The organism is Melioribacteraceae bacterium (assembly GCA_019638015.1).
Classification (GTDB): Bacteria; Bacteroidota; Ignavibacteria; order Ignavibacteriales; family Melioribacteraceae; genus JAHBUP01.
The window spans coordinates 3,863,986-3,921,656 of record JAHBUP010000001.1 but is presented as its reverse complement, the minus strand read 5'-3'; the positions used below and the strand labels follow the sequence as shown (position 1 = coordinate 3,921,656).

At 35.5% G+C, this 57,671-nt stretch carries 47 protein-coding genes (2 of these 47 only partly in view); 30 read left to right on the top strand and 17 right to left on the bottom strand.

Features of this window, described 5'->3' with window-relative positions; translation table 11 throughout:
* On the bottom strand, window positions 1–259 hold the start of the coding sequence (locus tag KF816_16765; protein ID MBX3009678.1) for an aldo/keto reductase. The gene continues 725 nt to the left of window position 1, outside the view; the window shows 259 of its 984 coding nt (coding positions 1–259); its start codon is at window positions 257–259; the stop codon falls past the left edge of the window.
* A 391-nt stretch (window positions 260–650) separates the two neighbouring features.
* On the opposite strand from KF816_16765, the gene KF816_16760 reads away from it, so the two are divergent.
* The 6 genes from KF816_16760 to KF816_16735 all read left to right on the top strand — a co-directional run bounded on the left by KF816_16760 (window position 651) and on the right by KF816_16735 (window position 11,635).
* Window positions 651–1,496, top strand: a complete 846-nt coding sequence (locus KF816_16760; protein ID MBX3009677.1) for a T9SS type A sorting domain-containing protein — start codon at window positions 651–653, stop codon at window positions 1,494–1,496.
* Window positions 1,497–1,615: 119 nt separating this feature from the next.
* Entirely contained in the window at window positions 1,616–3,211 is a 1,596-nt protein-coding gene (locus KF816_16755; protein ID MBX3009676.1) for a right-handed parallel beta-helix repeat-containing protein, read from the top strand.
* Window positions 3,212–3,334: 123 nt separating this feature from the next.
* Window positions 3,335–4,990, top strand: a complete 1,656-nt coding sequence (locus KF816_16750; protein ID MBX3009675.1) for a T9SS type A sorting domain-containing protein — start codon at window positions 3,335–3,337, stop codon at window positions 4,988–4,990.
* Between the two features lie 31 nt (window positions 4,991–5,021).
* Window positions 5,022–8,327, top strand: coding sequence for a TonB-dependent receptor (locus KF816_16745; GenBank protein MBX3009674.1), 3,306 nt, complete (start codon window positions 5,022–5,024; stop codon window positions 8,325–8,327).
* 31 nt (window positions 8,328–8,358) lie between these two features.
* Window positions 8,359–10,605: a hypothetical protein gene (locus tag KF816_16740; GenBank protein MBX3009673.1), complete on the top strand. Its 2,247-nt coding sequence runs from the start codon at window positions 8,359–8,361 to the stop codon at window positions 10,603–10,605.
* 19 nt (window positions 10,606–10,624) lie between these two features.
* A complete protein-coding gene (locus KF816_16735) occupies window positions 10,625–11,635 on the top strand; it encodes a PorV/PorQ family protein (protein MBX3009672.1) in 1,011 nt (336 codons plus the stop codon).
* Window positions 11,636–11,847: 212 nt separating this feature from the next.
* On the opposite strand, the gene KF816_16730 is transcribed toward KF816_16735, so the two are convergent.
* The 3 genes from KF816_16730 to KF816_16720 form a co-directional block, all read right to left on the bottom strand.
* Window positions 11,848–12,261 (bottom strand): DUF1801 domain-containing protein, encoded by a 414-nt coding sequence (locus KF816_16730; GenBank protein ID MBX3009671.1) that lies wholly within the window; start codon window positions 12,259–12,261, stop codon window positions 11,848–11,850.
* A gap of 256 nt (window positions 12,262–12,517) precedes the next feature.
* Window positions 12,518–13,186 carry a phosphoribosylanthranilate isomerase gene (locus KF816_16725; protein ID MBX3009670.1) on the bottom strand — a complete coding sequence of 223 codons (669 nt, stop codon included), beginning with the start codon at window positions 13,184–13,186 and terminating at the stop codon, window positions 12,518–12,520.
* Window positions 13,187–13,204: 18 nt separating this feature from the next.
* On the bottom strand, window positions 13,205–14,398 hold the full coding sequence (locus KF816_16720; GenBank protein ID MBX3009669.1) for a M24 family metallopeptidase: 1,194 nt from the start codon (window positions 14,396–14,398) through the stop codon (window positions 13,205–13,207).
* Window positions 14,399–14,854: 456 nt separating this feature from the next.
* Between KF816_16720 and KF816_16715 the strand changes: the two genes are divergently transcribed.
* Window positions 14,855–15,700, top strand: coding sequence for a hypothetical protein (locus KF816_16715; protein MBX3009668.1), 846 nt, complete (start codon window positions 14,855–14,857; stop codon window positions 15,698–15,700).
* Here the strand turns inward: KF816_16715 and KF816_16710 are convergent.
* Together KF816_16710 and KF816_16705 are read right to left on the bottom strand one after the other, a co-directional pair.
* The gene (locus KF816_16710) at window positions 15,697–16,497 is read right to left on the bottom strand and encodes a HAMP domain-containing histidine kinase (protein ID MBX3009667.1); all 801 of its coding nucleotides are present in this window, start codon (window positions 16,495–16,497) and stop codon (window positions 15,697–15,699) included. The two genes, KF816_16715 and KF816_16710, sit on opposite strands and share 4 nt — an antisense overlap.
* 62 nt (window positions 16,498–16,559) lie before the next feature.
* A complete protein-coding gene (locus tag KF816_16705; protein ID MBX3009666.1) occupies window positions 16,560–17,522 on the bottom strand; it encodes a threonylcarbamoyl-AMP synthase in 963 nt (320 codons plus the stop codon).
* Window positions 17,523–17,640: 118 nt separating this feature from the next.
* Here KF816_16705 and hisN point away from each other — a divergent pair, with 118 nt between their 5' ends.
* From hisN to trxA, 3 genes are all read left to right on the top strand, one after another.
* The gene (gene hisN / locus KF816_16700; protein MBX3009665.1) at window positions 17,641–18,411 is read left to right on the top strand and encodes a histidinol-phosphatase; all 771 of its coding nucleotides are present in this window, start codon (window positions 17,641–17,643) and stop codon (window positions 18,409–18,411) included.
* A complete protein-coding gene (locus KF816_16695) occupies window positions 18,408–19,127 on the top strand; it encodes an HAD family hydrolase (GenBank protein MBX3009664.1) in 720 nt (239 codons plus the stop codon). The genes hisN and KF816_16695 overlap by 4 nt, the downstream gene beginning before the upstream one ends.
* Window positions 19,128–19,191: 64 nt before the next feature.
* Window positions 19,192–19,524: a thioredoxin gene (gene trxA, locus KF816_16690; GenBank protein ID MBX3009663.1), complete on the top strand. Its 333-nt coding sequence runs from the start codon at window positions 19,192–19,194 to the stop codon at window positions 19,522–19,524.
* Between the two features lie 109 nt (window positions 19,525–19,633).
* Here trxA and KF816_16685 read toward each other — a convergent pair whose 3' ends face one another.
* Complete coding sequence (locus KF816_16685; GenBank protein MBX3009662.1) at window positions 19,634–22,366, bottom strand: insulinase family protein; 2,733 nt, start codon at window positions 22,364–22,366, stop codon at window positions 19,634–19,636.
* A gap of 176 nt (window positions 22,367–22,542) precedes the next feature.
* Window positions 22,543–22,989 carry a DUF4920 domain-containing protein gene (locus tag KF816_16680; GenBank protein ID MBX3009661.1) on the bottom strand — a complete coding sequence of 149 codons (447 nt, stop codon included), beginning with the start codon at window positions 22,987–22,989 and terminating at the stop codon, window positions 22,543–22,545.
* 173 nt (window positions 22,990–23,162) lie between these two features.
* On the opposite strand from KF816_16680, the gene priA reads away from it, so the two are divergent.
* Genes priA through KF816_16660 form a run of 4 tightly spaced genes read left to right on the top strand, consistent with a single transcriptional unit; the run spans window position 23,163 to window position 28,736 of the window.
* Window positions 23,163–25,625, top strand: a complete 2,463-nt coding sequence (priA, locus tag KF816_16675; GenBank protein ID MBX3009660.1) for a primosomal protein N' — start codon at window positions 23,163–23,165, stop codon at window positions 25,623–25,625.
* A 2-nt stretch (window positions 25,626–25,627) separates the two neighbouring features.
* Window positions 25,628–27,442: a hypothetical protein gene (locus tag KF816_16670; GenBank protein MBX3009659.1), complete on the top strand. Its 1,815-nt coding sequence runs from the start codon at window positions 25,628–25,630 to the stop codon at window positions 27,440–27,442.
* 11 nt (window positions 27,443–27,453) lie between these two features.
* Window positions 27,454–28,149, top strand: a complete 696-nt coding sequence (locus tag KF816_16665; GenBank protein MBX3009658.1) for a TrkA family potassium uptake protein — start codon at window positions 27,454–27,456, stop codon at window positions 28,147–28,149.
* On the top strand, window positions 28,149–28,736 hold the full coding sequence (locus tag KF816_16660) for a pseudouridine synthase (protein MBX3009657.1): 588 nt from the start codon (window positions 28,149–28,151) through the stop codon (window positions 28,734–28,736). The genes KF816_16665 and KF816_16660 overlap by 1 nt, the downstream gene beginning before the upstream one ends.
* Before the next feature lie 41 nt (window positions 28,737–28,777).
* Here KF816_16660 and KF816_16655 read toward each other — a convergent pair whose 3' ends face one another.
* The 4 genes from KF816_16655 to KF816_16640 form a co-directional block, all read right to left on the bottom strand.
* The gene (locus tag KF816_16655; GenBank protein MBX3009656.1) at window positions 28,778–29,605 is read right to left on the bottom strand and encodes a YIP1 family protein; all 828 of its coding nucleotides are present in this window, start codon (window positions 29,603–29,605) and stop codon (window positions 28,778–28,780) included.
* A gap of 64 nt (window positions 29,606–29,669) precedes the next feature.
* Window positions 29,670–30,074, bottom strand: a complete 405-nt coding sequence (locus tag KF816_16650) for a hypothetical protein (protein MBX3009655.1) — start codon at window positions 30,072–30,074, stop codon at window positions 29,670–29,672.
* Complete coding sequence (locus KF816_16645; GenBank protein ID MBX3009654.1) at window positions 30,071–30,268, bottom strand: helix-turn-helix transcriptional regulator; 198 nt, start codon at window positions 30,266–30,268, stop codon at window positions 30,071–30,073. The genes KF816_16650 and KF816_16645 overlap by 4 nt, the downstream gene beginning before the upstream one ends.
* On the bottom strand, window positions 30,265–30,690 hold the full coding sequence (locus KF816_16640; protein ID MBX3009653.1) for a hypothetical protein: 426 nt from the start codon (window positions 30,688–30,690) through the stop codon (window positions 30,265–30,267). The genes KF816_16645 and KF816_16640 overlap by 4 nt, the downstream gene beginning before the upstream one ends.
* 163 nt (window positions 30,691–30,853) lie before the next feature.
* Here KF816_16640 and KF816_16635 point away from each other — a divergent pair, with 163 nt between their 5' ends.
* From KF816_16635 to KF816_16580, 12 genes are all read left to right on the top strand, one after another.
* The gene (locus tag KF816_16635; protein ID MBX3009652.1) at window positions 30,854–32,224 is read left to right on the top strand and encodes a tryptophanase; all 1,371 of its coding nucleotides are present in this window, start codon (window positions 30,854–30,856) and stop codon (window positions 32,222–32,224) included.
* A 73-nt stretch (window positions 32,225–32,297) separates the two neighbouring features.
* Window positions 32,298–33,107, top strand: a complete 810-nt coding sequence (locus tag KF816_16630; GenBank protein ID MBX3009651.1) for a DUF4905 domain-containing protein — start codon at window positions 32,298–32,300, stop codon at window positions 33,105–33,107.
* 1 nt (window position 33,108) lies between these two features.
* Window positions 33,109–33,672 (top strand): AmmeMemoRadiSam system protein A, encoded by a 564-nt coding sequence (gene amrA / locus KF816_16625; protein ID MBX3009650.1) that lies wholly within the window; start codon window positions 33,109–33,111, stop codon window positions 33,670–33,672.
* A gap of 4 nt (window positions 33,673–33,676) precedes the next feature.
* The gene (amrB, locus tag KF816_16620; GenBank protein ID MBX3009649.1) at window positions 33,677–34,495 is read left to right on the top strand and encodes an AmmeMemoRadiSam system protein B; all 819 of its coding nucleotides are present in this window, start codon (window positions 33,677–33,679) and stop codon (window positions 34,493–34,495) included.
* Window positions 34,496–34,632: 137 nt separating this feature from the next.
* Window positions 34,633–35,145 carry a hypothetical protein gene (locus KF816_16615; protein ID MBX3009648.1) on the top strand — a complete coding sequence of 171 codons (513 nt, stop codon included), beginning with the start codon at window positions 34,633–34,635 and terminating at the stop codon, window positions 35,143–35,145.
* Between the two features lie 119 nt (window positions 35,146–35,264).
* Window positions 35,265–37,721: a bifunctional aspartate kinase/homoserine dehydrogenase I gene (gene thrA, locus KF816_16610; GenBank protein ID MBX3009647.1), complete on the top strand. Its 2,457-nt coding sequence runs from the start codon at window positions 35,265–35,267 to the stop codon at window positions 37,719–37,721.
* 23 nt (window positions 37,722–37,744) lie between these two features.
* A complete protein-coding gene (locus KF816_16605; GenBank protein MBX3009646.1) occupies window positions 37,745–38,677 on the top strand; it encodes a homoserine kinase in 933 nt (310 codons plus the stop codon).
* The gene (thrC, locus tag KF816_16600; protein MBX3009645.1) at window positions 38,677–39,975 is read left to right on the top strand and encodes a threonine synthase; all 1,299 of its coding nucleotides are present in this window, start codon (window positions 38,677–38,679) and stop codon (window positions 39,973–39,975) included. Before KF816_16605 ends, thrC begins: the two co-directional genes overlap by 1 nt.
* A 171-nt stretch (window positions 39,976–40,146) precedes the next feature.
* Entirely contained in the window at window positions 40,147–43,245 is a 3,099-nt protein-coding gene (locus KF816_16595) for a hypothetical protein (GenBank protein ID MBX3009644.1), read from the top strand.
* 14 nt (window positions 43,246–43,259) lie between these two features.
* Window positions 43,260–44,096, top strand: coding sequence for an alpha/beta hydrolase (locus KF816_16590; protein ID MBX3009643.1), 837 nt, complete (start codon window positions 43,260–43,262; stop codon window positions 44,094–44,096).
* A gap of 12 nt (window positions 44,097–44,108) precedes the next feature.
* On the top strand, window positions 44,109–46,505 hold the full coding sequence (locus tag KF816_16585) for a glycoside hydrolase family 127 protein (protein MBX3009642.1): 2,397 nt from the start codon (window positions 44,109–44,111) through the stop codon (window positions 46,503–46,505).
* A gap of 21 nt (window positions 46,506–46,526) precedes the next feature.
* Entirely contained in the window at window positions 46,527–47,027 is a 501-nt protein-coding gene (locus KF816_16580) for a hypothetical protein (protein MBX3009641.1), read from the top strand.
* Between the two features lie 68 nt (window positions 47,028–47,095).
* On the opposite strand, the gene KF816_16575 is transcribed toward KF816_16580, so the two are convergent.
* From KF816_16575 to KF816_16560, 4 genes are read right to left on the bottom strand one after another with little or no spacing between them, the layout of a single operon-like run.
* On the bottom strand, window positions 47,096–47,839 hold the full coding sequence (locus tag KF816_16575) for an SdiA-regulated domain-containing protein (GenBank protein MBX3009640.1): 744 nt from the start codon (window positions 47,837–47,839) through the stop codon (window positions 47,096–47,098).
* Between the two features lie 2 nt (window positions 47,840–47,841).
* A complete protein-coding gene (locus tag KF816_16570) occupies window positions 47,842–48,510 on the bottom strand; it encodes a DUF4956 domain-containing protein (protein MBX3009639.1) in 669 nt (222 codons plus the stop codon).
* Window positions 48,510–49,262 carry a polyphosphate polymerase domain-containing protein gene (locus tag KF816_16565; GenBank protein ID MBX3009638.1) on the bottom strand — a complete coding sequence of 251 codons (753 nt, stop codon included), beginning with the start codon at window positions 49,260–49,262 and terminating at the stop codon, window positions 48,510–48,512. Before KF816_16565 ends, KF816_16570 begins: the two co-directional genes overlap by 1 nt.
* Window positions 49,262–50,329, bottom strand: a complete 1,068-nt coding sequence (locus KF816_16560) for a hypothetical protein (GenBank protein MBX3009637.1) — start codon at window positions 50,327–50,329, stop codon at window positions 49,262–49,264. Before KF816_16560 ends, KF816_16565 begins: the two co-directional genes overlap by 1 nt.
* Window positions 50,330–50,612: 283 nt before the next feature.
* On the opposite strand from KF816_16560, the gene KF816_16555 reads away from it, so the two are divergent.
* The 4 genes from KF816_16555 to KF816_16540 all read left to right on the top strand — a co-directional run bounded on the left by KF816_16555 (window position 50,613) and on the right by KF816_16540 (window position 55,452).
* The gene (locus tag KF816_16555) at window positions 50,613–50,933 is read left to right on the top strand and encodes a hypothetical protein (protein MBX3009636.1); all 321 of its coding nucleotides are present in this window, start codon (window positions 50,613–50,615) and stop codon (window positions 50,931–50,933) included.
* A gap of 8 nt (window positions 50,934–50,941) precedes the next feature.
* Window positions 50,942–51,790: an HDOD domain-containing protein gene (locus KF816_16550; GenBank protein MBX3009635.1), complete on the top strand. Its 849-nt coding sequence runs from the start codon at window positions 50,942–50,944 to the stop codon at window positions 51,788–51,790.
* Window positions 51,790–53,913, top strand: a complete 2,124-nt coding sequence (locus KF816_16545; protein ID MBX3009634.1) for a PAS domain S-box protein — start codon at window positions 51,790–51,792, stop codon at window positions 53,911–53,913. Before KF816_16550 ends, KF816_16545 begins: the two co-directional genes overlap by 1 nt.
* 93 nt (window positions 53,914–54,006) lie before the next feature.
* Complete coding sequence (locus KF816_16540; GenBank protein MBX3009633.1) at window positions 54,007–55,452, top strand: glycine--tRNA ligase; 1,446 nt, start codon at window positions 54,007–54,009, stop codon at window positions 55,450–55,452.
* A gap of 86 nt (window positions 55,453–55,538) precedes the next feature.
* Here the strand turns inward: KF816_16540 and KF816_16535 are convergent, their stop codons facing one another.
* Window positions 55,539–57,671: the final stretch of a T9SS type A sorting domain-containing protein gene (locus KF816_16535; GenBank protein MBX3009632.1), read on the bottom strand. It continues 2,184 nt past the right edge of the window; only the last 2,133 of its 4,317 coding nucleotides appear in the window; its start codon lies off the right edge, out of view; the stop codon is at window positions 55,539–55,541.

Here is a 57,671-nt window from a genome sequence, read left to right as displayed (position 1 = left end):
TTAATTTTCTTCCGGCTTTTGTAGCAATATAAAATTTTTCTTTTCTTTCTTTTTTTAGCTGCGCCAGTAATCGCTCACTTCTTCCATCTCCATAAACGTCAGCGGTATCAAAAAAATTTACCCCTAAATCTAAAGCCTTGTGCAAAGCGGCGATTGAATCCTTATCCTCAACAGTACCCCATGAACTACCAATAGCCCAGGCGCCAAAACTAATCTCAGATACTTTCCAGCCGGTTCGCCCCAGTTCACGGTATTTCATTTGTCCTCCATTCTATATTATTAACTCAATATTATCATTAAATAAGAAGCAAAAATATAAAATTGTATGGTTAGTAATGAATGATTTTAGGATTTGAATGAGCTCCCGATAAATAATGATTTTATCCTTGCGTTTTTTTTAGAGCATTAATGATACTGTAGCTATTTTTCAATTTGAATAGAAGTTGGCTTTTTTGTCAATAAATTGAGGGGAATCCTTTTTTTCTTGAAAATAAATCAAAATGTTAGTAGCTTAACCGTTAAAGTTAAGCAATAATTAATTAGCTTGAATTTTTCTCAAACTCAATGAAATTGTGCTCTTATAGTGGGAGAATTATCATTTGAGCGTCTGGATTAAATTAGAATTAATGTTTATTAAAATAGGAGAGACCATGAAAAGATTTTTTACAATTCTCTTTATTACAGGATTATTTATTTCGGGAAATCTGTTTGCCCAGAACGAATACTTTACTGAAAAATGGAATGATGACACGCTTGAAGGAAGATTGACCGGGACAAGTAGTGAAGCACCTCAGGAATATACCGAAGTCAATTCTTCTAGTGGTTATTGGAAAGCAAGATTGGCATATCGCGGCGGTTCAAATAGATGCGACGCTGAGGGAAGAACTCTGAGACTTTTAAAAGTAGATGTCGCGAAAGGATTTGGTGGAGGAATTATTACTCCTAGTCTATTAGATGGTGCGGGTGTTATTTCTTTTGTTGAAGGAAGAGGAGGAACTAATAGAATTATTGAGGTTGCCAAATCAGATAATGAGGGATTGACCTGGGAAATTGTAACAACAATTAATGGGACTGAGCAGTGTAAGCGTATCGAAGTTGCAATTAATGACAAGGCCACCAATAGAATAAGATTAGAAGGTAAAGGTACTGGAGATGTTGATCTTGATGATATTACAGTAACAAAATTTGTAAGTACTTCGGTTGAAGAGGAAATTATTCCAACAGAGTTTTCATTAAATCAAAATTACCCAAATCCATTTAATCCAAGCACAACAATTAATTTTTCATTACCCAAAAGTTCTTTTGTACAATTAAGAGTTTATGATCATCTCGGAAGAGAAGTATCATCATTAATAAATAATGAATTGCCGGCTGGTGTACACAACATTAGGTGGAACTCAGCAGATAATATTTCATCATTTGCTAGTGGAATTTATTTTATACAATTGCACGCAGATAATTTTGTTAAATCAATAAAAGCCGTGTTAATGAAATAAAATTTAAAGCCGGTTTTTCAGATAAGAAGAACCGGCTATTTCTGCTTGAATTCCGCATTAAAATTCTAATTACTCATCCGGCAACTCAATAAAAAATTCTTAAAGTTGAAGAGGAATTAATGAAACGATTTTCCATAAATATTTATACATCCTATTCAAGTAGAACACTAATCACCATTCTATTTGCGTTGCTGATTCTGACCAATTCCACAGTATTCTCAAAATCATATTTTATTTCATCAACGGGCTCTGACGCAAATGATGGCACCATAAATTCACCGTTTCTAACCATTTCTTTTGCAATTACAAAAGCTGTTGCGGGGGATACCTTATTTATCCGTGGCGGTACTTATAAATTAAATACAACAATAAGAATTCAAAAATCGGGAACAGCAGACGCAAGACTATATTTATTTGGTTATCAAAATGAAAGAGCGTTATTAGATTTTTCATCAATGGCGTTTAGTAGTAGTAATCGAGGGATTAATCTTTCTGCGAATTATTGGCACATTAAGGGGTTGGATATTAAAGGTGCCGGCGATAACGGAATGATTATCAGCGGCGGATCAAATAATATAATTGAATTTTGTTCCTTCTTTGAAAATAGAGATACCGGATTACAATTAGCCTCAGGCGCTTCAAATAACAATATTATCAATTGCGATTCCTATTTTAATGCCGATCCAAACCATGGTAATGCTGACGGCTTTGCCCCAAAATTGGACGTTGGTACAAATAATTATTTTTATGGGTGCCGAGCCTGGCAGAATAGTGATGATGGTTGGGATGGTTACATGAGAGGAGCTAATGATGTCTCTACAATAATTGAAAATAGCTGGTGCTTTAGTAATGGATATTTAAAAAGTGGGAGTCCAAGTAGCGGTAATGGCAATGGATTTAAAATGGGGGGCAGTGATGATAAAATGCTGATGCATAATATGACATTGAAAAACTGTCTTGCATTCGATAATCGAGTTAAGGGATACGATCAAAATAATAATCGTGGTTCAATGATTATTCATAATTCTTCTGCATATAGAAATGGAACAAACTTCTCAATTATGTTAGCTCCCAATACTGGTAAAGTAGTTTCTATTATTAATAACGCGGTTATTGGGTTTGGTGTTGCGCTAGGAACATTCGCAGAGCAAAAAACAAATTCATGGATGATGGTTCCTGCTGTAACAGAGAGTGATTTTGAGAGTATTGATACTACAGGTGTGCGCGGACCAAGAAAACCTGATGGCAGTTTACCTGATCTAAAATTTTTAAAATTATCAGCCGGTTCACGATTAATTGATGCGGGAACAGATGTCGGTTTGCCATTTACTGGTCAAGCGCCCGATCTTGGCGCTTTTGAATATCAAGCACCAACAAATATTATTGAAAAAGAAAAATTGCCTACAGGTTTTTCACTACTTCAGAATTATCCAAATCCATTTAATCCGGAAACAACAATCAGTTATGAGCTCTCATCGGTTAGCAATGTTACACTAAAAATATTTGATATTGTTGGCAATGAAATTGCAACCCTTGTAAACTCAACGCAGCAGGCAGGAATTTATTATGTCAAATTCTCAATTAATAGTTCGGGGTCACATTCCACTTTAACCCGCCAATTGCGGGCAAACTCTTCACTCTCTTCCGCCGTTTATTTTTACAAATTACAAGTCGATAACCATACGTTAGTTAAGAAAATGATTTTGATGAAATAATAGCAATATTGAATTATTTAGGCCCAAATTCATAAGACTCCGAGGTTTATACTTGACAAAAAGGTATCATATTCCATAAATTAAGTTAGCGTTTAAGTTAAGCATAATTAGTTTGGGAGATATTTGCGAAGAATAAATAAAACTATAATTCTATTATTATTAATAGTTATTAATGATTCGATCACCACTGCACAGCAATTGGCATTTCCTGGTGCCGAAGGTTTTGGAAAATTTACAACTGGTGGTAGAGGCGGTAAAGTTTATGAAGTAACAACTTTAGATGATCATAATAATCCCGGAAGTTTTAGATACGCGGTAAACCAAACTGGTGCACGGACAATTGTTTTCAAAGTTTCAGGTACGATATTTCTGAAATCCAGTTTGAATATTTCGAGAGGAGATTTAACCATTGCCGGACAAACAGCTCCAGGTGATGGTATTTGTATTGCCGGTAATACGGTGCAAGTTAGTGCCGATAATATTATTATAAGATATCTTCGATTTAGATTAGGTGATTTATACAAAGTTGAAAGTGATGCTATCTGGGGAAGAAACAGAAAAAATATTATAATTGATCATTGTTCAATGAGTTGGTCTGTTGATGAAGCCGCATCATTTTACGGCAATCAAAACTTTACAATGCAATGGTGCATTATTAGCGAAAGCTTATATAAGTCGGTTCACTCAAAAGGGAATCATGGTTATGGTGGAATTTGGGGAGGAATCAACGCAACATTTCATCACAATTTATTAGCCCATCATTCAAGCAGAAACCCACGATTTGCCGGCGGCGAAACAACAACATGCGTTAATACAGATTTTAGAAATAATGTAATTTATAATTGGGGCGATAATAGCGCATATGGCGGGGAAAAAGGTAAAATCAATATTGTGGCAAATTACTATAAGTCTGGTCCCGCAACTTCATCATCAAGTGGTAAACTTTATAGAATTGTTGAACCATACGATACAGCGGCAAGATTTTACATAGATGGTAATTTTGTTGAGGGATTTCCAAATGTAACTGCAAATAATTGGGTCGGTGGAGTTCAGGGAAGCAGAGCCGCATATATTACGGAGAAAAAAATGTCACAACCATTTCCGTATGAACCAATTGGAATTGAGACAGCGGAGGAAGCATTTCAATCAGTTTTAAATAAAGCGGGAGCCAATTTTCCTAAAAGAGATTCTATCGATGAAAGAATTTTAGAAGAAACGAGAACCGGAACAGCTCGGTATGGGGCAACATATAGAAACGGGGGCAAAGGAATTATAGATTCACAAATAGAAGTTGGAGGATGGCCTATTTTAAATTCATCCGCAGCTGCACTAGATGCTGATGTTGATGGAATGCCCGATTACTATGAAATCTCCAAAAGTCTTAATCCCAATGATCCTGAGGATGGAAAAATTGTTACTGAGAGTGGTTATACAAATCTTGAATTATATCTTAATGGATTAATTGATGGAACAGTTACCACAATCGTGGAGGAAAATCTTGTTCCTCAAAACTTTACATTGTTTCAAAATTATCCCAATCCATTTAATCCGGAAACAACAATCAGTTATCAATTATCAGTAGCAAGTCATGTCGATCTAAAAGTATTTGATATTTTAGGTAGAACAATAACAACACTTGTAAATACAATTCAGCAGTCGGGTAATTATAAGATAAAGTTTTCATTAGATCATTACGTTACAACATCCAGCGGTGTTTATTTTTACACGTTAAAAACGGGATCGTATATTCAAACAAAAAAAATGATTCTTATAAAGTAGTCTCATAAAAATAATATTAATGGGAGAAGAGATGCATCGAAATAACTTTATTATGAAAATATCAAGCATCTTGATGTTATTGCTCCTTCTATCTGCAAGTGGAATTACCAACGCGCAAGTTAGAAGCAGATTAATGGGAACAGTAAAAGATTCACAAACAGGTGAAGCATTGCTCGGGGCGAATGTTGTTCTAAGGGATACTTATCTTGGTGCCGCAACCGATTTCGATGGGAAATTTATTATTATAAATGTACCAGTAGGAACATATACTCTGCAGGTTTCAATGATTGGATACGCGACTCAGATAATTCCCGATGTGGTTGTATCTGCCGATAGAGTAACAAATTTAAAGATTGATTTGCAGTCATCAATGATTCAAGGACAGGAGATAGTTGTTACCGCGCAAAAAGATGAGTTGCATAAAGAAGTATCAAATACTCAAATGGTTGTATCATCTGAACAGCTGAAAGATGCATCGGGAGTTCGACAGATTAACGCATTCCTACAGAAAATGCCGGGTATTTCAGAGAGTAATGGATTCTTAACCATTAGAGGGGGATCCTCAGATCAAACCGGCGCAATGATAAATGGGCTTTCATATAATAATGCCGCTGTTGGAAATGCCGAAACATCAATTCCAATGAGCGCGATTGATCAAGTTTCTTTACTCTCAGGTGGATATAATGCCGAGTATGGAAACTTCAGATCCGGATTAATTAATATTACTACAAAAAGTGGTTCTAAAGAGGGATACAAAGGAACATTTAGTTTACAGAGAAACAATACACACATGAAAAGATTTGGTGATTCATTTTATGATCCCTATAATGATGCATTGAATGCCTACCTCGATCCTAATATTGCTTTTGTTGGTCCGGCTACAGTTTGGGCAAACGATCCATATATGCAGGCACAGCATCCTCAATCTGCATCTTTTCAAGGTTGGATTACGATGGCGAAAAATTATAATACTGGCAAGACTCCCGAAAATCAAGCGAGTGCAATGGATTTATTTTTACTTGCCCATTGGATGCATATGGCAATACCGGATTATGACGCTTTGGCAAGACTTCCCGCAGATTTAAAACAACAAATTGGTTATTACGATGTACCGGCAGATCAGAAAGCCGCATTTGCCGCTCATCATATGGTTGAAGAAAATTACGATTGGAATTTTGATGGCGGATTTGGCGGACCGATTCCATTTATCGGAAAAGCTCTCGGTGATGCTACTTTTTATATTTCCAATAATTCAGCCGAACAACATTATGTAATGCCCTTCGAATTGAAGAGTCAGAAAACTTACACAACTTTGGGAACTATAAAAGCAACGCCTTTTGAAGGGACTTCAGTAACATATAACACATTGTGGAAAAGACAGATTGGTCTTAGTCCTATAAGGCCTGCATTTGGAGATGCTCCAAATGCTGCAAATGCCGGGGGCTTTATGCCGATCAATAATGTTAGAAATATGTATCGTGCCTCAGAAGGTTCTTCTGGACCAGGATATTATTGGTATGATCCTCCATTCTATCCAATTCTTTCACAAACAACATTGATGAATGGTATTTCCGTAAATCAATTGTTGAGCAAGAGAACATATTTAGAATTTACTCTCAGTTATCTAAGTATTAAAAATAATTCTAATGTAGGAGATAACAGAGACAACACAGTAATTACACGGTTTGGTCCATTCCCTGTTACAGAGATGCCTTATGGAAAATTACAATTCGCATCTTCAAATACAGTTGATGGTTACAAATATCCCGGTTATGATGCACTACCCGGAGTTCCACGAAGATTTAGAAGCAAAGAAGGGGATTTATATGATAACTCTCATGTAAGTCAATTTGGTGCAAAATTAGAAATTGCCTCTCAAGTAGATGATAATAACTATGTGAAAGGTGGAATTGAATATAACTACATTGATATCAACCATAAGCTTTGGCAAAAGTGGAATCAATCGGGTCCTTATAATACTTATGAATTTAATTACCACCGCTGGCCGAGCCAAACCGGATTATATATACAAGATCAGATAAACTATAATCAGATAGTTGCGAACATTGGGTTGCGTGCAGATTATTATTATGGCGGTGGCGGAAGATGGCCATCAGATCCATACAGTAAAGCGTATCTTCCAATAGATACAATTGGTACCTGGTTGTTCGATTACTTAGCTGCGGGTAATTCGTATATATGGGATGTTTGGAATAGATATGAAGCGGCTAATCCTGGTTTTTTACAACCAGTAAAAAATTATTGGACTATTAGTCCGCGCCTCGGAATATCATTCCCGGTTACCGTTAATTCTAAATTTTATTTTAATTATGGTCACTTCAGATCCAATCCTCCCTACTACACAATGTATCAATTCAGATATCGTTACACTAAAAATGGTATTTACGACATGTCCAATCCTAATCTCGAGCCGCCAAGAACAATACAGTATGAGTTGGGAATTGCATACAACTTTATTGACAGCTATATATTATCTATATCCGGATATTCAAAGGATGTAACGGGACAGGCCGGAGATGCTGATTATGTTAGCGCATCCGGAGGAATTAGTTACAGCGGGCAATTGAATAATCAATATCAGGATATTCAAGGACTCGAAATTAATCTTGCCAAAAACGATAACAGCTGGATATCAGGTTGGTTGAATTTTGAATATATGCTCAAGAAAACCGGTTATACAGGTATTAGAACAATTAGAGAAATTGCGGTTGATGTTGAACAAGATCAGTATCAAGGACAGGAAACAAAAGCCCTCCCGATACCTTCATTTAATGCAAACATTACATTCAGACTTCCGGAAACAACCGGTCCAGAAGTTTTTGGAGAATATCCTCTCGGCGGCTGGTCAATGTCTATCTTTGCCACATGGAGAGCAGGCGATTATGTTAGTCAAAATACTTGGAATCCACTCGGGCTTCAACACGTGGGAGATTTACCACGCTGGCCTACATATTATATGATTGATCTGAAATTAACTAAAGCCGTTAAAATTGCCGGAGTTACTACTTCATTTTACCTCGATATAAATAATCTATTTAATATAAAGGTTAGTCAAATCCATACTGATTATCCTTATACCGAAGGACTTGGCGGATCCGACTTCCAAAATTATATGGCGTCATTAAAACTTCCCATTTACAATTCTTCTGCGTATGATAGATTAAGAGAGCAGAATCCAGGACAATACATTGGTGGCAACGATAAAATTGGTGATTTGAGATCGGATGATAAACCATACATCAACAATCCCAATAATTCATTCTGGCTCTTTTCACAACCGCGCGATATTTGGTTTGGTATGCGGGTAGAATTTTAATTCATATAAAAATTTAATTGCGGAGAAATAAATGTATATCATAAAAACAAGATTAATAAGCACAACAATTGAAAGATTGTTACTGCTCTTGCTTATTATATTATTCATTATTCCCACAAGTATGGTTCATTCTCAAAATATCGCAAGAATGAAAATGGGGAAAATGTGGATTGGTGTTACAGATAACGGAAGCAGTGGAAGTAATTTCGCCGCACCCAGTTTTTTCCCGAATGATTATGATTTAACTATAATGAGAGGACAATACAGACAAGCGAATGTAGGCGCGGGTTTTTCGATCGCAACAAGGTATTTTTTCAATTCATTTGAAACGGATCCGCTAAGGCAAAATGATACTATTGCTGTATTCGATTTGATTGATCAAACATATTTTCCGAATGGAAGAAAAGTTGAAGTTCCGATGACCAGCTTTGTGAGATATCCTTATACCGCACAGAATATTGTGGGGTCAAAGAATACTTATGATGTTTATGATGCGAAGACGCGGCTGGATCCTACAAAATTTTCCGGCGGAACTTATGATCATATTGTTGAGGTGACCAACAGATATATTTATGACATTACAGTTAAAAGAAAAATTATGGCGTGGGGTCAAAATTATAATGATAATTATATGATTTATGATTTTGAATTTACTAATCAGCATAAAGATTCCACCTATAAAGATGTTTATATACTAATGACCTCAAATATGATAAACACAATTTTTTCGGATGGAAGAAATCCAGCTCCCTCAAATAACGAAGCATTTAATCCCTCCCTTACCTGGCAACATTATCATGGAGGAAGACCTGCAGATACATTATTAACTTTTGCAGGAGGTAAAGTACCGGGTAAACTTAGAGTGTTTTATGAATACAGCGCGGATGACCCTAACCGTCCGGGAGATCAAATGGGAGCTCCTGCAATTAACCAGGGGGGAAGATTAACCGGCAATAAAATGCACTTCGTTTCAATTCTACATGCATCTAAGAACGCCTATGCAAACTCAGCCGAAGATGTTGATGATTTTCTTCAACCAAGAATTACATATATCGGCAACGATACAAAGATGCCCTATTCTCCATCAGAAGATGAATTTGGCGGAAATGGCGGTTCAACATTTTGGGCAATTAGAGGAGAGTTTTCAAAACTATATCCAATTAAAGGTAATGCTTTTCCAAATACACTTCATGGATTAAATAATGATGAGTTGGGGGTAGCTGATTTTTCCCAATATCCCAGCGGTATTTCACAAGGTAATCAATCATTGATGCATATCGTTTTTGGTCCCTATAAAGAATTAAAGCCGGGACAAAAAATAAGAATTGTATATGCTTCGGGATTTGCCGGTATTAGTTTGGAAAAGGCGAATGAAGTTGGGAAAAAAGCATTAAGAAAAACATTAAAGGAAGAACCGCAGAATATGCCAAATCCGGTTACGGGATGGCTTCCTACTAATTTTGTATTTCCAACCAATGATGAATATGAAATAAGAAAAAATAGATGGCTAAGTTCCGGAATAGATTCTGTAATGCTTTCTGCATACAGAGCAAAATGGAATTTTGATAACAACTACAAAATACCACAAGCTCCCCCGCCACCAATTGATTTAAAAGTTGCGGCATATCCGGATGGAACTGAATTAACATGGTCCTGCCCGGATGCCGAAAAGATGCCAAACTTTGCCGGTTATAGAATTATGCGTAAAGTATCAAATGTAGATACAGTTTATTATGAACCGGTTTATGATTCGGATGCTAACGATAAAGCCGCAGTTCATTTTTATAAAGATAAAAGTTTAGTTCCGCAGGCAAGTTATTATTATTACGTTCAATCGAAAGCTCGAATAAATCAAAATGATTTAACTGCCGATCCAACAACTCGTGGTAAAATAATTTACAGTAGTAGATTACTCGTCCCGAATATTTATTATGTAAGTCCACCATTTAAACCGCAAGATGATTTAACAAGAGTTAGAATTGTACCTAATCCATATAACATTAATGATCCGCTCGTTAATGACGCGTCGGCTTATGGCTCGAGTAACGGCAGATTATTATTTTTTGTGAATCTTCCGACTGAATGCACTATTAAAATATTTACAGAGAATGGCGATTTAATCAAAACGATTGATCATAATAAAGTTACAAATGATGGATCAGAAAAATGGGATCTGATTACCGATAGCCAGCAAGTTATAAGCAGCGGGGTTTACATTGCGGTGTTTCAAAAACCAAGCGGCGAGCACTCTTATCAGAAATTTATAATTGTTCGCTAATATTAAGGAGAACTTTGAAATGAAAACTATAAAAATATTTGTAACCGCCGCGGTTCTTCTTTTTTGTGTGAACATTATTAATGCACAGGTTGGCATTAATAAACTCGCTCAGAGTACAATGAATTTTCAACTGGTGAGTGTATCACCAAAAGCCAGCGCAATGGGGGAAGCCTATTTTGCGGTTGGGAATAATTCGGATGCAATATTTTATAATCCAGCGGGAATTGCTGGAAGCAAAACCCCGTTTGATGTTACTTTTAATTACACTCAGTGGATTGCCGATATTAAATATTTAGCAGGCGCGGTTACCTATAATCTTGAAGAATTAGGAACAGTGGGCATTAGTTTGCTGAGTGTTGATTATGGAAATATTATTGGAACACGATTGGCGCATCCATCGCAATTGTCATCCTATCCCGATGGATATATTGAAACCGGGTTGATAGATAATGTTGGCGCTTATTCGTTTGGTATTTCTTATGCGCGACAAATTAGTACACAGTTTTCGATTGGGGGAAACATTCGGTATGCAGGACAAAATTTAGGTAGCAATTCATTTTATGATGGTTCATCCAGAGAGAATAATGCCGCTAAATTTGTGTTTGATGCCGGTGTACTTTACAATACCGATTACAAAGATTTCCGCTTTGGAATGGCGATTAGAAATTTCGCTTCTAATCTTAAGAGAGAAGCTGTTGATGAACAACTTCCATTAACTTTTACACTTGGTGCCGCAATTGATCTGCTCCAATTTATTACTGATTCGAAAGAGGACGCGCTTACATTTGCGGTAGATTTTCTCCATTCAAACTCATATTCGGAAAGAATGAATATTGGCGCCGAGTACCGTTTTCTTGGTGTGGTAGCTTTGAGAGCGGGATATCAAACAAATAGGGATATCGCTTCCTGGTCAATGGGAGCGGGTGTTAATACATCGCTTTCCGGCTATAATGTTGAGGTCAATTATTCATTTTCTAAAATGGATGTTTTTGATAATGTAAACCGGTTGGCGGTTAACTTCGCGTTTTAGATGATAGCATAGTGGCTGTCGAGGAATGGTCCTCGACAGCCTTGTGAACGTCTCCGCCGTCAAGAACCACTTCTTGACGGGATATCTCTTGGTGTCGCCAAGAACCACTTCTTGACGGAAGACCTCTCGGACGCCAAGAACCACTTCTTGGCGGAAGAATGATTTGTCAAGGATTGGTCCTTAACAGCCAAGTTAGATTGGGAGAAATTAAATTAGCCTTTTGCCATCTTCGAATAGAAAGCGTTAGTAAATATTTCCTCGAGAATTTTTAAATCAACATCCTCAAGCTTATTGATATAAAGACACGATTTCCCGGTTTTATACTTTCCCAATTTTTTCATTAACCCGGCATTCTTTTCAAATCCGCACATTGTATATAGTGTAATATTATTTTTACGGGGAGAAAATCCGATTGGAAACCAGTCTAGCTCTCTGCCACTCTCATATTTGTAGCGATAGGAACCATACCCGATAATTGCGTCTCCCCACATTTTAGGTTTTGCCTTAGATATCTTTTTCAAAAGATTGTTTATAGTCAAGCACTCCTTTTGCTTTTGTTGATCTGGGATGGATTTTAAAAATTCGGTAACCGATTTATTGTTCTGTTTTGTTTTTAACTCGGCCATATCATTTTCTTTCTGGTTTATTGCTGATCGTGTTAATTAAATTATGATCATAATCATTAATCGCTGTCAAGGAGCGGTCTTCGACGGCAAGGATACGCTTCGAAGATCATAAACAGATTAAGCCGTCAAGAACCATTTCTTGACGGTACATCTCTTGGTCGCCAAGAACTTTTTCTTTGCGATAGCATACTTAACTGTCAAGGATTGGTCCTTGACAGCCGGTAGCTGATGCTAAGATCACAAACATATTCAGTCGTCAAGAACCATTTCTTGACGCCACATGAATAGCATTCATAAACTTTTCAACTTTACTTTCATCCAAAAGGCCGTTTGTTCTTAATCCCGAACAAACATCAACTCCGAAAGGATGTACTGCTTCAACTGCTTCTACAATGTTATCGGGATTTAAGCCACCGGCAAGAAAAACTGGAATTGAAACAGACTCCACAATTTTTCGGCTAAGTTTCCAATTATGAACCTTCCCTGTTCCACCAAGTTCTTTTACTTTTAGATTTGGATTGCCGCTGTCGAGTAGTATTGCATCAACAAATTGTGAAATAGAAATTGCCTGTTCAACCGAATCTTCATCAATTACATGAATAACTTGAACAATCTTCACTGCTGGCAAATTAGAACGAATCTGCGAATATGCCTCCGGCTTAACTTCATCCACAAGTTGAATTGTAGTTGTATTTACTTTTTTATGATGTGAAATAATTTTATCTGGTTCAGTTTCACAAGTCAATAAAAATGTAGCGATTGGAGGAGGAGCGAACTTTGCAATCTTTGCTATTAAATTATCATCTATTACACCGGGACCGCTCGGCATATTTCCAACCAGACCAATTGCGTCTACTCCATTTTTTATTGCAAGTTTAGCTTCTTCGATGCTGGAGATACAGCAAATTTTTACACGCGTTCTCATAATTAATCGCAATCATAATTACGGTTTTATTAAATAAATTTCCTTTTGTCTATTCGAAAGCCACTCAACACCATCTTTTGTAACTAAAACCATTTCTTCAATTGTAGCAATACCATAATCTTTAATTGTTAAACGGGGCTCGATTGTAAAAACATTATTCTCTTCTAATTCAAGATAGGGAAGATTATTATAACGCTCCCATTTAGGCGCCATCAAAGCTCCGCCGTCGTGTGTTGCTCTTCCAACCTGATGCCCGAGACCGTGGGGAAATTCATCGTACCCACAAATTTGAATATAGTTTCTCGCAACCTGATCAATTTCCCATCCTTGTTTTCCCGGTTTCATTTCATTTGCGGAACGGGTGATTGATTCAACAATAACATCAAAACCTTTTTGAACTTCTATAGGAGCTTTATCTTCGTGGGGATGCAAAACATACCAGGTCCGCTGAAGGTCGGCGCAATAACCATTATGCTTAACGCCAAAATCCATATTGATTACATGTCCGCATTCAACCTTTCTATCGGTAGGGCCCGAATGCGCTCCCGCTGTATTGGGTCCGGTAAATACTGCCGGGCAATGTTCAACCTCCCATGATGGTTCCAATCCTCTTTTCTCACAGATATCTAAAACAAAATTTGCGATATCCTTTTCGGAAAGACCCGGTTTAATAAACTTTGTAACTTCATCAAAAATTTTGAGTGTATCTTCAATTGCTTTTTTTGTATTTGATATTTCAGTATGCGATTTTCTTCCTCTCAAAGCCGCAACAATTTCTTCCGAAGAAATAAATGAGTTTGCATATTTTGTCTCTTTTAAATGATCCATTAATTCGAGGTACAAACCGTAGGTCATTCCATCGGCCAAACTCGAATTACGGGAAAAGTTGATTGCTATTTTATTTGGTTTAATAGAATCGAGGACTTTTACTAATTCATCCTTAATATTTTTTAAGTATGGATGAATATTTTTATAAGTGCCAACAGCTTTCATGTTTTCCAATTCAAGTGAACCTAATACCGCATGAGTTTCACCACTTTTTGTTATTATGAATGCGGTTTGCCAGGTGGCGTTAGTTCCAACAATCATATCAAGCATTGGATCTTTTATATTTCCCGTTTCTCTTACATAAGTCATCCACATATCAATATTTTTCTCATTTAGAATTTTTACCGCCTGTTCAATTTTCTCCAATATCATATCTTTTGACATCTGCTGCCTCCATCTAAAAAAGTTATTTGTAAAATTTTTAGAGCTGGTTAATTAATTTATTACCTGCCCACGTATTTTTTAAGTATTTCGGGATTATCCGTCGATTCAATAATTTCGCCGCAATTGGAACATTTAAAACTTACCCGCACCGGTTTGGCGCTAATACCAATCCAATATAAAATCCAGCCAAAACTGGAATACTCGGATTGATGCTGAATGTGCTTATTAGATTTGTCGAACCCGCACGAGCATTTTTCTTTAAAATAATTATCCAGCAGTACCTCGGTTTTTTCAATAAACTTGTTTGAAAAAATAGTGTTATATGTTTAAAAATGATATAGATGAATTGGTTATTAACTTCAATACTTAACTTGCCGGTATCTTAAAATTCAGTAAAAGTAAATTCAGCCGAAAGTCTTATAAGAAAGTAAGTTATATTTGCACTATTAAAAAAGGATGAAATTGAAAAGCGAAGAAATAAAAATTGCCATATTAGATCTTTATAATAATGAAGAGAACCAGGGCATAAGATGCATAAAAGACATTATTAATGAGATAGATTGCTTGTATCCTTCACTATCGGTTAACTATGAATTATTCGACACTCGTTATAAAAATGAGATACCAAATTTAGATTATAATATTTTTATCTCCTCTGGTGGACCGGGAAGTCCGTTTGAGGGGGAAAACACTCCTTGGGAAAAAAACTATTTCTCACTTCTAGATTCTATCTGGAATTTTAATGAAGGCAATGAAGAAAAGAAGCACTTATTTTTTATATGCCATTCATTTCAGTTGATGGCCCGCTTCTTTGAATTTGGGGAAGTTGTTAGGAGAAATTCTAAATCATTTGGTGTTATGCCGGTTCATAAAACAGAATTGGCAAAAGATGAAATAATATTAAAAAATTTACCCGAACCTTTTTATGCGGCCGATTTTAGAGAATGGCAGGTCGTTCAGCCTAATCAATCTAAAATTGATGAGCTTAACGCTAAAATATTGTGCATCGAAAAATTTAGACCCCATGTGGAACTTGAAAGAGCAATTATGGCAGTGCGCATTTCTGATGAGATTGTTGGCACCCAATTTCATCCCGAAGCTGATCCGGCAAGTATGTATTTTCATTTTAGAAAACCAGATAGGAAAGAACATGTGATCAGCAAATATGGTGAACAAAAGTATTATGATATGCTTGCACTACTCGAGGAGGAAAACGCGATTAAGCTAACCCGAAAAACAGTAATTCCAAATTTTATTAAAAACGCTATTATAAAACTGAGGCCGGCAGTGAAAAGTCATTAGTTCTGTTGAGCACTAAACGTGGGGAGTGTAAAAGAAAAAGTAGTTCCTTCTTCAAATTTACTTGTTACACTTATTTCTCCGTTGTTTTTTTCAACCATTTCCTTGCAGATCATTAATCCCAGTCCAGAGCCCTTCTCATCATGTGTGCCATAAGTTGAATGGCGAATATCATTCCGAAAAAGTTTTGCTAAATCATCTTCTTTAATCCCAACCCCTGTATCGTTAACGGAAATCTTAATCATGTTATTCTCAACTACTCCATCAAATATAATTTCTCCATTATCTTTTGAAAATTTAATAGCGTTGGATAAAAGATTCTGAATTACTGAGAACATCATATCTTCATCTGCAAAAGCTATACAAGTTTCGGGAACGTTGTTGATAATTTTTACTTTTTTAATCTCGGCAATATCAATGAATAACTTTATAACCTGATTAATCTTGTATCTTAAATTTAACTTGCCGGGATGAAATGGAAATTTGCCCGATTCCATGCGTGACCACTGCAAAAGATTTTCGAGCAGTGTAAATAAATTATTTGCCGCTTCATTTATCTTTTGGGCAAAAAGTTTAATCTCTTCTTTGGGGAGTTCGTCAATATCTTCAACGAGAAACTCAGAAAAATTTAATAGTGAATTGAAGGGGCTTCTTAAATCGTGGGCAATAATTGAAATTAATCGGTCTTTATTAGCATTTAATTTATGCAGTTCATCCTGCGATTCTTTCAATTGCCTGTTTAACTCTTGTTGTTCGGCGACAAGCAGCCTTAGTTTTTCCTCGGTATTGTTTTCTTTCAAAATAGAATTGTTAGACTTATTAGAATTATTTGTAAGCAAGCTATGAACTGAATTTATGAAAATCAATAATGTTTATTAACTGCTTTTGTTAATCTATCCATAATGGCGGATCCCAACCCTGATTGCTCTATTTTTTCCACTAATATTAGATCCAGGTCTAATGTTTCAAACTCATGCAGAATCAAAAATAAATTAGCAGCGGCTTCTCTAAGATTACCGGTGGGGGAGAGCACCCGTTCAATTTTGTAATTAAAATTATCAGTTTTTTCTCTGAAGAATAATGCCCCTATATTTTTAGATTCATCAAGTAAAGATTCGTCATAAAATTTTAGAGGAGTATTGGGTGAATAATGAAATGGCAATTGCCCCGGTGAATTTGGCTTATCAGCGTCTAGTTTTTTATTTGAAAATTTTCCAGTAATCTTTTCAAGATCTTCTTTGGAAATACCGCCATGACGAAGCAGATAGAAATTTCCCTCTTCGTATTGAATTATTGTTGATTCAATTCCAACCGAACATTTTCCCCCATCTAAAATTAAATCAACTTTACCGCCCAAATATTTTTTAACATGAATTGCTTCGGTAGGACTTAAATGCCCAAATTTATTGGCGCTTGGCGCTGCTATTGGAGTTCCGGCTTCTTTAATTAACTCTAAAGCAACCCGATGGTTTGGCATTCGGATGGCAACAGTGTTATTGCCTGAAGTTACAATATCCGGTACAATTTCCTTTTTAGGAAGGACTAATGTCAGCGGTCCGGGCATAAATTTTTCAATCAACAATTCAATATTTTCATCAATTGATGATGCAAGTTTTGTGAACCAGTTTTTTTCGGCAATGTGCAGAATTAAGGGATTAAATGTGGGACGCTTTTTTGCTTCAAATATTTTTGCCACGGCAATTGGATTTAAACCATCAGCACCCAGCCCATAAACTGTCTCGGTGGGAAACGCAACTAATCCCCCCGACTTTATAATTTGAGCCGCATGTTGAATTGATTCGCTATTTGCTGTAACTAGATTCATTTTTCTATCAGCGAAAATACAATAGTTTTGTTAAAGATTTTCAAATCTATAAATTTAACTTACTATTATTATGTATTATTTTATTTGAATGGACTCCCACAAAAGATGAGATAAATAGATGAGTGAATTAAAAGAGTTAAAACTGTTTGCTGAAGAACTCGCAATGCTGAGTGGAAAATTAATTAAGCAGTATTGGCGTACAGATGTAAAAATTGAGAACAAAGCTGATGAATCGCCGGTAACAATTGCCGATAAAAAAGCCGAAGAATTGATGCGTGAATTAATTATGAAACGATATTCAGAGCATGGAATTTTGGGTGAGGAATTTGGGGAGCATAATTCGGAATCAGAATACAAGTGGATACTGGACCCGATTGACGGAACAAAAAGTTTTATTTGCGGAACTGTAACATTCGGAACTCTTATTGCTCTTGTCAAAAATAATGAACCAATTTTGGGTGTTATTAATCAACCTATACTTAATGAATTTTTGATTGGCGATAACGATTCGGCATTACTAAATGGGAAAGCTGTTAATGTTAGGAAGTGCGATGATTTATCGCAGGCAATACTTCTCGGAACTGATTATCTGCATATTGAAAAATACCAAAGTAAGGCTGGATTTGATAACCTGATGCGAAAAGTTAAATATTATAGAATGTGGGGCGACTGCTACGGATACTATTTAGTTGCTACCGGGTTCGCAGATATAATGATTGATCCGATTATGAATCCTTGGGATTCTCTTGCGGTAATTCCGGTTATTAGAGGCGCCGGCGGGAAAGTAACCGACTATAAAGGAGGCGATGCTGTAACTGGAACCAGTATGGTCGCAACAGCAGGAAAAATACATGATGATGTTATACGAATATTAAATCTCGATAAATGATAACCGATAAAAATAAAATTAGAGGAGTGTTTTTTGATCTGTATGGTACATTATTAACATTTAATGATTATGATGCAGCAAACAGACATTGGATAAATTGTTATTATGAGTATATAGGTAAACCCTACAATATTTCCTTTAATCAAATTGAAATTCTCTGTGATAAAATTATCACAATTGATGTTCCTAAAAATAATACACTTCAGCTTACAACCTACGAGTCGAAGATTAAGTATTTTCTTGAAGAAATTAATTTAACTCTGCCAATTGAACAGATAAAGGAATTGGCAAATATATCCGTTCAAAAATGGCAGGAACAAATTGAGCTTGATCGTCATTCTATTTCCACAATTGAAAATTTGAGAAAGATATATACTGTTGGTTTAATAACAAATTTTGATCACGCGCCACATATTTATGAAGTTGTAGGGAGTACAAAACTCAAATCATTATTCGATTTTATAATTGTTTCAGATGATGTGAATTGCAAAAAACCGGAGAAGAAAATATTTGAGATAGGCTTATCTAAATGTGGGTTGAATCCCGAAGAAGTGGTTTATATTGGAGACAATCCCGAGGATGATATACAGGGGGCAATTAATGCCGGGTTGAACGCAATATTAATTGACAGGGGAACCAAAACAAATTCCGCCATAACAAAAAACATAGACGTGCCAAAAATTACTTCCCTCCAGGAGCTCACAACTATCCTATAATTTTTATGAATCCTTTTTTTCTGAGCGGCATCAAACGGATAGAAAATTCAAAAAGGAGAATGAAATGAATAATGTAATAGTAGGAACCGACAACAATTTCCAGCAAGAAGTTTTACAAAGTGACATTCCGGTATTGGTTGATTTTTGGGCTCCCTGGTGTGGACCATGCCGCATGGTAGCACCTGTTGTTGAGGAAATAGCAAATGATCTTTCCGGAAAACTAAAAGTTGTAAAAGTTAATACAGATGAAAATTTTCAGGTAGCATCCCAGTATGGAATTATGAGCATTCCAACATTGGGAATATTTAAAGGTGGAAAATTAGTTGATGCCGTTGTTGGAGCTGTTCCAAAATCACATCTTGTAGGTAAAATTAATCCCCATTTAACTGTTAATTAATTATTGCTGAGTATAATGTTTGAGATGAGTATCTCGGGCAAACTTAAAATAAAAGCTGTCCCAAAAGTTATTAATGAAAAGCATTTTTACTTTTGAGACAGCTTCTTTTTTACTTAATCAAATTGCCGTCACCATCAATCATTCTAATTTCATAACCTAATTCTTTTAATCCCTCTTTTGTTTTTGAGGCATCGGTTACAACTACCCAAATTAGATTGTCGGGAGAAATAATTCTTTTTGCCGCTGACTGGATATCGTTAACTGAAAGATTTTTGATTTTTGAGGAATATTCGTTCCAGTAACCATCAGAAAGATTGTAACTAACCGAAGTTACAAGTGAATTTGCTACGGCTGCGTTGGTTTCCCAACTTCCGGGAAGTGAAAGTGAGTTTTGCTCTTTCACTTGATTTACTTCCTCATTTGTAGCCGGTTTATCGCCAACATAACCTTTTGTTTCTTTGATTATTTCTTGAATAGATTCTTTGGTTTTATCTACCTGAACAACACCATAAAACAAGTAGGGTCTTTGTCCTCTTGCGTTGGGCATAAATGCACCCGAACCATATGACCAATGCTTATCCTCTCTTAAATTCATATTAATTCTTGAAGTAAACATTCCACCAAGAATATCATTCATAGATTGAATAGCAATGCTTTCTTTATCACCGTATGGGGGGGCTACTTGAGCGCCGAATATAATGGATGATTGTGAACCCGGTCGATCCATTAAATAAACAACCGGTTTATCTGGTGCAGCAACAGTTTTAATTTCTTTATCTGGAACATCTCCCTGTTTCCATGCCGCAAATAATTTTTCGAGCTTTGGTTTTATTTCACTCATTGTAATATCGCCTACAATCACAATGGTTGCGTTATTTGGCTTAAACCAGGTTTGATGATACTTAACCATATCATCACGAGTAAGTTTCATAACTGTTGATTCAAATCCTGACCCGCTGAATGGTTTACCATAAGGATGATCTTCCCCATAAATATATTTAGGTACAACACGAAGACCCATTTGAATTGGCTGAACTTTTTCACGCTGAATTCCAACAATTCTTTCTTTTATTAATCTTTCAAGTTCCTTTTGAGGGAATGAGGGGTTCAAAATTACATCGGCAAATAAATTTAATGAAGGATCAAGATTAGCTTTTAGAGCGCTCATATTTATAAATGCCATATCAAGATTAGAACCGGTTCCTAAAGTAGCTCCCAACATTTGTAATTCTTCACTAATTTGAAGTGCGTCTTTTGTTTTTGTCCCCTCATCAAGCATATTCATCGCCATACTTGCTGTACCGGGGGATGCAAACTGATCGCTCGCAAAGCCTGCATCAAACATCAAATTAAGATTAACTACCGGAATAGCTTTTCTTTCTGCTAACAATATTTGCATTCCATTGCTTAACTTATCTTTTTGAACGTCGGGGAATTTTACCTCCGGTGATTCTCCAGCTTGGGGTACTGTCTTTCGGTCAACATCACTAGTAACTGTAGCGTATGGTGGATATGGATGAATTTCCAAAATAAATACACCATCGCTCAACCATTTATTTGCCGCGTTTTTGATATCCGCAGGTGTAGTTTCGGCAATAAATTTTTGATATGTTTTATAATAATCGGGAGAACCGCCATAAACCATATTTTGAGCAAGTATATCGGACTTGCCGCCAAAGCCGCCAATTCTTTCAATTCCACGGATGAATCCGGCAAAAAATTGTGATTTGACTTTCTTCAATTCTTTTTCGGTAACACCCGATTTTAATACCTTTGCTAATTCCTCATCAAGAGCTTTTTCAACTTCAGAAATATTTACTCCGGGTTTAACATCTGCTTCAACAATAAATTGACTTCCAATTTCTCCATCGCTGTAATATGATGCTGCGCGCGTCGCTATCTGATCTTCATAAACTAATCTTTTATAAAATCGGGATGTTTTTCCTGAAGCCAGAATATCGCTCAATAAATCGAGGTGAGCCAATTCTTTTGTCCCCCATTGAGGGATATTCCAAATTTTAGTTATTCGTGCCTGAGGAACTCTATCCTGCGCGGCATGACGTTTAGTGCCAACCATTTTGGCGATATTGATTTGTGATTTTGAAATTGGAGGACCAGCCGGAATATCCCCAAAATATTTTTCTACTTTCTTATAAACTTCTTCGGCGTTAATATCACCTGCAACAACAAGCACGGCATTATTTGGTCCATAATAAGTTTTGAACCATTCATGAACATCTTCAAGTTTTGCCGCTTCAAGATCTTCCATTGAGCCGATTACCGTCCATGAATATGGATGCCCTTTGGGATAAGTATTGTGAGTAATTAATTCATAAGCAATTGAATAAGGTTCATTTTCACCTTGACGTTTTTCATTTTGAACTACACCTCTCTGCTCATCAAGTTTTGCTTGAGTAACGGCACCAAGTAAATGCCCCATTCTATCACTTTCCATCCACAAGGCTAAATCGAGAGCCGATTTTGGTACATTCTGGAAATAGTTTGTGCGGTCATTATTGGTGGTACCGTTCAAGTCAGTTGCCCCAATTTTTTCCATAATCTTAAAATAATCATCATCAAAATTTTCGCTTCCATTAAACATTAAATGCTCAAATAAATGCGCGAAACCGGTTTTACCCTGTTTTTCGTTTTTAGAACCAACATGATACCAAATATTAACTGCAACAATTGGTGCTTTGTTATCTTCGTGAACAATTAATGTTAAGCCGTTTTTAAGAGTAAATGTTTTGTAGGGGATGTCGATTGTGTTAAGTTTTTGCGCTATTAGATTTGCTGAGAAGACCAGCGCGATCATCAGCATAAATAATGATTTGTATTTCATAATGCCTCTAATTTAATGAGTGATTCATTTTAAAGAAAATTGCATACTTAAGACGGACGAGAAGATAATTCGACACTAAATTAATGAAGTAATTTTTATAATTACACCAAATTATTTATAATAAAAAACCCCGGGTTCTCCGGGGCTCATTATCATTTCACAATTCTAAACTCTGATTATTTTATAACAGCTCCCAAACCTCGAAGTTGATAAACTTTTGCGCTCTTGCTACCCGAACAGCATCCGCCTTCATCGGCTTTAGCTTCTTCACCCTCATGACCACCACATTCCGATTCTGCTTTAACTACTTCTATGGTTCCTTCAACTAAAGCTTTTTTCCCTTTTGCGTCTTGAGGAAATACGATTACCCCATCTTCAACTTTAACTTTTAATTTCTCACCTTCTTTATTACCTGAAACCTCGATCCAGCATCCTCTGCTGGGACAAACTGCGAGAACATCACCTTCAACTAAAACCGACTTTCCTTCAAACTTAGCTGGTGTTTCTAATATTTTAGATATATCAGTTTTTTCTTTGATAGTTATTTCTTTCCCATATTTTTCTTCATTTGCAAAAGAAATTGATACTGTGATAATTAGAAAGAATGCGAGTATTTTTTTCATCTTTTCTCCATTATTAATTTAGGGGTAGCAAAATAAGACGTATTGTTGATTTATGCAATCCACAAAAGAATGATTATATTTGAGAAAAGCTTTCGGCTTGAGGCAATTAATGTTTGGTATTATTTCCTATAATTACAAAGCTTTGAGCGGGAATCCGAAATTTGAGAGTTATTATGTACTGCCAAATAGTATTTCCTTTACCATTTAGAAATTCATTCACCTACTTAATACCGGCAGAGTTGAAAGACTCGGTAAAAGTAGGAGTGCGCGCAGTTGTTCCTTTTGGGAAAAGAGTACTCACCGGATTTGTTGTTTCTACTTCAGCCGAATCTGATATTAAAGAAAAAATTAAGACGGTTCGCGATGTAATTGATGACCTTCCTATTTTTGATGAAAAAGCATTGAAGTTTTATGAATGGATTGCCGATTATTACATGAGCTCCCTTGGGGAAGCTTTGCGAAATTGCGTTCCATACGGCTCAGATGTTGAATCTAAAAGAAAAGTTGTTGTTGATTTTGATTATTGCAATAAATTGATTTCTACTGAGACAAAAAAAAATTCACCCCGCTCTAAATTGCTTTCAGTTTTGATAGAGAAAGAAACTCATCAAATTTCCCAGCTGCAAAAACAATTGAAACAGAAAAACCTCTACGCGTCACTTCAGTCGCTCGAAAAGATTGGAGCAATATCCATTCTTACTTTTATTGATGAGGGTAAGGTTAGGATTAAAAAAGTAAAGTATGTTAAACTTGCTAAAAGTTTGGAAGAAATTTATGAGATAATGCCAGAAGTGGAAAGAAAATCCACAAAGCAAGTTGTTATTCTCATGGAACTTATTTCACAGAAAGTGGCGGTACAACAGAGCGAGTTACTCAAAAAAACAAACACTTCTTCAACTACTATCAATTCATTAATCCAGAAAAATCTTATAGAAGTATTTGAGAAAGAAGTTGAGAGAGTTTACACGGAATCGTATAAAGAAGAATCAAAAAACATAATCTTAAGTGAGTCCCAGCAGAAAGTGGTTGATACGATTAGCGAATCCATAAATGAAAACAAGTTTGATCCTTACTTATTATATGGTGTTACTGGCAGTGGCAAAACTCAAGTTTATATTGAGTTAGTAAAAAAAGTTGTTGAGCAGGGAAAAACTGCAATTATTCTCGTCCCCGAAATTTCATTAACGCCCCAAATAACAACACGTTTCATTAATTATTTTGAAGATAAAACTGCGGTATTGCACAGTAGAATGTCGCTTGGCGAAAGATATGATTCGTGGCGTGGAATAGTTTCCGGTAAATATAAAGTTGTGATAGGTCCACGAAGCGCTTTGTTCGCTCCATTAAAAAACATTGGATTAATTGTTGTTGATGAAGAGCATGATCAGAGTTATAAACAAAATGATATTGTACCCAAATACAATGCTCGCGAATGTGCCGTTATAAGAGCTAAATTTAATGACTGTCCAGTAATTTTAGGATCAGCCACTCCCTCAATTGAAAGCATGTACAATGCGAAAAACGAAAAATATAAGTTGCTGGAATTACCCGATAGAATTGATGACGCAAAACTTCCGGTTATAAAACTTGTTGATGTTACTATTGAACGTAAAAAGAAAAAAATGGAGAGCATCTTTAGTAAGCAATTAATTGATGCGATTGACACAAGACTTCAGAAAAAGGAAAGTGTAATAATTTTACAGAACCGGCGGGGATTTGCGACTCAAGTATTTTGTGATGACTGCGGAGAAGTTATTACGTGCGATGACTGTTCTGTATCGATGGTTCATCATTTAAGTAAAAATATTCTTCATTGTCATTATTGCGGAATTATAAAACCGGTGCCAAAAGCGTGTTCAATCTGTGGTTCAATTTCATTAAAGTTTTTTGGAACTGGTACACAAAGAGTTGAAGATGAATTGGAGTATTATTTTCCAAAAGCAAAAATTGAGAGGGTAGATTCCGATTCAATTAATAGAAAAGGTAAACTTGGGGAACTGCTGAATAGTTTTAGTAAAGGGGAAATTGATATTCTTGTTGGTACGCAAATGGTTTCAAAGGGATTGGATTTTGCAAATGTTACTCTGGTTGGAGTTGTTGCCGCTGAAACTTCATTGTGGCTGCCCGATTTTAGAGCGGATGAAAGAACCTTTCAACTTCTAACTCAAGTTAGCGGAAGGGCGGGAAGAAGCGGGAAAGAGGGGGAGGTAATAATCCAAACTCAAAATCATAAACATTTTGTCCTTCAAAAAGTTGTGGAATATGATTATGAAGGATTTTATGAAAAAGAAATTTTACTAAGGGAACAGAGCGGCTACCCTCCCTTCTCAAAAATTGGACTAATTGAAATTAAAGATGAAAATGAAACTCGGGCACGTGCCGCGATTAATGAGTTTTATGGTTATTTATGTAAATATGGTAAATCATTAATAATTACACCTCCGGGGGAGGCTACAATTTTCAAAGTAAAAGGGAGTTATCGCTTTCAAATAATTTTGAAGAGTAGTAGAAAACGAGATCCATCCGGAAAAATTCTGCGTAATGCCATTATTCAATCGTTCATTGAGTTTAATCAAAAATCTAAGTTCAAAGATGTGAGATTAATAATTGATGTTGATCCGCAGAGTGTAAATTAGGTATGTCGAAGCTATCTTTAAATATTAAAAATGGCAGCAGGAAATCGCAAGCCCACCATAAAAGAGAAATTTTAAGAAACTCTCTGATACGCTATAGTAGAATTTTCATGGCGCTGCTAGCTATCACGGCTTTGATTAGCATGGTTGCTGATTTTGGTTTTTATTTAAAAGATGAAATTAAAGAATATACATCTATACTCCCCGGAACAGTGCTGTATGGATTTTCAATTTATTACATTTTGAGAGTTGCGCTCGAAAAGGATAGACTTGCTTTTATTAAATCACACAGAATTGAGTTGCTACTCATAGGGTTTATAATAATTTATTTATTGTTCCCTCAATTGATAAGCGGAATAGTCTTTTCGATTAATCCAATGCTCAGTCCAAAAACTCTGACTTATGTTTACCTAATAATCACACAAACACTTGCAATAATTACGCTTTTGCTGGAAGCGATTAACCAGAGCAAAAAATTAATCAACCGTAGAATTCAGCCGGCTATGCTTTTAATGATAAGTTTTATAGTGATTATTATAATTGGAGCGCTTTTATTGATGATGCCCAAATCAACTTATGGCGGGTATATTAGTTTTGTTGACGCATTATTTACTTCGGCGAGTGCGGTTACAGTAACAGGGCTCACTGTTGTTGATACAGAGGGATTCTTTACGTATAACGGAAAGCTAATTATTCTCGGATTAATTCAAATTGGTGGATTAGGGATAATGACGCTTACTTCTTTTTTTGCATTTTCGTCGGGAAAATCGTACAACTTAAAAGAGTATGTTGCTGTGCAGGAAATGTTTGGCGAGGAAAATATAAGCGGATTGAAAAGATTAATCTATCAAATTGTTGGTCTTACGTTTATTATTGAATTTATTGGAGCACTGTTAATCTTTAATTTTGCAGATTTATCATTTATATCATCAACTAAAGAAAAAATATTCTTCTCGGTTTTCCATTCCGTCTCCGCTTTTTGCAACGCGGGATTTTCTTTGCTAAGCCAGAACTTGGCTCATGAAAACCTATTCCTAAATTTTCCATTTTTATTGATTATCATGTTTTTAATAATTGCCGGGGGACTTGGTTTTCCGGTACTTAGAGATATTAGAAAAGTATTTGTTAATAATGTGCTAAATAAGAATAATATTCAGTTCAAACTTCACTCAAGATTGGTATTAATTACTTCGGTTGCACTAATTATCGTGGGTGCTGTTTTTTATTTTGCTCTTGAAGCAAATAAAAGTATGAATAGTCAAAATACCTTTGAGCAAGTTTTAACTTCGGTATTCCAATCGGTTACTACTAGAACCGCGGGATTTAACACAGTAGATTTTACAAAATTATCATTACCGGTTATTTTTATAATTATTGTATTGATGTGGATTGGCGCTTCCCCAGCTTCAACTGGGGGAGGAATTAAAACAACGGCATTTTCTATCTCGCTACTAAATCTCTTCTCCATTGCCAGAGGAAAAGACAGAGTGGAAATATTTAAAAAAAGAATCTCATCTTTCGATATAAGTCGGTCATTTAGCACAATTATTTTAAGCATGATTTATATATCAATAGCTACCTTTCTTTTACTACTATCGGAAAACGCGTCATTCGAAAAAATACTTTTTGAGGTTATCTCGGCATCAAGCACAGTTGGACTCACTTTGGGTATTACTCCTGAACTTTCTCAATTTGGAAAACTAATTATTACCTCGGCAATGTTTATTGGAAGAATTGGCTTTTTAACATTTACACTGGCATTATTTAAAAAAATGGATGTTCATCTTTACGATTACGTAGAAGAAAAAACTATAATTTAATTGGGAATAATATGAGTAAAAAATTCGCAATAATAGGACTTGGAAATTTCGGTGGATTTCTCGCAAATTTTTTAGAGGAAAAGGGAGCTGAAGTATTAGCAATCGACAGCGATATAAATAAACTCGAAGATGTAAAAGAAATAGTTACCCGCGCAGTTCGTCTCGATTCTACAGATGAAAAAGCTCTTCGAACTCAAGATCTACATGAGTATGATGCTGTAATTGTTGGTATGGGGGATGATTTTGAGGCGAGTATTTTAACGGTTTCTATATTGCAAATACTGGGTGTTAAAAGAATTATTGTTAGAGCCACCACCGAAATTACCAAACGAATTCTTTCTAATCTTGGAATAAAAGAAATCATTCTTCCCACCGAAGAAGCCGCTATGCGGGTTGCTAATACTTTAATGATGGATAAAGTAATTAATTCTGTTTTACTTGAGACCGATTATAGTATAGTTGAAATGATTGCTCCAATTGAGTTTTCAGGAAAAACTCTTCAACAACTTGATTTACCCAAAAATTATAAAGTGAATGTTGTTACAATTAAAAGAAAAATAACCAAATCTAATATGCTGGGCTTTGGTGAAACCACTTCTGAACAGATAATTGGAATTCCAACCGGTGAAACAACTATAGAAAAAGAGGATGTACTACTTGTATTTGGAGAAGAAAAGAGCATTAGAAAACTTCTTAAAAAAGAATAATGAGAAACACTTATTATTATTTTGCTATTTATAAACCGTATGGCGTGCTTTCACAATTTACTGATGCGAACGATAGAAAAACACTCTCAACACTTTTTAATTTTCCTAAGGATGTGTATCCTGTTGGCAGATTAGATTTGGATAGCGAGGGACTGCTTCTTCTCACGAATGACAAGTTATTAACCGATCATTTGCTAAATCCGCGGAACAAATTAGAAAAGGAGTATTATGTTCAGGTGGAAGGTATCCCTACTCAAAAAGCAATCCGGCAATTAATTGATGGAGTGTTAATAGAAGGTAAAAAAACTTTACCGGCAAAAGCATTAATAATTAGCGATCCAAATTTCCCCGAAAGAAATCCTCCAATCAGAGAAAGGAAGAACATTCCCACTAGTTGGATTTCATTAACTATTACTGAAGGGAGAAATCGGCAAGTACGAAAAATGACCGCGGCAGTTGGATTTCCAACTTTGCGGTTGGTTCGAGTTAGAATTAAAAGTATAGTGCTAGGCAGTTTGAAATCGGCGGAAGTACGTGAATTGTCAAAAAAAGAAATTGAGAGTATTAAATTGATTGAGAAAAAATAAAGGTAGAAGTGAGGTAATACCCACCTCTACCCTTGTAAATTTTACGACATCGAAAACCATTTTAAGAATGGTATGGCCTGAGCGAGATAGAAGAATATTAAGCTGGTAAGTAACCAGACTCCAACAATTGTGATAACATATTTTTTGATGTCATTTGATTTAAACATCTTCGCAAATCCAATACCAATAATCACATAAAACCAAATTGTGAATGGATCTAATTTATTTAACAACCAACCAGTAATTGTGGAGCCATCGGCATCGGTTAATGCTCCAAGACTTGTCCCGGTAAAAAATTTATTCATAACCATAGCTAAGATTACCATAACAATTATTTGCAATATATTGATGTAGTAGGGAAGACCGTAGGAAACCATTGCAGACTTATAATTTCCATCCCCCTTTAATCCAACTTTTACAATTAGAAGAAAAACGCCGCTTACAATAAAAAACATTATAAACGTTACAACAAGAATTCCAAATCCGGTGAAGATATACTGAGTCATTCCCTGTTCACTCATTCTATCTCTAATTGCCTCCATCTGCTCATCTTTCTGTGCTTCAGTCATTTGCCCTTTTTTAACCATTTCATCAAAGTTCTGCTCAATATTCTTTGTTTGCTTTTCAATTACACTTAAACGGATTTCAGGATTGCTCATCATTACTATATTAGAGAGTATTGCGATTACTATAAAAACAAGAACCGGCAAAATCCAATCAATTGTCTTCGGTTCGGCTTGCGCCATTTTAGTGAAGGTAGGAACGGGCTCCGATAACACACCAACAAGTTTGTCTGTATGACTCATTTCGAACTCTTCTTCTTCAACGGAGGACATTTTAGGCGCATCCTGGTTTTGCATTTCTTCCATTTAGATTCTCCTTGTATTTTTAATGAGGGCAGACCTAAATTAATAAAAACTATAAATAAATGAATTAAAAATTTTCCCTAAAGTAATTGTAAGCAAGTCCGGTTAAAGCGTGTGTTAAAATAAAAATGGGCAATAGATAGCGTCCCCAAATTTTTGCGATCGTAACATTTAATAATGGTAGAGTGACCTCTTGAAAAGTAAAAATAATTATCAAACAGGAGATGAAAAGAAAAACAGAGATATATCCTATTTGAATAAATATGAAAAATTCCCTCTCGTCCAGTTTGAAATCTTTACCTAATCGAACAAAAACAAAGTAGAAGATTGCCCACGTAATAATTAAAAAAATGATGCTGATCAGCATGCTGTTTGCTATTGTTTCTCCTTTCAAGTAAACATCATAACTAAAAACAGCAAACATGATTAAAGAGATGAATAGCTCTTCTCGAAATATTTTTATTAGATTCATTTTTCCTCCAGGAAAAAAATCTCTTCAACCTTTCGGTTAAATACTTTTGCAATTTTTAAAGCAAGAGGAAGACTCGGATCATATTTCTCCCGTTCTATAGCGTTAATTGTTTGACGGGAAACCTCCAGTAGTTTTGCCAAATCGTCTTGCGATAATCGCCTTTCGGCACGCATAACATGTAATATATTTTTCACTCGTACCTTTCCTTAATAAATTCCATCCCAATTAAATAAGCTACAATTCCCACGATTACAAGAATTATTAAAATGTAGTTCAACATCGTTGGCGCGAAATTCAAAAAAATAAAAACAAATACGAAGAAGAAAACAAGCGAAGTAGTAAATGCAAACTCCAGAGATTCTAGATGAATTCTGAATTTAAGTTCATCTCCCCGTTTCGTTTTGAAATGAAAACCCAGTGTACAATAAATAAACCCCAGTGCAGCAAGTAGAGAGGAAATTAGAAAAAATGATTTGAAAAGGTAGGGGGTAGAATCAATTATTGATTTTGTATCAATCAAACCAAATATTAATAGCGGGAGAAAAATCATTATCGATGAGGAAATCAATATCTGTTTAGTATAGGGGAACGAAAAATTTTTAATGACATTTTTCATTCTTAACTCCTTCAGTGATTTTTTACAAATCCAAATTATAGCAACCTTTACAAAAAGTCAAGTATACTTTACATAAACTTTTTTATCTATTTCTCTCCCACTTATTATGATGCCGTAGTTATCTAATAATTCTTAATTTTCTTTCACTAAAAAATGAGGAAAAATGAAAACCATTATTGAGCCATTTAGAATTAAATCGGTCGAGCCGATTAGGTTTACTACCAAAGAAGAAAGAACAAAAATATTAGAGGATGCCGGTTACAATACTTTTTTAATTCACGCGGATGATGTACTAATTGACCTGCTAACTGACAGCGGTACCTCGGCAATGAGTTCGGAACAGTGGTCCGGTATTATGCGTGGCGATGAAAGTTATGCCGGTGCAAAAAGTTATTACCGCTTTGAAAGCGCAGTAAAAAAAATTACAGGCGATAAGTTTATTATTCCAACCCATCAAGGAAGAGCCGCGGAAAAAATATTGTTTACTATTCTTGGTGGAAAAGGAAAATACTTTGCCGCCAATACTTTTTTTGATACAACCCGAGCAAATGTAGAGTATAGCGGAGCGGAAGCCCACGATTTATTAAATGAGGTTGGCAAGCATCCCGAAATACGAGCTCCATTTAAGGGGGATATGGACATTGAAGCTCTTAAATCATTTATTAAAAAGTATGGAAAAGAAAATATTCCTCTTGTTGTATTAACAGTAACCAATAATTCGGGGGGCGGTCAACCTGTCTCGATGAAAAATATTAAAGAAGTATCGGGGATTTGCAAACAAAATAATATTCCTCTGTTTCTTGATGCCTGTCGCTTTGCGGAAAACGCCTACTTTATAAAAATGAGAGAAGAGGGATATAAAGAGAAATCAATTTTAGAAATATGCCAGGAAATGTTCTCCTATGCCGATGGATCGACAATGAGCGCAAAAAAAGATGCGCTTGTAAATATTGGGGGCTGGCTCTCAATTAATGATGAAGAGCTTGCGATGAAATCGCGAAACCTCTTAATCGTAACCGAAGGTTTTCCAACTTACGGCGGACTCGCAGGACGAGATCTCGAAGCTATTGCCCAAGGTTTGGAAGAGATTGTTGATGAATATTATTTGCAATACAGAATTCGTAGTATCGAATATCTCGGCGAAAAATTATTGAGTAATGGAATTCCAATTATTGAACCGCCGGGAGGGCACGCTATTTATATTGACGCAAAACGATTCGCGCCTCATATTCCGGTTGATCAATTTCCGGGACAATCAATTACTTGCGAAATGTATATTGAGGGGGGGATTCGTGCCTGTGAAATTGGCAGCGTAATGTTTGGAAAATATGACGCTGATGGAAATCTGATTCCGGCAATGATGGAACTTGTTAGAATGGCTATTCCGAGAAGAGTCTATACTCAAAGTCATATTGATTATGTTGCTGAAGTTTTGATAGAGGTTTTCAAAAAGAGGAATGAGCTGAAGGGTTATACCTTTACTTATGAAGCTCCGATGCTGAGACACTTTACCGCCAGATTTAAACCATTATAGTTGAGAGTAAATTTGGTTCATTCATTGGTAAGTATTTGGCGCTATTGGAATAAATTATATAAAATGGGAAATAATGGAAAAGCATTTTAATTATAATTCAAAACGACAGCTGTGGAGATTGTTGATTTCGGAGTATGATAAAATAATTATTGAATCGCGAGATATTACAACTAAGGAAGTGTTTTTTGATTGTTACGATTTAAATACTACTAAGACAGTCTTTAAGAATTTTCAGATGGAGGAAAAGTATTGGCTGGGGATCGATTCTGTGTATAAAAATATTATTTACTTTCATAGATTTCCAAAGCCAGATATGCCTCAGCATAAAGAAATAATTGCTTTTGATGTTGATTCCCAAAATGTTTTGTGGAGCAATTCAACATTAACATTTCATTTTGTTGCAGATGATATTGTTTACGCATACACTCAAGGATTTGAAGACAGAGATTATTTTGCGTTGAATTATCTATCAGGGGAGATTGTTGAAAATATTGGTCCGGATTACACAAGAATCAACTCACTGCGAAGCGAACAAGATAAATCTGCAAAGTGGGATAATTATCGTTACCCCGAAAAATTAACAGCAAATATTGATTTTTCTATTCGAGCATTGATTGAATCAATAACCAATAAATATAATGTCACCGGTGATGTTGAGCTAATCCACTATAAAACTAACCTGTTATTTTCCTTCAACTATGTGATTAAAGAGAATATCTATTCTAATATTTTTTTTGCGCTTGAATTCGATTCGGAGAAAGAATTAATAAAAGTTGAACTCAATGAAAAGGTTACAAGTTTATTTAACGATTCCTTCTTCATATTTAGAAACTTTTTATTTCTGCTAAAGGAAAAGAACGGTTTAATAATTTATAAGATATAAAATGAACCTGACTCACGAAGAAAAAACTATTCTCCTTTCGGCGGCCCGATCATCAATCGAATCAATTTTTAGCAAGATGAAAGTTGAAACTCCCGATTATGAAAAATATCCCTCTCTTAAAATAAACGCGGGTGCCTTTGTAACGCTTACTGAATATAATTCCTTGCGAGGTTGTATTGGATACATAATATCTGATCAGCCTCTTTTTGATACAGTTTGTGACGCGGCAATCCAAGCGGCGATACATGATCCACGATTTCCAAGATTATCGGAAAGCGAACTTCCTAATATAAAAATTGAAATATCTGTTCTATCCCCACCTTTCAAAATGCATTCTTATGATGAAATAGTAATTGGCAAACATGGTTTAATTCTTGAAGAAAATAGCGCGCGTGGATTGCTTTTACCACAAGTACCTATTGAACACAATATGAACCGCGATCAATTCCTTGATGCCATTTGTAAAAAAAGCGGTCTTCCAAAAAAATACTGGCAAACAAAACAATTAAAACTAAAGGGCTTTACAGCGGAAGTATTTAGTGAAGAAATTATATTGGGAGAATAGTACAATGAAAATAGTACGTGAACCCGTCGTCGCAGGTATTTTCTATCCCGATTCAAAATCAGAGTTGGAGAAAGAAATAAATTTACTTCTAGAGATCACAAAACCGGAAAAAAGATTTGAGCGAATTTTCGGCTTGGTTTCACCACATGCTGGATTTCCATATTCGGGTAAAACGGCAGCCTATGCATATAATACACTTATAGGTAAAGACTTTGATAAGGTAATAGTAATTTCTCCAAGTCACCGGGAATATTTTCCTGGAATTTCAATTTACAACGGAGAGGCATACAAAACTCCAATTGGTGAAATAAAATTAAATAAGGAAATGATAAATAAGTTGATCGAAGATGAGAGTTTCATATTCAAAGGAATCAATGGACACAGACAAGAACATGCGCTCGAGGTTCAGCTTCCTTTTCTTCAAACCGTTTTAAAAGAATTTACACTAATACCAATTGTAATGGGGGATCAGAGAAGAGAATATGTAGAGATACTGGCAGAGAAAATAGCTTCTGTTTATGATAATAAAACAATAATAATCGCCAGTTCGGATCTATCTCATTTTCACGATAGAAAAAAATCTAATAGCCTTGATGTTCAGGTTGAAAAAAATATCAGCACTATGAACTATGAAAAATTAATTGATGATCTCGAAAGAAATAAATGTGAAGCATGCGGTGGTGGTCCAATTTCAGTTTTACTTAGATCAGCGCATATCAAAGGATATAAGAATGCTGAAGTGCTATACAGAACTGACTCGGGTGAAACCACAGGAGATATGTCCGGAGTAGTTGGATATTTGAGCGCGGTTATTTATGCTTAATTTATTGCTGAGTTAAACTATTTTTCTTTTACATGAAAGGTCTTTTTATATTACATTTGCCGAGTAAAAATTATGCCACTTTATTTTTTACACACAAAGACTATTTTTACAATCGCTAGAAACAAATAGGAGAACAAATGAAGTTAAGAATATACTTTTTTATTACCGCCTTGTTCTTTGTATCTACCTTAAATTACGCGCAGAATAAAATTAGTTGTACTGTTGACGGAAAAGACTTTCCTGGAAAAGTAAGCAGCGCCCAATTAGTTACTATTGGTAACGACAAATTTATTCAGGTGCACGCCGATGCCGGAGATAAAATAATGCATCTCTATCTGAAAGAATCCAAATTACTAGAACAATTGCCGGTCGAGTTGGTTTATGTTCCAAGAGATGAAGAAAAAGGGGAATCTCCAGACGCTGAATTAATTTGGGCTCCGGATGGTGCCGATGCCCCGCAGTGGAACTCTATCGAAGGTAAGGCAATTGTAGAAATCTATGATACAGCAAACAGAACCGTTAGCGGAAGTTTTCAGTTTACAGTTGAAAAACATACATACAGCTCACGTAAAGATAAACCTCGCCCTAAAGCTGAAATTGAGAATGGAAAATTTGAGAATATAACATTTGCACCAGAGCTAGAGAAGTAAGTTATAACTTACTTCTCTTTTTCTCGTCAGATTCCAAAATTTAATTTATTTGAATCATTTCGATTAACCCTAGTTTTTTTTATCATTCGCCCTAAATTTTCAACAACTATGTAAATCTTATGAAAGTACTTAAATTTGGTGGTTCTTCGGTGGGTAATCCCGCAAGAATTGCTTCAGTCATTTCTATTTTAGAAAACTATATCGCAAAAAAAATTGAATTCGCAGTTGTTTTTTCTGCGTTTCAAACAGTAACCGATAAATTAATTGCTACTGCAAATAAAGCATTTAAACGCGATGAAACGTATCTGCATGATTTAAATCAGGTAAAATTAATTCATCACGAAGCGGTTCAAAAATTAATCAGTAAATCCATTACAGATTCTACCGCTTTTAAGGTTGCTGATCTTTTGCGTGAACTTGAAGAAGTATTGACGGGAGTATTTTTAGTTAAAGAGCTAACTCCACGTTCGCTGGATTTTATCATGAGTTTCGGAGAGAGGCTTTCCTGTACAATTATTGCAGATGCCATGAAAAGCAGAAATATAGATGCTGAATATTTGGACGCGAGAAAAATAGTTAAAACAGATGATAGTTTTGGAACAGCTAGAGTTAATTTTGAGAAAACCAACCTCAATATTGTAAATTATTTTTCTGAGCACAAAAGCATTCAGGTAATTACTGGTTTTATTGGTTCTACCGAGTTAAATGAAACAGCAACTCTTGGAAGAGGGGGATCAGATTATACGGCTTCAATTTTTGGTGCGGCATTAAATTCAGAGGAAATAGAAATATGGACAGATGTTGATGGAATTTTAACCGCTGATCCGCGCAAAGTTCCAAGCGCATTTTCTCTTGAATCGGTTACTTACTTAGAAGCTATGGAATTATCTCACTTTGGCGCAAAAGTAATTTATCCTCCTACTATGCGTCCCGCTCAACTTAGGAAAATACCAATCCGAATAAAAAACACATTTAATCCCGAACACAATGGAACATTAATTTCGGGAAAAGATACAGGTGGAGAATTTAGTGTTAAGGGAATTACTTCGATTGATGATATATCATTGCTTCAAATTTCGGGAAGCGGAATGGTGGGGGTAGTTGGAATCGCGTCAAGAATATTTAGCGCATTAGCGAAAGAAAAAATAAATATTATAATGATTACACAAGCCTCATCCGAACATACTGTGTGTCTTGCTGTGGCGCCTCAAAGCGGTGAACGCGCTAAAGCGGTTATTGAGGAAGAGTTTAAGTGGGAAATCCGTGACGGAATGATTGATGAAGTAGTAATTGAAAAGAATTTATCAATCATTGCAATTGTTGGCGAAGATATGAGACACACACCGGGTATCTCCGGAAAAGTATTTAAAGCCCTCGGTAGTAACGGTGTGAATATTATTGCTATAGCGCAGGGCTCATCCGAATTAAATATTTCAGTTGTTATAAATAAAAATACTCTTACTAAAGCAATGAATGTTTTGCATGATTCTCTTTTCTTCGATAAACAAAAGAATATAAATCTGTTTGTAGTTGGAACTGGATTGGTGGGTGGAGCCTTTCTCGATTTAATAGCGACTGAGAATATTTATCCTACTGATATCTCAAAAGCAAAATTAAAATTAATCGGTATCGCTAATATTGAGAAGATGGTTTGGGATAAAAAGGGAATGGATCCTAAAAAGTGGAGAAACTTAATTGATAACTCCACTGATAAATCAAATATTAAAAAGTTTATTGATATTATTAAAGAATTTGGTTTTTCTAATTCAGTGGTTGTTGATTGTACGGCGAGCAAAATTGTTGTTGAAAATTATTGTGATCTTCTTTTGCATGGGATATCGGTTGTAACACCAAATAAAATTGCGAATTCGCAAAACTTTGAGAATTATAAAGAATTAAGATCCTCTGCTAAAAAAGGAAAATCTCAATTTAGATACAGCACTAATGTTGGAGCGGCATTGCCAATCATCGGTTCTTTGCGAGAATTAATTACCAACGGTGATGAAATAATAAAAATTGAAGGCGTTCTCTCCGGAACATTGAGTTATATATTTAATTCGTTAAGAGAATCCTCAAAGTTCTCTGAAATTGTTAAAGATGCAAAATCTAAAGGATTTACTGAACCAGACCCACGAGATGATTTAAATGGTCTTGATATGGCACGAAAAATATTAATTCTGATGAGAGAGGTTGGAATTAATATGAATCTTGAAAATGTAAAAATTGAAAAGCTTATCTCCCCCGAAGCTGAAAAAGCAGCTTCAATTGACGAATTCTTCAAAATACTAAAAAAGGATGACGATAAATTTAATATGATGAAAGAAGAAGCATTAGCTGAGGGGAAAACATTGTGCTATATTGCAAAATATGAGAAGGGAGAAGCAAGTCTCAGCATACAAAAAATCGATAAGAATCATCCTTTTTCAAATTTACATGGAAGTGATAACATTGTAACATTTACAACAAAAAGATATTCCGTGCGCCCTTTAACTATACAGGGTCCGGGTGCCGGAGCTGATATTACCGCGTCGGGTATTTTATCTGATATTTTACGAATAGCTAATTCAATAAATTAAATTATAATGTAAATGGTATATTAATGGGAAATAAGAGTATTAAAATTAGTGCTCCCGGAAGCGTTTCAAATGTTGGCCCCGGTTTCGACATAATGGGATTCGCGTTAGATAGTCCGGTTGATGAAGTTGTCCTGCGGCTAAATACTAAAGGTAAAGTAGTAATAACAAAAATTACCGGCGATGGTGGAAAGATTCCATATGACATTACAAAAAACACGGCAACGGTTGCTCTTATTTCGATGATGAAAAAATTAAATGCCGGATTTGGCGTTGATGTTGAAGTAAGAAAAAAAATAGGTTTAGGTAGCGGACTTGGTTCCAGTGCCGCAAGCGCAGTAGCGGCTGTTTATGGTTTAAATGAACTGCTTGATCAACCCTTTAGTAAAGATGAACTGATTGAATTTGCGATGGATGGTGAAGCTGTAGCTTCCGGTTCTTATCATGCCGATAATGTTGCTCCATGTCTTTATGGTGGTTTTATAATTATAAAAAGCTACGATCCCCTTGATATTATTAGAATAAAAGCACCAAGTGATTTATGGTGTGCGGTAGTTCATCCTCAATTCGAAATTAAAACTTCGGAAGCTAGAAAAATATTACCAAAAGAAGTATTGCTGAAAAAGGCAATTAGTCAATGGGGAAATGTGGCGGGATTAGTGGCGGGATTAACCACAAGCAATTACAAGTTAATTGGAAGATCAATCAAAGATGAAATAATTGAGCCGGTTAGAGCTAAGCTTATAATTGGTTTTGATCAAATCAAAAAATCTGCAATCGATAATGGCGCGCTCGGCTGTTCCATTTCAGGTTCCGGCCCCTCTATTTTTGCTTTATGCGATTCTCAGATTACCGCTGTAAAAGTTGCAAGAGCAATGAGAACAACAGTAACAAAAACGGGAAATAGATCAAAAATTTATGTTTCTCAGGTTAATGAAGTTGGTCCAAAGGTAATTTGATGCGCTATTATAGTACAAGAAATAAAACAGAATTCAACTCATTTAAGGAAGCGCTTCTTGGAGGATTAGCTAAAGATGGGGGACTGTATATGCCGGAATCGATTCCCCGCCTTTCACAAAAATATTTTGATGAAATAGAGAATTATTCCTTTCAGCAAATTGCGTTGGAAATAGCAAAACACTTTATTGGTGATGAAATTCCCCAGGCTAAACTTGAGGAAATAATTTATGATGCAATAAATTTTGACGCTCCTTTAAATTACTTGACTGATGAGCTTGCGATTCTCGAATTGTTTCACGGACCAACGCTGGCTTTTAAAGATTTTGGCGCACGTTTTATGGCGCGAACAATGGAATACTTTGTTCGAGGGAATGATGATGAATTGGTGATTCTTGTTGCTACTTCGGGCGATACAGGAAGTGCTGTAGCCAATGGGTTTTTTGCTATTGAGGGAATTAAGGTTTATGTGCTTTATCCACAAGGAAAGGTAAGCTTTATTCAGGAAAAGCAGCTAACCACACTTGATAAGAATATAACAGCTGTAGAAGTTAAAGGTACCTTTGATGATTGTCAGAGACTAGTAAAAAGTGCTTTTGTTGATAATGATTTAAGAACAAAAGTAAATTTAAGCTCGGCAAATTCAATTAATATCTCACGACTCATTCCACAATCGTTTTATTATTTTAACGCTTACAGACAAGTAAAAGATAAATCAAAAAAAATAATTATATCTATACCCTCGGGTAATTTGGGGAATTTAACTGCTGGCTTGATAGCTAAAAAAATGGGATTGCCCATTTACAAATTTATTGGAGCTACAAATTCCAATAATGTTTTTACAGAATTTATTGAAACCGCAAATTTCTCCCCCCGCGAATCAGTGCTTACTCTTTCCAACGCAATGGATGTTGGCAACCCAAGTAATCTTGAGAGAATTAACGAGTTATATTCAAATAAAATTGAGTTGATTCGTGATGCGGTTTTTTCATCAAGCTTCGATGATAATTCTACTAAAGAGGGAATAAAAAACATTTACGAAAAATTTAATTATATAATTGATCCTCATGGTGCAGTTGGCTACTTATCGCTGATTGATTATGTTGATAAAAATAAGATTAGCAATTACACCGGCATTGTTGCCGAAACCGCACATCCCGCTAAGTTTAAAGACGCCGTTGAAGAAGTGATCGGCAGAGAAGTTAAAATTCCAATCCAACTCGCCGAATCGATTAATAAAGAAAAAAAATCAATTCTATTAGAAAACAATCTTGCCCATCTCAAAGAGATTCTATTGTAAATAAATTCTCTAGTTTAATACTCAGATTAAAAGATTTACTCCAATTGCTCGAGAATTACTTTACTGTGAAAAACCACACCTAATACTAATTGAAAAAACATGTTGAAAAGCTTTAGCAATTCGGATATTTTCAACTCTGAAAAACCAACCATAAAAATTTAGAGGAAAAAAATGAATCTCCCCGCCAGGATAATTCTAAACTTATTACTGCTCTTCTTTTTTTCAATTACAATTCCCGCTCAGATAATTGATACTGTTTTGTTCAATGGTATTGAGTATAGGGGAATAGGTCCATACAGAGGAGGGAGAAGTTGCGCGGTTTATGGTGTTCCTTCTAACCCAAATCTTTTTTATTTCGGCGCCACAGGTGGTGGAGTTTGGAAAAGTGAAAATGCGGGACAAACATGGGTAAGTATTTCGGATAAATCTTTCGGAGGATCGATTGGTGCTATTGCCGTTAGCACTTGGGATCCAAACATAATTTATGTTGGTACCGGAGAAGAAACTGTTCGCGGAAATGTTTCGAGCGGAAATGGAATGTGGAAAAGTGATGACGCCGGAAAAACTTGGAAGTTTATTGGACTCGAAGATTCACGACATATAAATAGAATAATTATTGATCCTAAAAATCCCGATATAGTTTATGCCGCTTGTCTTGGTCACCTTTATGGACCAAATGAAATGCGTGGAGTTTATAGAACAACAAATGGTGGAAAGAATTGGGAAAGAATTTTATTTGTTAATAACCAAGCCGGTTCAATCGAACTTGCTGTTGATCCTACAAACTCAAGAATACTTTACGCGGCAATGTGGCGTGTTATACGAACTCCATATAGTTTGGAAAGCGGTGGCGAAGGCTCATCGTTGTGGAAAACAGTTGATGGCGGAAATACCTGGAAAGAGATAACTAATAATAAAGGAATGCCAAAAGGAATTATAGGTAAAATAGGTGTTACGGTTTCTCCAGTAGATCCCAACCGAGTTTATGCAATTATTGAAAATGAAAACGGGGGTGTGTTTAGGTCAAATGATGGAGGAAATTCCTGGCAAAAAGTAAACGAAGATAGAAATTTAAGACAGAGAGCCTGGTATTATAAAAGAATATATGCTGATCAAAAGGATAAAGATAAAGTTTATGTTTTGAATGTTGGATTTTGGCGTTCTAAAGATGCTGGCAAAACCTTTGAAAATATAAATACTCCGCACAGTGATCATCACGATTTGTGGATAAATCCTAATAATCCTGATATAATGATTATTGGGGATGACGGTGGCGCTCAAGTTACTCTTGATGGCGGAAAGAATTGGAGTACATATCATAACCAGGCTACAGCACAATTTTATAGAGTTACCACTGATAATAATTTTCCATATAGAATATATGGGGCACAGCAGGATAATACGACTGTGAGAATTTTTCATAGAACTGATGGTGGTTCTATATCAGAAAAAGATTGGGAGGTTACTGCCGGATTTGAAAGCGGCTGGCTCGCGGTTGATCCAAATGATAATGATATTGTTTTTGGTGGAAATTATGGCGGACATATTTCAATGTTAAATCATAGAACAGGAGAGAGCCGCGTTGTTAATGTCTGGCCCGATAGCCCGATTGGGCATGGAGCCGAAGGAATGAAATATAGATTTCAGTGGAACTTCCCCCTAATTTTTTCTAAACATGATTCAAAAATATTATATGCCGCTGGCAATAGATTATTCAAAACCTCAAACGGCGGAGAAAAATGGGAAGCCATTAGTCCCGATTTAACCCGCAATGACAGCACAAAACTCAAATCATCTGGCGGACCAATTACAAAGGATAATACAAGTGTTGAGTATTATTGTACAATCTTTGCTTTAGCCGAATCACCTATCAAGTCTGGAATTATATGGAGTGGCAGTGATGACGGTTTAATTCATGTAACGACTGATTTTGGAAAAAACTGGAATAATATAACTCCTCCAAAAACCTTATTACCTGAATGGGCGCAGATAAATAGTATTGAAGCAGATCCCTTTAATGAAGGGGGATTATATATTGCGGCAACACGTTACAAACTTGATGACTATAAACCGTATCTTCTTAAAACAACCGACTTCGGTAAAACATGGAAACGGATTGATAAAGGGATTGATCAAAAACATTTTACTCGTGTTATTAGAGCTGATGCTTTTAAAAAAGGGTTGCTGTTTGCCGGAACTGAAGAGGGAATGTATATCTCATTTAATGATGGAGAGAGCTGGCAATCTTTTCAGCAGAATCTTCCAATTGTTCCAATTACTGATCTAACAATTAAGAATGAAGATTTAATTGTAGCAACACAAGGAAGATCATTTTGGATTATTGATGATATTTCTCCATTAAGGAATCTTGTAACTAAAGATTCAAAATATCATATCTATCAGCCAAGAAATGCGTACAGAATGAGAGGTGGTAATTCGAGTGATGGAATTACTTCGGGGAAAAATCTCCAGAGCGGTGTTCAATTCTATTATTACTTTAATGAAATGCCCGATAGTAATTTGGTTGAGTTAAAGATTAAAGATGAATCGGGGAAAATTATAAAAACTATAAAACCTAAAGCCAAAGAGAAGCCCGACCAACTGCCGATTAAAAAGGGTCTTAATAAATTTATATGGAATATGCGTTACCCCAACGCGGAAAAATTTGATGGAATGATTATCTGGGGAAGCGGCGGTTTAAATGGTCCTTTAGCTGTTCCGGGAAATTATTCAGCAGTTCTAGTTTATGATAAAGATTCCACACAAGTAAATTTTGAAATCTTGAAAGATCCTCGTGCTTCATCTTCGCAGCAGAATTTAGTAGAACAATTCGAATTTCTTATATCTGTAAGAGATAAACTAACCGAAACGCACAATGGAATTAAACAGATTAGAACCATCCGTAAACAAATTAATGACGCGGTAGATAAGTTTAATAAACTCCCAAACACAGATGAGATTAAAAAGAGTGGGGAATTAATTTCGAAAGAGTTAACCGCTGTAGAGGAAACACTCTATCAAACAAAATCGAAGAGCCCTCAAGATGTTTTAAATTTCCCGATAAGATTAAATGATAAACTTGCCGGATTGGCGAGCGATATGGCGCGCGGAGATTTTAGACCCACCGAGCAGGCGGTTGAATTAAAAAAAGAGTTGTTCGGCAAGATTGACGCTGAATTATTAAAATTAAAAAATGTAATCGAGAGTAAAATTCCTCTTTTCAATAAATTAATTAAAGAAGCAGAAATTCCGGCAGTAATTGTTCAATAATTAAAAGGATAGTTATGAAATCAAAAATTGTTTTGATAATCATTTTATGTTTAACAACACAGTTGTTCTCGATTGAATCAAAGGTAAAATCTAAAGATGGTGTTGAGATCGTGTTTTCAAAATATGGCGATGGAAAGCCCGCGATTGTTTTAGTGCATGGATGGAGCTGTGACCAATCATATTGGAAAAATCAAGTTGAAGAGTTAGCTCAAAATTATACGGTAGTAACTATTGATTTAGCAGGACATGGATTATCGGGTTTGGAAAGGAAAAATTATACAATGGATTTATTTGGAGAGGATGTAGCCGCAGTTGTAAATAGCCTAAAACTTAATAAAGTAATTCTAGCTGGTCATTCAATGGGAGGCTCAGTTGTTATTTATGCTGCGAATAAATTAAAGGATAAAACAATTGGAATCATTGGAGTTGATACTTTTCAATCATTGGGGGAGGAGTTTCCCGCCGAGCAACGTGAAGCTTTTCTGAAACCATTTAAAGAAAATTTTATTGAGACTGCAAAATGGTTTGTAGGAACCATGTTTCCTAAAAACGCTGATCCCGAATTGGTAAAAAGTATAATTGAAGATATGTCATCTGCGCCTTCTGAAGTAGCTCTCAGTGCAATGGAAAATATGTTTTCCGATAATGGAACTGAACAGTTAGCGCAGTTATCAGTTCCTATCATATCAATTAATTGTGATTTATGGCCGGTTGGTATAGAGAACAACCGGAAATTAGTAAAATCGTTTGAGCTAAAAATGATGGAAGGTTATGGACATTTTATAATGATGGAAAATCCAAAGATGTTTAATCTTCTCTTCACAGAATCAATAAACGAGTTAACAAAGTAAGAAGAGATTACAATGAAATTTCTATCATTATTATTACTAACCACCGCTACTCTATTTTCACAAGCAAACAGTGATTACCCAATTAAACCGGTTCCATTCACTAAAGTGCACATTAATGATGGATTTTGGTTTGATAGAATTGAGACCAACCGAAAAGTTACTATACCAACCTCAATTAAATTGTGTGAAGAAACAGGACGCACCGATAATTTTGCGATTGCGTGCGGATTAAAGGATGGTGAGTTTCAAACAAAATATAGTTTTGATGACTCAGACGTTTACAAAACAATTGAGGGAGCTTCATATTCTTTGATGCTGAAAGCCGATCCTCACCTTGAAAGAAAATTGGATTCACTAATAAGTTTAATTGGAAAAGCTCAAGAAGAAGATGGATATCTTTTTACCGCACGCACTATGAACAGCAAAAAGATGAAAAATCAAATTGGAGAGAAACGTTTTTCTAATCTTAGATGGAGTCATGAATTGTACAGCGCGGGGCATATGTATGAAGCGGCGGTGGCTCACTATATGGCGACAAATAAAAAAGCGTTTATTGATATTGCAATTAAAAATGCCGACTATCTTGTGCATACTTTTGGAGAAGGTAAAATTCAGATTCCACCCGGTCATCAGGAGATTGAACTGGGGCTGGTTAAATTATATAGACTGACAGGGAAAAGAGAATATTTAAATCTTGCTAAATTCTTTTTAGATATTAGAGGCAAAAAAATTAATGGACGTGAATTGTGGGGTGAGTACTGCCAGGATCATATTCCCGTAATAGAACAAACTGAGGCTGTCGGGCATTCTGTTCGCGCCGCATATATGTATTCTGCTATGGCAGATATTGCGGCAATTACAAGTGATGAAAATTATATGAATGCTCTTGATAAAATTTGGGAGAATGTTGTTCATAAAAAAATATACTTGAATGGGGGACTTGGATCAACCGGTTCTTGGGAAGGATTCGGAAAAGATTATGAACTGCCGAACGCGAGTGCATATAATGAAACATGCGCTTCAATCGCTAATATATTTTGGAATCATAGAATGTTTCTATTAAAAGGAGAAGGAAAATATATTGATGTGTTAGAACGAACACTCTATAATGGATTACTTTCCGGAATTGGAATCAGCGGCAATAAATTTTTCTATCCAAATGTACTTCAATCTTTTGGAACTCATGAAAGAGCATCCTGGTTTGAGTGTGCTTGCTGTCCCCCAAATGTTACACGTTTAATCGCTTCAATAGCGGGATACATGTACGCCGCTAGCAATAATGATCTCTATGTTAATCTTTATTCGGCTAATAATTCGGAGATTCAGCTTAACTCTTCAAAATTAAAATTAATTCAGCAAACAAATTATCCATGGAGCGGTGTTGTAAAATTAAAAATATCGGAGATAGAGGGGGTTGATAAAGTAAAGATAAATTTAAGAATTCCTGGTTGGGCAAGGAATGAAGCGCTCCCCGGTAATCTATACTATTTTGTTGAAAAATCAGATGAAAAATATTCAATAAAAATTAATGGCAAATTAATAGAATCAAGCGTTGAGAATGGATATGCTGCTTTAGAATCAAACTGGAAACAAGGAGATGAAATTGAATTAAATCTCCCAATGCCAATAAGAAGGGTAGCGGCACATCCTCAGGTGGAAGCAAATAAAGACCGCGTTGCGCTTCAAGTAGGGCCTCTAGTATATGCCGCAGAGTGGATTGATAATAATGGTTACACGAGAAATTTATTATTGAACAATAACGCTTTTTTAGAAAAGGAAGAGCAAACAAATCTTCTTAATGGAATGATTGTGATTAAAGGAAAATCTTTCGGTTATAAATTAGATTCAACTAAAGCATTATCGAGACAAGAACAGACATTTACCGCAATTCCATATTACGCGTGGGCGCACAGAGGAAAAGGAGAAATGAGCGTTTGGATTGCTAATAACGAAAATGCTGTTCGACCTTTACAGGCGGAGAGTATCTTAGCGAATGCAAAAATTTCCGTGTCGAATGGTAAGAATCCCGAAATTGTTTCTGATGGATTGGAGCCGGTGAAGTCAAATGATAATGATACACCAAAATTTCATTGGTGGCCTAGTAAGGGAACTACGGAATGGATTCGGTTTGAATTTGATAAGAAGCATGAAATTTCGAGCGTTGATATTTATTGGTTTGATGATACCGGCGAAGGGGAATGCAGAATCCCTAAATCATGGAAAGTTTTTTATCTTCAGGAAAATGATGAAATGCGGCAAGTGTACGCAACCAATAATGAACCCTATGGTGTGCAGAAAGACAAATACAACAGTGTTGAATTCGAAACAGTCAACACATCATCAATTAAAATAGTAATTGAATCCCAGCCGATTTATGCCGGGGGAATTTATGAGATAAAACTAAAATAATTATTAATTAAGGAGAATGTAATGTTTAGAACATTAAATGATTTTTATGAAGGCTGGAAATATGAAAGCGAGGCAACATTGAAAGTCCTTTCATTTTTAACTGATCAATCATTAACCCAAAAAGTTACTGAAGGTGGACGTTCGCTTGGTTTTATTGCCTGGCATATTACTAAAACAATCGGCGAAATGATGAGCAAAACCGGTTTGGCATTCCCCGATTTTAATGAAGAAGCTTCGGTACCAGCGCGGGCCATTTCTATAAAAGAGGAATATGAAAAATTGTCAAACTTAATGATTGAGCAAATAAAGGAAAAATGGAGTGATGAAATGCTTAATGATGAATTGAATATGTATGGCCAGCCATGGAAAAGATCAAGTGTACTGGATAGCCTCGTAGCTCATCAAAATCATCATCGCGGACAAATGACAGTGCTAATGAGACAAGCTGGATTAAAAGTACCGGGTATTTATGGTCCTTCTAAAGAAGAGTGGGAAACTTACGGGATGCCGGTTCAAGAATAATTTATTATCGCAAAATAATTCTTGATTAAGACAGTTATTCGAATTATAAAAAATACCGAACAGAGTAATTATTTTAATTTGTACTCGTACAGCGTAGCAAGAGAATCGTTTAATAAATAAAATGTTGATTTATCAGGGTGAACTGCAACCCCTTCAAACTTTGTGAATGGTAAATTATAGCTATTTATTGGTCCCTTCACCGGATCAAAAAAAGTAAGAGTTTTGCTCTCATCGCTCACTATATAGAATAAACCATCAACAAAATCGATACCGGTATAATCCTTTGCAAACTTCAATTCTTTCTCTTCTAATAAATTTAACTTTTTATCTAAAACATATATTGCGTCGGGATTTTTCTCATTTAGCAAATAAATGCGATTGTTGCTATCAATGCAAATTCCCTCGGGACCATTATTTGGTAGTCCAAATATATTGATGACCTTCTTCTTTAGTATTTCTCCATTCAAATTTAAATGTAGTATTGTTCTCTCTTTCTCTTCTGCAATCCATAATGTCGAGTCGGATCTGTCAAACGCAATTCCCTCAATATCATCTCCGGAATATTTTAATGTTCTTATAATATTTCCATTAAGGTCAATTAAATAAATTAGATTTGTTTTACCGCTAATTGTCCAAAGCGAATTATAATCTACGTTGAAAGAGATATCTGATGGTTCACCAAAAGATAATGGAATCGTTCTTTGAAGCGTAAGTTGCTTGATGTGGGAATCATCAGGCTCGGAATTGTTTGAGCAGCCAAACAAAATAAAAATAATGCTCGAGAAGAAAATAAAGAAAAGTTGTAGGCGCATAATCAACTATTTTCTTTATCGTAAAAAAGGTTTATGTTGTTTAAACCCTCAACTTTATGAAGTTCAGACACAACATCGCTGCCGGATACTTTTCTTTTAAGCATCACATAGTATGTGTAATCGGTGGCTTTTGTCTGATCATTGCTTTTGATACTTATTAATTCCGATTGGCGGCAAAGAGAATTTAGTTTTTTATTAACATCGTCGAATAAACTTCCGCTAAACGAAAATTGAAGGATATATTTGGCTGAACTGAAAAGATTTCCTTTATCTGCCGAAAAAATAATTAAAACAATCCCAAGCAAAAGAGAACCAATAATTGCTACTTTATGATAACCTACTCCTGCTGCCATACCAATTGCTAAAGAGAGGAATAGGTAGACTATATCTAGCGTATCTTTTACCGCTGTTCTAAACCTTATAATAGACATGGCGCCTACAAGTCCAAATGCCCGGGCTAAATTATTTCCAATTACCATTATTACTAAAGCAGTAATTGCAGAAAGAAAAATTATTGAATTAACAAAACTTTCAGAGTAGCCGGGGCCCTTGTATGTAAATCTGTATACGATAGATATAAAGTAACTGCAGATTATGCTTATAACAATATTTGTTATTATATCCGAAATTGTGGGAGAAAATAAATTAACTGATTGCAGATTCTCTATCATTAATAAACTCGTTTAATTTTGTTGAGAGTATTTTTACGCAGAACTGATTCATCAATTGAAAACGCATACTTGGATAATGATTGGCGTTGCAGGTGATATTTATTAATCAGCTCGGGCATCCAAAAAGGAAGTGCTTTGTAATATTTAACCTCTAGAATAAAGAAATTTGATAATGGATAGTCACTGAAAGTGTTGTTGAAAAGCTCATCTAATTTAATTGCTTTTGCTGTTCGTAAATTTTTATCGAAAGTAACTCTTAGGTTAGAACCAAACCGGCACTCAAATGCCTCTCTTTCATATGTTACTAAAGTTTTGGGCTTAAGCTGATGCATATGGTAGTAGTATAAAAAATTTGAAGGAAGCTCAAATTTATTCTGTTCTGTAGAAAATTCATCAAATATCTCTGAATCCATATCATTATTTAAATATGCATCAAGCTGAGAGAACAATATTTTAACCCGATCTTTGCTAATGTAATCAATACTTTTTCTTTTAATTTCTACAAATACAGTATCATTGCCTCGTGGTTCGTTATATCCTCTAACTCTAAATTTATTTCTCTCCTTTAGACCGGATAATTTTTCGTAATAACATATTAAATCCAGTGTATCGAAATAAATACTTCTAACTGTATATTCCTTATTTGGCTGAACCGATGCAAATTTATCATAATCTAAAAAAGGCATCAAATCTTTACGGATAGAATCTAGATATTGATTCGATACTAAATATTTATATTCTAGTCTTGCCATTAGTTCACGAAAAATTCTTTTAGATAATCAAGTAATGTAATCTTCCCAATTTTTACAGAACTTTCTAAAATCATTCCAGGTATTAATTTGTTTTTGACATTTGGAACAATTATCGAAGCATAAACTATCTGTCGTCCCATTAAAATTTTTACTTCATTAGAGACTCTTAATAATTGTCCTTTTAAAGTTGTATCAAGCGTAGGGAAATAAATACTAATTTTATCTCCCGGCTTGTATTTATAGTAATCTATCATTCTTACGGGAACATTTAAAATTACATCATCAAGGGTACTAACACTCAATAAAGTGTCTATTGAGCTATGGTTAAAGTTTATTCTTCCGCTTATTGGAGAAGTGATGGTGAGATTACTATTTCTATTTTTCAGAAGAGTAAGTTCATTTGATAACGATTTTATTTTAGACTTAATAAACTCAATCTCCTCTGGTTTGGCGCCGGTAGTTAATGTTTCAAGAGTAGATTTGGCAATTCTTTTTTCAAAATCGGCAAATTTATACTGCCACTCATCAAACTCAAAAAGTGATTTTGAAGTTAAATCCTTTTCAAAAAGTTGTTTTGACCGATCATATATAATTTTTTTTTCATTTAATCGCGCTTCAGCAAAATCGAGCTGGTTCTTTGCCTCAGCGATTGCCGCTTCCTTCTCTCCTGTCGAAATTAGTTCAATTTCTGCTTGGTTGACGGTTATTTCCCCTTCGAGCTGAATTATTCTCTCTTCAATTAATGAGGAACCGGCACGAAGAACTAACTCTCCTTTAGCTATTTTTTGTTTTTTCTGGACTGATTGATCAAACACGAGTTGAACCTCTTCTCCACGATCAAACTGTATCAATCGGTAATCTGTTATTCTGCCTAGTTCGTGATCGGTTACTTTAGATATTAATTGCCCTTGAGGATTGTGAAGCAAAACCCATTTTTTCTGAGGATATACTTCAAGATAGGTAGAAACACTCTGCGGAATAGTTATAAGATTGCCGAAAACCGCTAAAATTAATATCAAAACAACTAATCCTGCAGCGGATATAATTATTATTTTCTCTCTCTTCAATTTGTAAGAACTTGCAGTTTATGAAAAAAAATGTAACTCAACTTCTCCTTTTGAGTTCCGCTAAAATAAGAAAAAGTGCAAAACTTACACTAATTATTATAGAGGTACTTTCTCTTCTCCAACATTAATATTATATATGATAAAAAGATATTGCGTTCTTTGTACTCAATTCATTTTGATCAACAATGACTTAAATAATGATCGAAATATCTGTCTATTAATAGTATAAAAAATGCTCTTTTTTACGATAATAAAGGGAAAAATAATATTTATTGGAAATCTTATGGTTAAATCAATTGCTATTGAGAAGATAACGAGCGGGACAAAACTGGCATCAGATGTAAGAAATAAATATGGGCAGATCTTATTGGGCGCCGGAATGGAGCTCGATGAAAAGCATAAAAAAATATTTAAAATGTGGGGAATTGTCACAGTTGAAATTGAAGATAAAAAAACAGCAACTACAAATATTGAAGGGGATGAAGCACTTTTAGAAGAAGCAAAGAATAAACTTCAAAGCAGATTAAATTGGCAGCCATCAAATAGTATTGAAATCGATATATATGAGATGGCACTTCAAAAAATATTAAGCAAAATGAGTTAAAGGTAATAATGAATTTCGTTGAGAAACTTAAGAATAACATCAATAATCTTCCTACGTTGCCAACGGTATATGCCTCTATTTCGGAAGCTATGGCAGATCCTAATGCAAGAACAGAAAAAATAGCCCAAATAATTTCTGCAGATCAGGCTTCTGCTTTTAAAATATTAAAAGTAGCTAATTCTCCATTTTATGGATTTAGAGGAAAGATAGAAACTATTTCGCAGGCCATTTTATTTTTGGGATACGGAGAAATTAAAAATATAATTTTTGCCTTAACGATTATGAATTATTTCTCAAGGGATAAATCGGCACACAAATTTAATCCTGTAGATTGTTGGGCTCATTCAATAGGCGTTGGAATTATTTCTAGATATATCGGCTCGGTTACAGGTGAGCGAAATGTAGAAAATTATTTTTTGAGTGGAATACTGCACGATATTGGTAAAGTTCTCTTTTTTGAATTTGCTTCAAAAGAATATACTGAAGCTATAAAGTTGGCCGAGAGTAATAATATTTTAATACGTGATGCTGAACTTCAAATATTTGGTGTTGATCATTCAGCCGCCGGATCTATACTTTCTGAAAAGTGGAAAATACCCTCTTCAATTCAAAGCGTCATTAAAAATCACCACACGGGTATTGACAGAACTGAACACAAAAAGATTGTTGCCGCCGTTCACGTTGCCGATATTGCTGCCCGAGCATTAGGATTGGGTTATCCTGGTGATAATATTATTCCACAGCCAAATAAAGAAGTATTAACAATTCTAAATATTCCTCCCGGGTATTTCAATAGTATAAGTGAAGTAGTTCAGCAAGAATATGAAAACTTTATTCGACTTATGCTAGTAGACTAATGAATGCTTTTGAAAAAAATATTGCCAATAAATCCTTTCTCAAAATTATTGAGGAGTTGAATTCGTGGGATTATTCCGATAAAACGATGAATGAGATTATCTCCGTTGGGCTAAATCTCTTCAGAAATTTCCCCGAGTTTAATTCTGTATCTCTTTTTATGATCGACGAAAACACTTTTGATTTCCATCTTAAAATAACAACTGAAGAAAACTTCGACCATGTGAATGGTATTTTTAACGATGCCGTTGAGGATGGAACTGTTGCCAAAATACTTACGACAGGTCAAATCCTAGTTGGTAAAAAAAATAAATTTCTACCGGAGGGAATTATAGATATTTTTCTTCCGCTAATATCGGGCAATCAAGTTGTTGGAATAATTATTCTTTATATCAACGATGAATTAACAGATCATTATTCATTTTTTACCTTGTGTGAAGTTTACACACGGACGCTATCTCTGATTCTTTCGAATAGACAAAAGCAGATTGAAATTGATAGATTAAAAATTATTGCCGATCAAGCTCAATCGCAAAAAGTGAATAATGCCGTAAAAGATAAAAAAGCTCTAAACGCTATTCTAAATTCTCTAAATATTGGTATTATGATTGTTGAGCAGAAAACAAAGAAAATCTTAGATATTAATTTGTTTGGCGCAAATTTTATAGGAGTGGATAAAAACAAAATTATAGGATCACTTAGTTCCGACTATTTTTATTTTGCCGATGAAACCGGAAAAACTAAAATTGACGTAATTGCCAATGATTCTCTTCTTAAAAGAAAAGACGGTAAGCTTATACCTGTTATTCTTTATTCAACAACTCTTATTACGGGGGGCGTTACTTACAGTATAGAAAGTTTTATCGATATTTCAGAAAGAAAAAAAGCAGAAGATGCATTGCAGCTCGCAAGATTTCAACTTGAGCACCGTGTGGAAGAGAGAACTAAAGAGTTATTGGAGATTAATTCCAAGTTGGAACAAGAAGTATCGGATAGAAAAAAGGCGGAAGATGATTTACAGAAAATTTATTGGGCTGTTCATAATAGTCCCTCTGCAGTAATCATAACTGATACCGAAGGAATTATTGAATATGTTAACCCGCGATTCTGTTCTATTACCGGGTACAAATTTGAAGAGGTTGTTGGGCGTAATCCCCGTTTCTTAAAAGGTGGTGACTTAACCGATGAGCAATACAAAGTATTGTGGACAAGTCTTAAAAATGGCAGAGAGTGGAAAGGAGAATTTAGAAATCGTAAAAAAAATGGAGAACTATTTTGGGTCTCCGCATCAATTTCAGCTGTAATTAATGAAACTGGTGAAGCAACTCACTATATGGGATTGCAGGAAGATATTACCCGGCAGAAAAATAATTTCGAAGCATTGATATTGGCAAAGCAAGCCGCCGAGCAGTCGGACAGACTAAAAACCTCAATTATCGCTAATCTGAGTCATGAACTCCGAACCCCATTAATTGCTATTATGGGTTATTCTCAATTTATGATGAGCGAACTTGAAGAGGAAAGCATGCTGGAAATGGCAAGTGATATTAATCTATCCGGCAAGAGATTACTTAAAACGCTCAATAATCTTTTATATCTTTCTCACATAGAATCAATTTCTATGGAGCTTACGTTACTAAATACAAACATTGTGAATATAGTTAGTTCTGTTTTTGAAGATCACAAAAAATTAGCGATTGCTAAAAATCTCGATTACACTTTTGAAACTCAATCAAAAGGAATGTATTCTGCAATTGATGAGGAATTATTCAAGAATGCGCTTGAAAATATTGTTGATAACGCAATTAAATTTACACTTGCTGGAAAGGTGAAGATAAAATTGGAAACGGCTTTCTTTGAAAGAATTTTGTGGAACGTAATAATAGTAGAAGATACCGGTGTGGGAATTTCTCGGGATGAGATGAGTAAAATATTTGAGGCGTTTCAACAATTAAGTGAAGGGTATGCGCGCAGTTTTGAAGGGTGTGGTTTAGGATTAACTATTACACAGAAAATTATTGATATCTTAAGAGGAAGGCTTGTCATCGACTCTCAACCGAAAGAAGGTTCAAAATTTGCTATTTGGCTCCCCGCACAAAATTTGGAAGTAAAACCAGGTAATTAGATTTATCATTTCCCATCATAAACCTTTTTTAATCTTCTTCACCAATTTCTTATATTTGCGCCTAATTTTTAGAATATCAAATAGAGGTGTGCTATCGCAAAGGGTCAAAACGAAACAATAGAAAAAATTGTATCTCTTGCCAAAAGAAGAGGATTTGTTTTTCAATCGTCAGAAATTTATGGCGGATTAAATGGATGCTGGGATTACGGTCCGCTTGGCGTTGAACTTCTTAAAAATGTTAAAGAGGAATGGTGGAAGGCCATGACTTACCGCGAGGATGTTGAAGGACTAGACGCTTCAATATTGATGCATCCTAGAGTGTGGGAAGCAAGCGGCCATGTCGAAAATTTTACAGATCCAATGATAGACTGTAAACAATGTAAAGCCCGATTTCGTGTTGACACACTTGCAGAATTAATTTCAGATAAAAATAAAGAGAAAGCGTTGAAGGAATTTGATCCTACTACTCTTCATAACGAAGGAACACTTTCAGAAAAATTTGAAAAAATATTAGACAATACTGATGATTCAGTAAAACTGCTATCACTGCTCGGCTGCCCTCAATGCGGCAATAAAGGTACGTTTACACAACCCCGTAAATTTAATTTGATGTTCAAAACATTTTTGGGACCGGTGGACGATTCGGCTAATGTAATTTATTTACGACCGGAAACAGCTCAAGGTATTTTTGTAAACTTTTTAAATGTGCAAAATTCGAGTCGTCAAAAACTTCCTTTTGGGATTGCGCAGATTGGCAAGGCTTTTCGTAATGAAATTAATACTAAGAATTTCTTATTCCGTACCCGTGAATTTGAACAGATGGAAATGCAATATTTTTGCAAACCGGGAACCGATACAACACATTACGATGAATGGAAAGAAAGAAGAATTGAATGGTTTAAATCATTGGGTATGACTCCAACTAAATTACGGTTTCATGATCACCCGAAAGATAAACTCGCGCATTACGCTAAAAACGCTACAGATATTGAATATGAATTCCCATTTGGCTGGGGAGAGATTGAAGGAATTCATAACCGTACCGATTTTGATCTGGGAAGACATCAGGAATTTAGCGGAAAAAATCAGCAGTATTTTGATGATGAAACAAAAGAAAAATTTATTCCTTATATAATTGAAACATCTGCCGGGGCAAGCCGTTCATTTATGGCGTTTTTAGTTGATGCTTACTATGAAGAGGAAGTTAAAGGTGAAATGAGAAGTGTGCTTCGTTTTCATCCTAAACTTGCGCCAATTAAAGCCGCAATACTTCCTTTGGTCAATAAAGATGGAATGCCCGAAGTAGCTAGGAAAATTGAGGCGGATTTGCGTCCTTACCTAAGAATTTTTTATGATGATAAAGGAGCGGTTGGAAGAAGATACAGAAGAATGGATGAAGTTGGAACACCATTCTGCATTACTGTTGATACGCAAACAATGGAAGATCAAACCGTAACTATTCGTGAACGTGATTCGATGGAACAGATTCGAATTTCTATTGATAAACTTCTGGTTTATCTGCTGGAAAAATTGAGATAAAATTTTTACAGGGTTCGGAGTATGCTGCTACCGAACCCTGTATTTTTAATTTAACTGCTAAGATAATTCTGCAAAATAATTCACTTCTATTTTAACAAAGTCAGCTTTTTAACTATAACATAATTACCGGCTTGCAATCTGTATAGATAAACGCCGCTTGCTAAATTTTTTGCATTAAATAAAACCTCGTATCTACCAGGCTGCTTTAGTTCATTAACTAAAGTTGCAACTTCCGCTCCCAGTATATTATAGATCTTTAAAGAAACTTGAACGCTGCCACCTTGTTGATTATCATTTACTCCTAAGGGAATTGCGTATTGAATTGTAGTTTCAGGGTTAAACGGGTTGGGGAAGTTTTGATAAAGCACAAAATTACTTGGGAGCTCAACTTCATCCGGAACATCCGTTATTATTTCCTTAATATCCTTTGGCTCCTTCTCAGAATTACCAACTTGATCCTCTGAAAGTACATAGAATTTATAATGATTATTACTGGTAATAGGAATTTGTGCGCTATTCTTTTCAGTTATTGCCACGGTAGTATATGGGCCTTCTCCCGCAGACATATAAACCACAGATTTTTTAATGCCTGATCCGTTGCTGTCATTTGTCTCCCAAACTAAATTCACTTTATTACCAGCAATTTGTTCTATAAAAGTTACATTAGTCTGAGGCGGATCAAGATCTAAAGTATTCACATACAAGTTTGTAGTTATTGGTTTATTTACATCAAAGGTAATAGTAGCACGGTTGCTAATTACCGTACCGGTCGGCAAAAATTCTTTTGGTTTAACTGTAAATCGAACCCAGCCTTCTCCTTCAGGGGAAGTATGGTTTGGAGGTAATTCAATTCCAACAAAATCCCAAGTAAGAATATTTCCATTTCGTGTAGCTGTTCCCATTGAATGACTCATTGGTCCAAATTGAACAGAATTAACATCAAACACATTTTGATCTAGTGTATCAACAACTAAAACTCTGTATGCCGGAGCGGCTGCTTCTTTTTTATTTTCAAAGAAAATTGTATATGTCATTGGTGCACTCACAGCCATAAATCCATTTTCACCGAATCCATCCGGACCCTCTTTTTCGTTAGGATCCCAGGATGTAACTTTTGTCAATTCTTTTTCTTGTTTATCGAAGTTACCATTGACATAATCTTTCATTCCTCTAAAAGTATTTCCCATGCAATCGAAAATATCCTGTGCTAAGAATACCGGCCACGCCACAGCTCTGCCGGTTTTTTCTACAACTTCCTCCGCCGCTTTTTTTGCGATACCTTTAACTCCATTTTCAACAGTAACCGCCTTGTTAACACTATTGCTCAAAGCTTTTTTGGAAGCATCGAGAAGTGATTCATCGTGTCTAACCGGTCTCCACATTTCATAACATCCTTCAACAACTGTATTGGAAACAAACTCAGATAGTACAGCGCCTGCTGTCCACAAGAATACGCTAGTAAGTGTAATTAATTCGGTTGATTTATTTATTGTTGGTGAAGCGGAACAGATAATATCGAAATTTCGAACTTCGAATGGAGCTAATGGTTCACCAACCAGGATGACTTCATCTTTAAATCCATTATAATTCAGCGAATCGATAGGAATTGTTACCTGCTCCCCGGTCAATATATTTTTGGTTATTAATGATTCGATATGCACCCCTTGATTCGTAGTGAGTAGTATTCCGAATCTATCCGTTGGAAAACGATTGTTATTCCAATAAGTAATAGTGAATCTATTAGGAGGGAAAAATGGGGGATTACCAATTCGAACCTGGTTTCTTCCGGTTAACGCGTGTGAAATAGAAACCGTGTTAGTTACAAAACCAGAACTGAGTATTATATCTCCATATCCATCAGGTATAGGAACATTTTGCGTTCCTATTGTTATTTTATTTTCTGCTAAATCTCTTGTTGTATTTACAGGATTTGATATTTTCTTCCAAGTAACCCCATTATCCTTTGAATGATATGCTTCAAGAAATTCCTCACTGTTTCCGGCTAGCTGGTTTTCATCATAATATAAGGTTACAGAATAGGGATTTATGTTTTTAGTTCCCTTTACACTCCACCAAGATTTAACCGATGATGATACTGTGGGATGAGAGCGGTTTTTATGGTGGACTAATGTTAGAGAATCTACCTCTCCTCTATTATAAAGTTGTAAGGATGCCCGTACCTGACCATCTAAATCAAACAATCCGTTGGAGTAAATTTG

Excerpts from the sequence above, each read along its gene's own strand:
- trxA (MBX3009663.1), top strand. The coding sequence starts at position 19,192 with ATGAATAATGTAATAGTAGGAACCGACAACAATTTCCAGCAAGAAGTT.
- KF816_16575 (MBX3009640.1), bottom strand. The coding sequence starts at position 47,839 with ATGCGCCTACAACTTTTCTTTATTTTCTTCTCGAGCATTATTTTTATT.
- priA (MBX3009660.1), top strand. The coding sequence starts at position 23,163 with ATGTACTGCCAAATAGTATTTCCTTTACCATTTAGAAATTCATTCACC.
- KF816_16580 (MBX3009641.1), top strand. The coding sequence starts at position 46,527 with ATGTTTAGAACATTAAATGATTTTTATGAAGGCTGGAAATATGAAAGC.
- thrA (MBX3009647.1), top strand. The coding sequence starts at position 35,265 with ATGAAAGTACTTAAATTTGGTGGTTCTTCGGTGGGTAATCCCGCAAGA.
- KF816_16755 (MBX3009676.1), top strand. The coding sequence starts at position 1,616 with ATGAAACGATTTTCCATAAATATTTATACATCCTATTCAAGTAGAACA.
- KF816_16590 (MBX3009643.1), top strand. The coding sequence starts at position 43,260 with ATGAAATCAAAAATTGTTTTGATAATCATTTTATGTTTAACAACACAG.
- KF816_16640 (MBX3009653.1), bottom strand. The coding sequence starts at position 30,690 with ATGAAAAATGTCATTAAAAATTTTTCGTTCCCCTATACTAAACAGATA.
- KF816_16650 (MBX3009655.1), bottom strand. The coding sequence starts at position 30,074 with ATGAATCTAATAAAAATATTTCGAGAAGAGCTATTCATCTCTTTAATC.
- KF816_16605 (MBX3009646.1), top strand. The coding sequence starts at position 37,745 with ATGGGAAATAAGAGTATTAAAATTAGTGCTCCCGGAAGCGTTTCAAAT.
- KF816_16705 (MBX3009666.1), bottom strand. The coding sequence starts at position 17,522 with ATGAATCTAGTTACAGCAAATAGCGAATCAATTCAACATGCGGCTCAA.
- thrC (MBX3009645.1), top strand. The coding sequence starts at position 38,677 with ATGCGCTATTATAGTACAAGAAATAAAACAGAATTCAACTCATTTAAG.
- hisN (MBX3009665.1), top strand. The coding sequence starts at position 17,641 with ATGAGTGAATTAAAAGAGTTAAAACTGTTTGCTGAAGAACTCGCAATG.
- KF816_16545 (MBX3009634.1), top strand. The coding sequence starts at position 51,790 with ATGAATGCTTTTGAAAAAAATATTGCCAATAAATCCTTTCTCAAAATT.
- amrA (MBX3009650.1), top strand. The coding sequence starts at position 33,109 with ATGAACCTGACTCACGAAGAAAAAACTATTCTCCTTTCGGCGGCCCGA.
- KF816_16730 (MBX3009671.1), bottom strand. The coding sequence starts at position 12,261 with ATGGCCGAGTTAAAAACAAAACAGAACAATAAATCGGTTACCGAATTT.
- KF816_16660 (MBX3009657.1), top strand. The coding sequence starts at position 28,149 with ATGAGAAACACTTATTATTATTTTGCTATTTATAAACCGTATGGCGTG.
- KF816_16555 (MBX3009636.1), top strand. The coding sequence starts at position 50,613 with ATGGTTAAATCAATTGCTATTGAGAAGATAACGAGCGGGACAAAACTG.
- KF816_16740 (MBX3009673.1), top strand. The coding sequence starts at position 8,359 with ATGTATATCATAAAAACAAGATTAATAAGCACAACAATTGAAAGATTG.
- KF816_16735 (MBX3009672.1), top strand. The coding sequence starts at position 10,625 with ATGAAAACTATAAAAATATTTGTAACCGCCGCGGTTCTTCTTTTTTGT.
- KF816_16725 (MBX3009670.1), bottom strand. The coding sequence starts at position 13,186 with ATGAGAACGCGTGTAAAAATTTGCTGTATCTCCAGCATCGAAGAAGCT.
- amrB (MBX3009649.1), top strand. The coding sequence starts at position 33,677 with ATGAAAATAGTACGTGAACCCGTCGTCGCAGGTATTTTCTATCCCGAT.
- KF816_16630 (MBX3009651.1), top strand. The coding sequence starts at position 32,298 with ATGGAAAAGCATTTTAATTATAATTCAAAACGACAGCTGTGGAGATTG.
- KF816_16670 (MBX3009659.1), top strand. The coding sequence starts at position 25,628 with ATGTCGAAGCTATCTTTAAATATTAAAAATGGCAGCAGGAAATCGCAA.
- KF816_16715 (MBX3009668.1), top strand. The coding sequence starts at position 14,855 with ATGAAATTGAAAAGCGAAGAAATAAAAATTGCCATATTAGATCTTTAT.
- KF816_16695 (MBX3009664.1), top strand. The coding sequence starts at position 18,408 with ATGATAACCGATAAAAATAAAATTAGAGGAGTGTTTTTTGATCTGTAT.
- KF816_16635 (MBX3009652.1), top strand. The coding sequence starts at position 30,854 with ATGAAAACCATTATTGAGCCATTTAGAATTAAATCGGTCGAGCCGATT.
- KF816_16615 (MBX3009648.1), top strand. The coding sequence starts at position 34,633 with ATGAAGTTAAGAATATACTTTTTTATTACCGCCTTGTTCTTTGTATCT.
- KF816_16665 (MBX3009658.1), top strand. The coding sequence starts at position 27,454 with ATGAGTAAAAAATTCGCAATAATAGGACTTGGAAATTTCGGTGGATTT.
- KF816_16655 (MBX3009656.1), bottom strand. The coding sequence starts at position 29,605 with ATGGAAGAAATGCAAAACCAGGATGCGCCTAAAATGTCCTCCGTTGAA.
- KF816_16720 (MBX3009669.1), bottom strand. The coding sequence starts at position 14,398 with ATGTCAAAAGATATGATATTGGAGAAAATTGAACAGGCGGTAAAAATT.
- KF816_16585 (MBX3009642.1), top strand. The coding sequence starts at position 44,109 with ATGAAATTTCTATCATTATTATTACTAACCACCGCTACTCTATTTTCA.
- KF816_16565 (MBX3009638.1), bottom strand. The coding sequence starts at position 49,262 with ATGGCAAGACTAGAATATAAATATTTAGTATCGAATCAATATCTAGAT.
- KF816_16685 (MBX3009662.1), bottom strand. The coding sequence starts at position 22,366 with ATGAAATACAAATCATTATTTATGCTGATGATCGCGCTGGTCTTCTCA.
- KF816_16550 (MBX3009635.1), top strand. The coding sequence starts at position 50,942 with ATGAATTTCGTTGAGAAACTTAAGAATAACATCAATAATCTTCCTACG.
- KF816_16570 (MBX3009639.1), bottom strand. The coding sequence starts at position 48,510 with ATGATAGAGAATCTGCAATCAGTTAATTTATTTTCTCCCACAATTTCG.
- KF816_16595 (MBX3009644.1), top strand. The coding sequence starts at position 40,147 with ATGAATCTCCCCGCCAGGATAATTCTAAACTTATTACTGCTCTTCTTT.
- KF816_16745 (MBX3009674.1), top strand. The coding sequence starts at position 5,022 with ATGCATCGAAATAACTTTATTATGAAAATATCAAGCATCTTGATGTTA.
- KF816_16760 (MBX3009677.1), top strand. The coding sequence starts at position 651 with ATGAAAAGATTTTTTACAATTCTCTTTATTACAGGATTATTTATTTCG.
- KF816_16680 (MBX3009661.1), bottom strand. The coding sequence starts at position 22,989 with ATGAAAAAAATACTCGCATTCTTTCTAATTATCACAGTATCAATTTCT.